At 61.2% G+C, this 57,671-nt stretch carries 47 protein-coding genes (1 of these 47 running past the window's edge); 1 reads left to right on the top strand and 46 read right to left on the bottom strand.

Going from position 1 to position 57,671, the window contains the following annotated elements; translation table 11 throughout:
* A protein-coding gene (locus tag E6C55_RS28320; protein ID WP_168735927.1) for an AraC family transcriptional regulator crosses the window boundary here: on the top strand, window positions 1-152 show its 3' end. 772 nt of this gene lie to the left of the window's left edge; only the last 152 of its 924 coding nucleotides appear in the window; its start codon lies off the left edge, out of view; the stop codon is at window positions 150-152.
* Between the two features lie 243 nt (window positions 153-395).
* On the opposite strand, the gene cysI is transcribed toward E6C55_RS28320, so the two are convergent.
* The 46 genes from cysI to E6C55_RS28090 all read right to left on the bottom strand — a co-directional run bounded on the left by cysI (window position 396) and on the right by E6C55_RS28090 (window position 57,206).
* Window positions 396-2,135 (bottom strand): assimilatory sulfite reductase (NADPH) hemoprotein subunit, encoded by a 1,740-nt coding sequence (gene cysI / locus E6C55_RS28315; RefSeq protein ID WP_136373196.1) that lies wholly within the window; start codon window positions 2,133-2,135, stop codon window positions 396-398.
* A gap of 26 nt (window positions 2,136-2,161) precedes the next feature.
* Window positions 2,162-4,051 carry an assimilatory sulfite reductase (NADPH) flavoprotein subunit gene (locus E6C55_RS28310; RefSeq protein ID WP_136373195.1) on the bottom strand — a complete coding sequence of 630 codons (1,890 nt, stop codon included), beginning with the start codon at window positions 4,049-4,051 and terminating at the stop codon, window positions 2,162-2,164.
* 224 nt (window positions 4,052-4,275) lie between these two features.
* Window positions 4,276-4,485, bottom strand: a complete 210-nt coding sequence (locus E6C55_RS28305) for a hypothetical protein (protein ID WP_136373194.1) — start codon at window positions 4,483-4,485, stop codon at window positions 4,276-4,278.
* Between the two features lie 342 nt (window positions 4,486-4,827).
* Window positions 4,828-6,003 carry a sugar ABC transporter permease gene (locus E6C55_RS28300; RefSeq protein WP_136373193.1) on the bottom strand — a complete coding sequence of 392 codons (1,176 nt, stop codon included), beginning with the start codon at window positions 6,001-6,003 and terminating at the stop codon, window positions 4,828-4,830.
* Window positions 6,004-6,014: 11 nt separating this feature from the next.
* The gene (locus tag E6C55_RS28295) at window positions 6,015-7,535 is read right to left on the bottom strand and encodes an ATP-binding cassette domain-containing protein (RefSeq protein WP_136373192.1); all 1,521 of its coding nucleotides are present in this window, start codon (window positions 7,533-7,535) and stop codon (window positions 6,015-6,017) included.
* 91 nt (window positions 7,536-7,626) lie between these two features.
* Window positions 7,627-8,733 carry a sugar ABC transporter substrate-binding protein gene (locus E6C55_RS28290; protein WP_136373191.1) on the bottom strand — a complete coding sequence of 369 codons (1,107 nt, stop codon included), beginning with the start codon at window positions 8,731-8,733 and terminating at the stop codon, window positions 7,627-7,629.
* Between the two features lie 212 nt (window positions 8,734-8,945).
* Complete coding sequence (locus E6C55_RS28285) at window positions 8,946-9,317, bottom strand: hypothetical protein (RefSeq protein ID WP_136373190.1); 372 nt, start codon at window positions 9,315-9,317, stop codon at window positions 8,946-8,948.
* A gap of 76 nt (window positions 9,318-9,393) precedes the next feature.
* Window positions 9,394-10,230 (bottom strand): HipA domain-containing protein, encoded by an 837-nt coding sequence (locus E6C55_RS28280; RefSeq protein WP_136373189.1) that lies wholly within the window; start codon window positions 10,228-10,230, stop codon window positions 9,394-9,396.
* A gap of 126 nt (window positions 10,231-10,356) precedes the next feature.
* A complete protein-coding gene (xylF, locus tag E6C55_RS28275) occupies window positions 10,357-11,577 on the bottom strand; it encodes a D-xylose ABC transporter substrate-binding protein (RefSeq protein WP_230986898.1) in 1,221 nt (406 codons plus the stop codon).
* A gap of 6 nt (window positions 11,578-11,583) precedes the next feature.
* Complete coding sequence (locus tag E6C55_RS28270; RefSeq protein ID WP_136373188.1) at window positions 11,584-13,131, bottom strand: response regulator; 1,548 nt, start codon at window positions 13,129-13,131, stop codon at window positions 11,584-11,586.
* Complete coding sequence (locus E6C55_RS28265) at window positions 13,106-14,584, bottom strand: sensor histidine kinase (RefSeq protein WP_136373187.1); 1,479 nt, start codon at window positions 14,582-14,584, stop codon at window positions 13,106-13,108. The genes E6C55_RS28270 and E6C55_RS28265 overlap by 26 nt, the downstream gene beginning before the upstream one ends.
* Window positions 14,581-15,558, bottom strand: coding sequence for a substrate-binding domain-containing protein (locus E6C55_RS28260; protein ID WP_230986897.1), 978 nt, complete (start codon window positions 15,556-15,558; stop codon window positions 14,581-14,583). Before E6C55_RS28260 ends, E6C55_RS28265 begins: the two co-directional genes overlap by 4 nt.
* A gap of 681 nt (window positions 15,559-16,239) precedes the next feature.
* Window positions 16,240-17,967, bottom strand: a complete 1,728-nt coding sequence (locus tag E6C55_RS28255; RefSeq protein ID WP_136373186.1) for an extracellular solute-binding protein — start codon at window positions 17,965-17,967, stop codon at window positions 16,240-16,242.
* Window positions 17,968-18,048: 81 nt separating this feature from the next.
* Window positions 18,049-18,924 (bottom strand): carbohydrate ABC transporter permease, encoded by an 876-nt coding sequence (locus tag E6C55_RS28250; protein ID WP_136373185.1) that lies wholly within the window; start codon window positions 18,922-18,924, stop codon window positions 18,049-18,051.
* A gap of 12 nt (window positions 18,925-18,936) precedes the next feature.
* Window positions 18,937-19,866, bottom strand: coding sequence for an ABC transporter permease (locus E6C55_RS28245; RefSeq protein ID WP_136373184.1), 930 nt, complete (start codon window positions 19,864-19,866; stop codon window positions 18,937-18,939).
* Window positions 19,867-20,026: 160 nt separating this feature from the next.
* A complete protein-coding gene (locus E6C55_RS28240) occupies window positions 20,027-21,637 on the bottom strand; it encodes a response regulator (RefSeq protein WP_230986900.1) in 1,611 nt (536 codons plus the stop codon).
* Window position 21,638: 1 nt separating this feature from the next.
* On the bottom strand, window positions 21,639-23,447 hold the full coding sequence (locus E6C55_RS28235; RefSeq protein ID WP_168735926.1) for a cache domain-containing sensor histidine kinase: 1,809 nt from the start codon (window positions 23,445-23,447) through the stop codon (window positions 21,639-21,641).
* A gap of 1,562 nt (window positions 23,448-25,009) precedes the next feature.
* Complete coding sequence (locus E6C55_RS33970; protein WP_168735925.1) at window positions 25,010-25,513, bottom strand: VanZ family protein; 504 nt, start codon at window positions 25,511-25,513, stop codon at window positions 25,010-25,012.
* Window positions 25,510-27,288, bottom strand: coding sequence for an ABC transporter ATP-binding protein (locus tag E6C55_RS28225; protein WP_136373180.1), 1,779 nt, complete (start codon window positions 27,286-27,288; stop codon window positions 25,510-25,512). The genes E6C55_RS33970 and E6C55_RS28225 overlap by 4 nt, the downstream gene beginning before the upstream one ends.
* A gap of 12 nt (window positions 27,289-27,300) precedes the next feature.
* Window positions 27,301-28,452, bottom strand: coding sequence for a nucleotidyltransferase domain-containing protein (locus E6C55_RS28220; RefSeq protein ID WP_136373179.1), 1,152 nt, complete (start codon window positions 28,450-28,452; stop codon window positions 27,301-27,303).
* Between the two features lie 64 nt (window positions 28,453-28,516).
* Window positions 28,517-28,978: a lasso peptide biosynthesis B2 protein gene (locus E6C55_RS28215; RefSeq protein ID WP_136373178.1), complete on the bottom strand. Its 462-nt coding sequence runs from the start codon at window positions 28,976-28,978 to the stop codon at window positions 28,517-28,519.
* Entirely contained in the window at window positions 28,975-29,283 is a 309-nt protein-coding gene (locus tag E6C55_RS28210; protein WP_136373177.1) for a lasso peptide biosynthesis PqqD family chaperone, read from the bottom strand. The genes E6C55_RS28215 and E6C55_RS28210 overlap by 4 nt, the downstream gene beginning before the upstream one ends.
* A gap of 179 nt (window positions 29,284-29,462) precedes the next feature.
* On the bottom strand, window positions 29,463-30,707 hold the full coding sequence (locus E6C55_RS28205; RefSeq protein WP_136373176.1) for an HPr kinase/phosphorylase: 1,245 nt from the start codon (window positions 30,705-30,707) through the stop codon (window positions 29,463-29,465).
* A 355-nt stretch (window positions 30,708-31,062) separates the two neighbouring features.
* Complete coding sequence (locus E6C55_RS28200; protein WP_136373175.1) at window positions 31,063-31,191, bottom strand: paeninodin family lasso peptide; 129 nt, start codon at window positions 31,189-31,191, stop codon at window positions 31,063-31,065.
* 34 nt (window positions 31,192-31,225) lie between these two features.
* Window positions 31,226-33,163, bottom strand: a complete 1,938-nt coding sequence (locus E6C55_RS28195) for an asparagine synthase-related protein (protein ID WP_136373174.1) — start codon at window positions 33,161-33,163, stop codon at window positions 31,226-31,228.
* Window positions 33,160-34,416, bottom strand: coding sequence for a sulfotransferase family protein (locus tag E6C55_RS28190; protein WP_136373173.1), 1,257 nt, complete (start codon window positions 34,414-34,416; stop codon window positions 33,160-33,162). Before E6C55_RS28190 ends, E6C55_RS28195 begins: the two co-directional genes overlap by 4 nt.
* Before the next feature lie 13 nt (window positions 34,417-34,429).
* Complete coding sequence (locus E6C55_RS28185; RefSeq protein ID WP_136373172.1) at window positions 34,430-37,504, bottom strand: chitobiase/beta-hexosaminidase C-terminal domain-containing protein; 3,075 nt, start codon at window positions 37,502-37,504, stop codon at window positions 34,430-34,432.
* Between the two features lie 25 nt (window positions 37,505-37,529).
* Complete coding sequence (locus tag E6C55_RS28180) at window positions 37,530-38,870, bottom strand: UDP-glucose dehydrogenase family protein (RefSeq protein ID WP_136373171.1); 1,341 nt, start codon at window positions 38,868-38,870, stop codon at window positions 37,530-37,532.
* Entirely contained in the window at window positions 38,867-40,255 is a 1,389-nt protein-coding gene (locus E6C55_RS28175) for a sugar phosphate nucleotidyltransferase (RefSeq protein WP_136373170.1), read from the bottom strand. The genes E6C55_RS28180 and E6C55_RS28175 overlap by 4 nt, the downstream gene beginning before the upstream one ends.
* 349 nt (window positions 40,256-40,604) lie before the next feature.
* Window positions 40,605-41,588 (bottom strand): polysaccharide pyruvyl transferase family protein, encoded by a 984-nt coding sequence (locus E6C55_RS28170; RefSeq protein ID WP_136373203.1) that lies wholly within the window; start codon window positions 41,586-41,588, stop codon window positions 40,605-40,607.
* Window positions 41,589-41,743: 155 nt separating this feature from the next.
* Entirely contained in the window at window positions 41,744-42,295 is a 552-nt protein-coding gene (locus E6C55_RS35250) for an acyltransferase (protein WP_168735924.1), read from the bottom strand.
* Window positions 42,296-42,329: 34 nt separating this feature from the next.
* Complete coding sequence (locus E6C55_RS28160; protein WP_230986896.1) at window positions 42,330-43,697, bottom strand: lipopolysaccharide biosynthesis protein; 1,368 nt, start codon at window positions 43,695-43,697, stop codon at window positions 42,330-42,332.
* Between the two features lie 43 nt (window positions 43,698-43,740).
* On the bottom strand, window positions 43,741-44,631 hold the full coding sequence (locus tag E6C55_RS28155) for a glycosyltransferase (RefSeq protein WP_136373169.1): 891 nt from the start codon (window positions 44,629-44,631) through the stop codon (window positions 43,741-43,743).
* Window positions 44,628-45,701, bottom strand: coding sequence for a glycosyltransferase family 4 protein (locus tag E6C55_RS28150; protein WP_136373168.1), 1,074 nt, complete (start codon window positions 45,699-45,701; stop codon window positions 44,628-44,630). Before E6C55_RS28150 ends, E6C55_RS28155 begins: the two co-directional genes overlap by 4 nt.
* 1 nt (window position 45,702) lies before the next feature.
* On the bottom strand, window positions 45,703-46,944 hold the full coding sequence (locus E6C55_RS28145; protein WP_168735923.1) for a glycosyltransferase family 4 protein: 1,242 nt from the start codon (window positions 46,942-46,944) through the stop codon (window positions 45,703-45,705).
* On the bottom strand, window positions 46,941-48,341 hold the full coding sequence (locus tag E6C55_RS28140) for an O-antigen ligase family protein (protein ID WP_136373166.1): 1,401 nt from the start codon (window positions 48,339-48,341) through the stop codon (window positions 46,941-46,943). The genes E6C55_RS28145 and E6C55_RS28140 overlap by 4 nt, the downstream gene beginning before the upstream one ends.
* An 11-nt stretch (window positions 48,342-48,352) precedes the next feature.
* Window positions 48,353-49,606 (bottom strand): glycosyltransferase, encoded by a 1,254-nt coding sequence (locus E6C55_RS28135; protein WP_136373165.1) that lies wholly within the window; start codon window positions 49,604-49,606, stop codon window positions 48,353-48,355.
* A 27-nt stretch (window positions 49,607-49,633) separates the two neighbouring features.
* Complete coding sequence (locus tag E6C55_RS28130) at window positions 49,634-50,290, bottom strand: sugar transferase (protein ID WP_330999669.1); 657 nt, start codon at window positions 50,288-50,290, stop codon at window positions 49,634-49,636.
* Between the two features lie 19 nt (window positions 50,291-50,309).
* On the bottom strand, window positions 50,310-51,209 hold the full coding sequence (galU, locus tag E6C55_RS28125; RefSeq protein WP_136373163.1) for a UTP--glucose-1-phosphate uridylyltransferase GalU: 900 nt from the start codon (window positions 51,207-51,209) through the stop codon (window positions 50,310-50,312).
* A gap of 229 nt (window positions 51,210-51,438) precedes the next feature.
* Window positions 51,439-52,104 (bottom strand): CpsD/CapB family tyrosine-protein kinase, encoded by a 666-nt coding sequence (locus E6C55_RS28120; protein ID WP_136373162.1) that lies wholly within the window; start codon window positions 52,102-52,104, stop codon window positions 51,439-51,441.
* Window positions 52,085-52,843, bottom strand: coding sequence for a YveK family protein (locus E6C55_RS28115; protein WP_136373161.1), 759 nt, complete (start codon window positions 52,841-52,843; stop codon window positions 52,085-52,087). The genes E6C55_RS28120 and E6C55_RS28115 overlap by 20 nt, the downstream gene beginning before the upstream one ends.
* A gap of 247 nt (window positions 52,844-53,090) precedes the next feature.
* Entirely contained in the window at window positions 53,091-53,762 is a 672-nt protein-coding gene (locus tag E6C55_RS28110; protein WP_136373160.1) for a response regulator, read from the bottom strand.
* 16 nt (window positions 53,763-53,778) lie between these two features.
* Complete coding sequence (locus tag E6C55_RS28105) at window positions 53,779-54,435, bottom strand: sensor histidine kinase (RefSeq protein WP_168735922.1); 657 nt, start codon at window positions 54,433-54,435, stop codon at window positions 53,779-53,781.
* Between the two features lie 1,392 nt (window positions 54,436-55,827).
* A complete protein-coding gene (locus E6C55_RS28100; RefSeq protein WP_168735921.1) occupies window positions 55,828-56,118 on the bottom strand; it encodes a stalk domain-containing protein in 291 nt (96 codons plus the stop codon).
* A gap of 48 nt (window positions 56,119-56,166) precedes the next feature.
* The gene (gene bshB2 / locus E6C55_RS28095; RefSeq protein ID WP_136373157.1) at window positions 56,167-56,826 is read right to left on the bottom strand and encodes a bacillithiol biosynthesis deacetylase BshB2; all 660 of its coding nucleotides are present in this window, start codon (window positions 56,824-56,826) and stop codon (window positions 56,167-56,169) included.
* 35 nt (window positions 56,827-56,861) lie between these two features.
* Entirely contained in the window at window positions 56,862-57,206 is a 345-nt protein-coding gene (locus E6C55_RS28090) for a YojF family protein (protein ID WP_136373156.1), read from the bottom strand.
* Between the last annotated feature and the right edge of the window lie 465 nt (window positions 57,207-57,671).

The following is a 57,671-nucleotide window of genomic DNA, read 5'->3' as shown; positions in this document are numbered from 1 at the left end:
GCGAGCTTCTCCGCTCGACCGATCACAAGCTGGAAGCGATCGCGAGCCTCGTCGGCTACCGCGACCCGCAATCGTTCGCCCGCGTGTTCAAGCGCATCGAAGGCTGCACGCCGGGGCGGTATCGGAAATCCTCGGAGCGTGCTTCGCTATAGGGGACCGTTATCGTTGCCGAAGCAGAAAACGACATAAATCGACAACCCCCCGCTTTTCCCCGAGTATCCTCGTACCATCGTTTTTGCGCAAAGGGTGCCTTATCCCTCCCGCTCAGATTATCCAATTTGTGGAATTCTGATCAGAAGGGATAAGGCACCCTCTTAGAAGAAGAGCAAGCGCACCCAAACGGGCACCCTGCGAAAAAGAAAAGCCGACCGGGCAAGCCCGGCCGACTGATCGAATCAATCATGGAAATTCGTGCCGTCCGTTACCGGCTTGACGTAACCCGTGCGGATGACGAAGTCGCCGAAGTGCTCGCCGCTTACGCGCTCCGACGCATAGCGGTGAAGGATCGGCTTGAGCGTGTCGATGATCTCTTCCTCGCCGATGTTCTCGCGATACATCTTGCTAAGACGGTCGCCGCTGAAGCTGGCTCCCATGTACATGTTGTACTTGCCCGGGGACTTGCCGATGAAGGCGATCTCGCCGAGCGCAGGACGGGCGCAGCCGTTCGGGCAGCCGGTCATGCGGATGTTGATCTCCTCGTCTTGAATGCCGGCTTCCTCGAGGATCGGCTCCAGCTTCGTGATCAGCGTCGGCAAGTACCGCTCCGCTTCGGCCATCGCCAGGCCGCAGGTCGGCAGCGCCACGCAAGAGAGCGCGCTCCGGCGCAGAGCCGAATATTGCGTGCCTTCGCCGATGCCGTACTGCTTCAGAATGGCGGCGATCTTCGTCTTCTTCTGGCTCGTCACATTGGCGATGACAAGGTTCTGGTTCGCCGTCAGGCGGAAGTCGCCGGTATGGATCTTCGCGACCTCGCGAAGCGCCGTGCGCAGCGGGTAGCCTTCGATGTCCTTGACGCGGCCGGCCTGAATGTACAGGTTCAAGTTCCACTTGCCGTCCTTGCCCTTGATCCAGCCGTAGCGATCGCCCGTATGGTCGAAGCGGAACTCGCGGGCCGGCTGCAGTTCCCAGCCGAGGCGGTCGTGCAGCTCGTTCACGAACCACTCGAGGCCGTGACGGTCGATCGTGTACTTGAAGCGCGCATTCTTGCGTACGGAACGGTTGCCGTAATCGCGCTGGATCGTCACGATCTTCTCGGCGAGCTCCAGCACTCGATCCGGAGTTACGAAGCCGATGAGCTTGGCAAGCTGCGGATACGTCGCCGTATCCCCGTGAGTCATGCCCATGCCTCCGCCTACGCAGACGTTAAAGCCGACCAACTTGCCTTTTTCCACGATGGCGATGTACCCCAGGTCCTGCGAGTAAACGTCCACATCGTTGGACGGCGGAACCGCGATGCCGATCTTGAACTTCCGCGGCAGATAGACCGGCCCGTAGATCGGCTCGACCGTATCGCCTTCAATGCCGTCGCTCTGCGGCAGGCTGTCCAGCACCTTCTCGCCGTCCAGCCAGATCTCATGATACGCAGGCGTCTTCGGAGCCAGATGGCTCGTCAGCTTCTGCGCCCACTCGAACACCTCGGCGTGGATCTCCGACTGGTACGGGTTCGGGTTGCACATGACGTTCCGGCTGACGTCGCCGCACGCGGCCAGCGTCGAGAGCAGCGCATCGTTGATCTCGCGGATCGTCTTCTTCAGGTTCCACTTGAGCACCCCGTGCAATTGGAACGCCTGACGGGTCGTCAGCTTCAGGCTGCCCGTGCCGTACTTGTCGGCCAGTTCGTCCATGACAAGCCATTGCTCCGGCGTCGCGACTCCGCCCGGAGTTACGACGCGCAGCATGAACTGGTAATACGGCTCCAGCTTCTGCTTCTCGCGCTCGGTGCGGTGGTCGCGGTCGTCCTGCATGTAGCTGCCGTGGAACTTGAGCAGCCGATTGTCCAGGTCCGGCAAGCCGCCCGTGATGCGGTTCGCGAGCGACTCGACGAGCGATCCCTTCAGATAATGGCTTTCTCGCTTCAGATGTTCGACGTCGCTTGGCGGCCCGCCGATCGGTTCTACCTTATGATGATTCGCCACGATTGTCAGCTCCTTCGTTCAGGCGATTAATATACGTCTCGTTGGTAACGGCCCTGCTCCTGCAGTTCGGCCACATATTCGGCGGCAGCTTCCGGGCTCAAGCTCCCGTACTGGCCGACGATCGCAAGCAGTGCGGCATGAACGTCGTGCGCCATATGCTTCTCGTCGCCGCAGACGTATACATGGGCGCCGTCCTGAAGCCACTTGTACAGCTCCGCTCCGTTCTCGAGCATGCGATGCTGCACGTACACCTTCTCGTCCGTGTCGCGGGAGAACGCCACGTCCAGCTTCGTCAGGACGCCGTCCTTCAGCATGCGCTGCCAGTCCGTCTGATACAGGAAGTCGGTCACGAAGTTACGATCCCCGTAGAACAGCCACGACGGTCCCGTCGCTCCGAGTTCCTCGCGATCCTCCATGAACGCGCGGAACGGCGCAACGCCCGTGCCCGGCCCGATCATGATAACCGGCGTCTCCGGGTTGACCGGAGGCTTGAAGTTCGGGTTCTGCTGGATGAAGACCGGCAGCGTATCGCCCACGGACAGCCGCTCGGACACCTGTACCGAGCAGACGCCCTTGCGCTCGCGGCCGTGCGTTTCGTATTCGACCTTGCGGATCGTCAGGTGCACTTCGTCCGGATGGGAGTTGATGCTGCTTGCGATCGAGTACAGACGCGGCGGCAGCTTGCGCAGCAGTTGCCCCAGATCCCCCGGAGACAGCGTCCACGGACCGTAATCGCGCAGCAGATCGAGCAGGTCGCGGCCGCCGATGTACGCCTTGAGCTCATCTTTATTGTCCGGCTTGATTAGATCCGCCAGCTTCGCGTTGCCCGAGAACGCGACAGCCTTCTCCAGCAGCGGCTTCGTCAGCACGGTAATCTCGTAATGATGCAGCAGCGCCGTGCGCAGCGGCGATGTCTCGCCGTTCTTGCCGGTGACGACCGCCTCGTCCGGGTTCCACTTCAAGTACGACAGGATCTCGTCGACCAGTGTCGGATCGTTCGTCGGGAAGACGCCCACCGCATCGCCCGGCGAATACGTCAGGCCGGAGCCTTCGAGCGACAGCTCGAGATGGCGCGTCTCGCGATCCGTATCCCGGCCGTTCAGGTTCAGGCTCTCCAGCACCTCGGCGTGGAACGGATTCGCGCGGGAATATTCCGATTCCGAGCCCGCTGCCCCCGCAACTGCTGCCTGAGCGCCTGCGACGCCGGAAGCGGCACTTGCGGACGCCGAGCCCGCGGACGTCGCCGCGCTTACCGCGGCGCTAACGGAAGTGAGCCAGCCGGAAGCCGCATCCTCGAAGTCCACGTCGCAATCGACGCGGGCCGCGATGCGCTCCGCCCCAAGCTCCTCAAGCCGCTTGTCGAAGTCCTGGCCGGTCTTGCAGAAGAATTCGTAAGACGTATCGCCCAGGGCAAGCACGGCGAACTTCGTTCCGTCCAGCTTCGGCGCGCGCTTGCTGTGAAGGAACTCGTGGAACGAGATCGCATTGTCGGGCGGATCTCCTTCGCCGTGCGTGCTCGCCACGACGAACAAGTACGGGGCCTTCTTCAGGTTGTTCGTCTTGTATTTATTCATCGCCGACAGCGTGACCTCGAAGCCCTGGCCCTTCAGTTGTTCCGCCAAGCGACCCGCCAGCCGCTGGGAATTGCCCGTCTGGGAGCCGAACAGAATCGTCGCCTCGCGAGGCACCTCGGGCGCCGCTGCTTCGGCAACCGCAGCCGGCGACGCGGATGCGACGGCAACTGCCGCTTCGATGGCCGACGACGCAAGAGCCGCAGCTCCCGCACTGCCGCTGCGATAGAAGGTAAGGTAACCGTTAAGCCAATGAATCTGAGCTTCCGTCAACGTCGGGAGCAGCTTGTTGAGAAGCTCGGCCTGCTCGCCCGTAAACGGACTGTTCGTTACTAAAAGTTGCAACTATGTCCACCTCGCACGGTTCGTTGGATATCCGACAACGTTACTTTGTTTAAATTAAGTTTAATACTACCTTAGTCCGCCTCAAGGTTCAATGATTTCGTCGATTGTTGTCTATAAGACTTTCTCGGGAATTTATCACTTTTTATTATAAAACCGTTCAAACGTTCAAAAAGTGTTCAAAATACCCGTCAAAAAAACCCGCAAGCCCGCCTAGCGCACCAACCCTATGCCAACCCGCCGAGCCCCGCAAGCTCGTCAAACAAATCAAGCTCCTCAAACAAACCAACATATTGAACTCGCCAAGCACACATCAACCCCACCAAACCTGCCAGCCAATCACCACCGCCAAATCCGCTGATTTCGCTAATTCCGCCGTTCCTCTGCCGTTTCCCTCCGCTGCTTGCCGACCCGCGAATGTGAAATTTCACATTCATCGGCTCAGATTCACCTAGTATTTGCGCGTTTTATGTGGTTTTTAGCATATATGGAGCATTTCCGGCCGGAATCGAATCAACGAAGGCGGTTTTTCGCATAAAATCATCCAAACACCCCGTTTCGGACCGTCGCGAATGCGGTTTTTCACATAAAATTCGTCGCCTGATGCCTTCATGCCCGCAAAAAAAGAACAGCGCCCGCATCGCGCGAGCGCCATTCCATCTGTGCCATTCAAGCATCCGTTCCATCCATGCCATTCATCCGTGCCATCCATGCCACACGTTCCGCCATCCTTCGGCCTTGCCCTTGCCCTTGCTCTCTCCCTTGCCTTTGCCCTTCTCCTACCCTCTCTTCTTGCGCGTCATCACGTCGAAAATAACTGCCGCCGCCAGCACGCCGCCGCGAATCATGTACTGGTACGAGATGCCGACCCCGAGCAGGTTCATCCCGCTGGAGAGCGACGTCATGACGATGGCGCCGATGATCGAGCCGGTCACCTTGCCGACGCCGCCAGCCGCGGACACGCCGCCGACATAGGCGGCCGCGATCGCATCGAGCTCGAACAGCGTTCCCGCCGTCGTCGTCGCCGAGTTCAGGCGCGCCGTGTACAGAATGCCGGACAACGCCGACAGGAGCCCCATCGAGCCGAACACGATATAGGTGATCTTCTTGACATTGATCCCGCTCAGGTGGGCCGCTTCCGGATTGCTTCCCACCGCGTAGATATGCCTTCCGAGCACCGTCTTCGTTGTCAGGAAGTGATAGATCGCGGTCACTCCGAGCATGATGATGACCGTCCAGGAGAAGCCGTTGTAGCCTGCGATAATATACGTGATATAGGCAACAATAAACGAGACGAACACGACCTTGAGCGCAAAGATGCCCTTCGAGACGACCTCGAAGCCGTACTTCAGCTTGTTCCGGCGGGCGGACAGCTCGCTGATCACATACAGGAAGATAACGGCCACGCCCAGCAGCAGCGAGAGCACGTGCAGCCCGCCCGCCTCCGCCAGCGAAGGAATGAAGCCGTTGCCCAAAGCGTTGAAGCTGTCTTGCTCGACGATGACCGTGCCGGACTTCTCCGTCACGCGCAACAACGCCCCGCGGAAAATCAGCATTCCTGCCAGAGAAGCGACAAACGACGGAATGCCGACACTCGCCACGAACACGCCGTTGAACATGCCGATCACGATCCCGAGCACAAGGATGATCGGAATTGTCAGGTAGACCGGCACGCCGGCCTGCGACATCAGAATCGCGGCGATCGCTCCCATGAAGCCGGCCGCGAAGCCGACGGACAGGTCGATATGCCGGATGACGATAACGAGCGTCATCCCGACGGCGAGCACGGCAATGTAGCCCGTCTGATCGAGCAGATTGCTGATGTTGCGCGAGGACATGAACAGGCCGTCCGTCAGAATCGTGAACACGAGCATAATGACGAACAGAGCGATGTACATGCCGTATTCGCGAATGTTGATCTTCAAGAGAGATTTCGCTTCTTTGTATAGATTCATAGATGTTCCTCCTACTGCGTGGCGAATTGCATGATTTTCTCTTGATCCGCTTCTTCGATCGGCAGCTCGCCCTTGATGCGGCCTTCGGCCATCACGTAGACGCGGTCGCTCATTCCGAGCACCTCGCCGAGCTCGGACGAGATCATGATGATGCTCATCCCTTCGCTGATCAGCTTGTTCATAATCGTGTAAATCTCGAACTTCGCCCCGACATCGATCCCCCGCGTCGGCTCGTCGAGAATCAGCAGCTTCGGCCCGACGAACAGCCACTTGCCGAGGCTGACCTTCTGCTGGTTGCCGCCGCTGAGCTTGCCGACGATCTGCTCGACCGAAGGAGCCTTGATGGACATCGACTCCTTGTACCGCCCCGCAACCTTGATCTCCTCGTTGTCGTTGATAACGCCCTTCGAGGAGATGCCGGACAGGTTCGCCGCCGTGATGTTGCTCTTGATATCCTGAATGAGGAACAGCCCGTCGCCCTTCCGGTCTTCCGTCACGTAGGCGATCCCCGCCTTGATCGCGTCGCTCGTATGCTTGAACGCCGCGGGGGAACCGTCGACCCACAGCTCGCCTTCCAGCCGGTAGCCCTTCGGATTGCCGAAGATGCTCTGGGCCAATTCCGTACGTCCCGAGCCCATCAGCCCGGCGATGCCGACGATCTCGCCCTTGCGGACATGCAGATTGACGTTCCTCGCAACGCTGCGGCCAAGCTGGGGATCGTAGGCCGACCAGTCGACGACTTCGAGGATTTTGTCCCCGAATGTTCGGTTCGCGCGCTTCGGATAAATATCGTCGATCTCCCGCCCGACCATGTTCTTGATAATGATGCTCTCTTGGATCTCTCCCTTGGCGGCGTCGAGCGTGCAGATCGTGCGCCCGTCCCGAAGCACCGTCGCCTTGTCGGCGATTGCGATGACTTCCTTCAGCTTGTGGGAGATCATGATGCACGTAATGCCCTGCGCCTTCAGCTCCCGCAGCAGCCTCAGCAGGTTCTCGCTGTCGTTCTCGTTCAGCGCCGCCGTCGGCTCGTCGAGAATGAGCAGCTTGACGTTCTTGCTGAGCGCCTTGGCGATCTCGACAAGCTGCTGCTTGCCGACGCCGAGGTCCCTCACCCGCAGCTCCGGGTTCACGTCCAGCCCGACCTTGCCAAGCATCTTCTTCGCTTCGGCAATCGTTCGGTTCCAATCGACAATGCCTCCGCGCTGCACCTCATTCCCCGCGAAGATATTCTCGTATACCGTCAGATCCGGGAACAAGGCCAGCTCCTGGTAAATAATCGCAATTCCCGCCCTGACGCTGTCGCCGATCGCAGAGAAGCTCTGAACGGCGCCTTCGAACAAGATGTCTCCCAGATACGTCCCATGCGGGTAAACTCCGCTCAGCACCTTCATCAGCGTCGACTTTCCGGCCCCATTTTCCCCGATCAGGCAGTGGATCTCGCCCTTCTCCACCTTGAAGCTCACGTCGGTCAGCGCCTTGACGCCCGTGAACTCCTTGGTGATGCCGTTCATCTCCAGAATGTAGTCGCTCATCGCTATGCGCTCCTTCATGCCATCGCGGGATAGCGACGGACGAATCCGCGGCTATCCCGTGAGTCCTTCTAGTCGCTTGCGCGCCGTCCGATCAGAGTCCCTTGAAGTCGCTCGCCGGGTAGTAGCCGGAGTCGATCAGCTCGGACTTGACATTGTCCTTGTCGACGACGATAACATCGGTCTTCTTCGCCTGGACTTCCTTCTTCCCGTTGTCGTAAGAGCCGTTCGTCTCCGGCGTCTTGCCGTCGAGAACCGCGATCGCGATGCCCATCGCGTCCGTCACGAGAGTGCGCACGTCCTTGAACACCGTCATCGATTGCGCCCCGTTGATCACATACTGCACGGAAGCCTTCTCCGCGTCCTGCCCGGTGACCACGTAGCTCTTGATCGCCGAGTCGGAAGCGAACACGTCTGCGATGGAGCGCGCCGTTCCGTCGTTCGGAGCGAGGATGGCGACGTCGCCCTTCAGGTCCGCGGAAGCGGCCGTCAGGTGAGTCTGGGCCTTGTTCTTGGCTTCGTTGGCGTCCCAGTTCGTCGTCACCTGGCCGATGATCTTCGCTTGCTCGTCGCGGCTCAGCTCCGCCTTGCCCTTCAGCGCTTCCGCTTCGCTGGAGTTCGCGATCTTGAACGTGCCGTCCGCGATCTTCGGCTGCAGCACCTTCCAAGCGCCTTCGAAGAACAGGAACGCGTTGTTATCCGAAGCAGCGCCCGCATACAGGTACAGCGGCTCGCCGGAGCCCTTGGCGTGGTCGACGAGGTACTGCGCTTGCTTCGCGCCGACATCGTTGCTGTCGAACGTGACGTAGTAATCGACCGCGTCCGTGCCCGTGATCAGACGATCGTATGCGATAACCGTGATCTTCTCCTTCTTGGCGGCTTCGACCGCGGAAGCGGCTGCCGCGCCGTCCTGCGGGCAGATGATCAGGACGTCGATTCCCTTGTTGATGAGCGTCTCGACGTTCTCCTTCTCCTTGGCGGAGGAGCCTTGGCTGAACAGAATCTCCGTCGTGTACTTCGTGCCCTTGAGCGCGTCCTTGAACCGGGTCTCGTCTTGCACCCAGCGAGGCTCGTCTTTGGTCGGCAGGACGATGCCCACGCTGACCTTGTTCTTGCCGCCGTCGTTGCTGCACGCCGCCGCCAGCGCGGCGAACATCATGATTACAAGCATAAGTGCGATTGCTTTGAAGCCTTTTCTCATTCTTCGTTACCCCTCTCGATAATTGATCTTGATTGCTCGCAAGACCAACTATAGCACCGGAACGAGGGGGTGGAAGCGCATACTTCCAGCACTCTTTTGCGAGCTTCTGGAGTTTTTTGAGGAGGTGGGGTTACTTGGCTAACGATGCTCAAGCACACACAAAAACACCGCTGTCGAGGGCTGCCTCACAACGGTGTTTGCATTCGTGCAAGCTATCTAGGCAGGATGCCTTTGTCTTGAAATTCCTTTATCTTCTCGAACTGTCCCGTATCGATTAAATGTTTAATATGGATTTCTTCGTACTTCTCGCTCATATCGTTGCTGATCCAGTAATAATCCTCCAAACGCATGGAATGGGTATACTTGTTCAAGGACCACATATCATATTCGGTTCCTATCCCGCTGCTCTCCAAAATTCTCGTTATATCTTGTCTTTCTTTGGGGGCGACCCTGCGGCTCAACCATCGGTAAATACGTTGATGATCCGGAGATTCGGATTCTAAAGTAACAGTGGCCCTCCCCGATTCATCGAAATCGATATGATATTGGAACAATCCCGGAGGGGAATGTTCGACCAGCGACAAATCCGACACATCCTCCGGGCTCCGTCGATAATAAAATTTATGGCCATCGTATGAGATAGATCCTATATTCCGCTCCTTAAACATTAATCGATAAGTTTCGGACATAGTTGTACCTCCTCGTAAATATCGACTTCATTAATGTCATTCTGTCTCTGCTGACTAAATCTTTATACATCTCGAACACTGGAAAAAACTCAACCGCTTCACGCGAGAAATCGAGACCTAGCCGGTTGATGTTCTTTACTCTTTGAATAGCGTCTGAATGCTTGTAATCGAATGGCTTAGCCTCTTCGTATAACAATAGATCTTCAAATTCGTCAACGTCCTCCAGATTGCACTCGCTAAGCAGCCCCCTCTCGTTATCGAACAATGGGGCCAGGCCCGCAGAGTCAATGAACGGGAATTGAATGTAGAAGTTATTGAGGTGGCGATCGGCATTATTAATTATATAATCGAACAAAATCATTTTATCGATATCATCCTGCAAAAACGTAAACGGTTCAGTAAAAGCAGCATATAAATTGTCCTCATTGATTCGCGGTCCGCAGAACTCTTCGCCTGTTAAATAAATTCCCGTTGTGGGATTTTTGAAATCCTCGCTCACGCAAACAAGAACATCATCTTTAACTCCGAACGGGGAACCGGGCATCCATTCCAATTCATACTGTACGACATTAATCCCAATCAACTTGCCAATCCTGCAGCAGATGGCTTCTACAACGGGTTCGAGGTTCGAATATTTATTGGCATGTTTGGAACCTGCTTTAATATAAAATAATTGCCCGTCTCTAACGTGAGTGAATTTAGGCAGTTCTCCAATAGATGTGGTGCCTACCAATACACTGGATTCGGCGGTGTAATCATACCGTTTAACCGCATGACTACTGGTTCCGGACATATTGTATTTATCCATATTCCCTCTCCTTTGCCGCGCAGAATGACAATGAATCGGCTGCTCTCCGCATCTCGTTATACCCTTATCTAATATTATTACATAAATCACTCAACATAAAATACTGCCGGCGACAGCTACCCGCTATTACGGAGCATTCTTATACACATCCGCCCGAGAATGGAAGCCGTCGGCGATGATCGTATCCTCGAGGTTCGAGAGGTCGACGGCGATCGGCGTGAGCAGCACCGACGGCACCTCGGTCTTGCCGTTGTTCAGCTTCTTGTCCGTCTGCACCGTCTCGCCGCGCGCAAGCCGCATCGCAAGCTCCGCCGCCGTGTCGGCGAGCAGCTTGATCGGCTTGTAGACGGTCATCGTCTGCGTGCCGGCGACGATCCGCTGCGCGGCGGCCAGGTCGGCGTCCTGCCCGGCTACCGGGATTTTGCCGGCGAGGCCCGCCTCGGCGAGCGCCTGAACGACGCTGCCCGCCGTCGCATCGTTCGCGGCGATGACCGCGTCGATCCGATCGCCGTTCGCCGCGAGCGCCTGCCGCATGTTGACGAGCGCGTTCGCGGGCGTCCAGTCCTTCGACCACTGGTCGTAGACGACGGTGATGTCCCCGCGATCGATCAGCGGCTGCAGCACGTTGAACACGCCCGCCTTGAACAGATGGGCGTTGTTGTCCGTGTCCGCCCCGCCGATATAGACGTACTTGCCCTTCGGCACGAGCTTCGTGATCGCCCTCGCCTGAAGCTCCCCGACCATCTCGTTGTCGAACGAGACGTACAGATCGACGTCGGCGTTCTTGACGAGGCGGTCGTAGGAGAGAACCTTGACGCCCGCCGAATGCGCCTTCTTCACGATCGCCGCGGTCGCCTCCGCATTGTGCGGCGCGACGACAAGAATATCGACGCCGTCCGCGATCATCGTCTCCGCCTGCGAGATCTGCTTCGCGTCGTCGCCGTTCGCCGCCATGATGACGACCTTGGCCCCGAGCGCCTCGCCGGCCGCGCGGAACAGATCGCGGTCCTTGAGCCACCGCTCCTCGAGCAGCGTATCCATCGAGAAGCCGATTGTGATCGGCTCCTCGTCTCCGGTCTGCGGCGCCCCCGTCGCTGCTGCCCCGGTGTCGACGCCGCCGGAATGGCCGACTCCCGTTCCGCCCGCCGCGCCCGAGCCCGCGTCCGCCGTCGCCGTCGCCGTCGCGTCCGGTGTCGCAGCTCTCGACGCCTCCCCCCGCTCCGCCTTCCCGTTCGAGCCGTCGCAAGCGGCCAGAACGAAGAGCAGCGCCAGCAGCACCGCAACCATCGCCGACACGTTTCTCCGCCCCAGCCTCTTGTTGCCCGCTCTTCTTTTCGCCACCGTCATCCGCCCTTATCCTCTCTGTCCCAGAAGCGTGCGCCGGAACTCCGTCGGGGAGACGCCCGCCAGCTTCTTGAACACCTTGCTGAAGTAATTCGGATCGTGATAGCCGACCTCGTACGTGATCTCCTTCAGGCTTCGGTCCGGGTCGCCCATGAGCTTCTTCGCGTTCTCGATTCGGACCTCGGTCAGGAAGTCGATGTAATTCACGCCGAGCTGCTCCTTGAACAGCTTGCTGATATAGAACGGGCTCGAGCCGAACGTCTGGCCGATCAGCTCAAGGGAGACGTCCTCCCGCGAATGCCGGGCGATAAACTGCTGAATCTGCCGGATCGTGTCCGGGCGCAACTGGCCGGGATGCTCTTCGAACAGCTTCCGCATTCTCTCGAGCAGCAGGCGCGTCTCGGAGCGAAGCTGGCGATAGTCCTGCGGACGGAACGAGAACACCGGCGTATCCAGCTCGACGCCCAATTCGAACAGCGCCCGCGACGCGATCCAGAGCAGCTCGAGCACCCGCTGCTGCGCCTGGAGCAGGTCCGCGCCCTCGTTCTCGTACCGGCGAATGAACGCCATCGCATCCGCGTCCATCTGCTCCCACTGGCCTAGCCGAATCCGGTCGTAGAACTGCTTCTCGAGCTGGCGGGCCGAATACCCGTCCTTCGTCACTCCCAGCACCGGGGTGTCGTCGTAGAAGCGGTACTTGACCGGCAGCGAAGGGTCCATCGACGCGACGAGCGCTTCCTGATACGATTGCCGAATCTGCTCGAGCCTTCCGCAGACGCTGCCGATGCCGACGAACCAGCCGTCCTCCGCACCCGGCTTCGCGATTCCGAGCAGCTCGCGGGCGATCGTCATCGCCTGGGTCCGGAACGACTTCCCGGCATCGCGGAAAGCAATGATCGGAACCTGCCCACCGTACAGCGCGCCGACCCAGCCGCTCCCGAACGAACGGATCTTCGCCTTGATCGCGCCGTACAGCGACTCGGAGCCGGAGGGCAGCAGCACGTTCAGCGCGAACGTCTCCCCCGCCGCGGACGCGCTCCCGCCGATCAGCCCGACCAGTTCGCCGAGATGCACCTCGTGCACGTGATCGAACAGAAGCTGCGTCACGACGTCCGTCTCCACAACCGGCAGCACCCGCCGCAGCGCATCGCGATCGAACCGGCTCGCTTCCTCGCTCGCCCGCTCCTCCTCGATCCGGCGGAACGCCTTCGCGACCGTCGCCACGATCTCGCTCGCCTTGCTCGGCTTCAGCAGATAGTCGATGACGCCCAGCTTGATCGCCCGCCGCGCATAATCGAACGTATCGTACGCCGTCACCATGATGAACTTGACTCCGGGGTCTCTGCCGCCGATAATCTCGATCGCTTCCAGCCCGTTCATCCCCGGCATCATGATGTCCATCAGAATGAGATCCGGGCGGAACTCCTCCGCCGCCTGAACCGCCAGCCTGCCGTTCTTCGCCTGCTCGATAATGAGATCGGGGAACCCCGCCTGCAGAATGGCCTGCAAGCCTTCCCGTTCGATCTGCTCGTCATCCACGATCAGCAGCTTGGTCATCCTTCCCTTCACTCCTTCCCTTGGGAATCATCAGGGTCACTCTCGTGCCGGCGCCCGCGGAGCTCTCGATGCCGATCACATCCTCCCGCCCGTAGAAAATCCGCAGCCTGCGAACGACGTTGCTGAACCCGATCCCCGTCGAATGGCCTTCCGTCGCCCCGGCACGATCGCGTTCCTCCGCATCCAGAATCTCCTTGATCTTGCTCTCCGCCATGCCCGGCCCGTTGTCGGAGATCTCGACGCGCACCCGGTCTCCGTCGTCCGCGATCGCGAACCGGATCGTTCCTCCGTCCTCGAGCGGCTCGACCGCATGAATGACCGCGTTCTCGACGATCGGCTGCAGCGTCAGGCCGGGAAGCTGCACGTACAGGCACGACTCGTCGATGTCCGCCTCGAAGCGCAGACGGTCGGAGAAGCGGGCTCGCTGAATCTCCATGTACTGGCGCAGCACCTTCACCTCGTCGTAGAGAGTCACGGACCGATCCAAGCGCTTCAGGTTGTACCTCAGCAGCCCCGCCACGCTCGCGAGCAGGTCGCTCGTCTCCTCGGAGCCTTCCAGATAGGCTTTCTTGGAGAGGGTGTCCAGCGTATTGAACAGGAAGTGCGGGTTGATCTGGCTCTGCAAGCTCCTCAGTTGGCTCTCGCGCAGCAGCAGCTTGTTCTGTTGGAGCTCGTTCTCGAGCTGCGCCTTCTGCTGAATCTCCTGGATCAGGTTGTTGATGTTGACCCGCATCCGCTCGAACATCTTCGCAAGGAAGCTGATCTCGTCGTTCGACGTCACTTCCACCTTCAGGTCGAACCGGCCGCGCGACAGCTCCTTCGCCGCCTGCGTCAGCTTGTGCACGGGCCTCGTGATGCTCAAGGAGAACCAATAGGTAAACAGCAGCAGCAGAAAAGTAATCGACAAAAGCATCCAGATGCCGAACTTCTTCAGCTCCGTCGATTGTTCGATAATGCCGCGGTAGAAGCGATCGTATGTCTTCAGCTCCGTGTCGAGCAGCGTCAGCGTCATCTCCGAGATGTACTTCGAGATGCGCGTCGCCTCGGAGAAAGCGTTCGTCGACTCCTCCGTCTCCTTCTCGGAGAGGAACATGATCGACCGGTCCGTCGTCTCGATCAAGCTGTCGACCAGGTTCATGTAGCTCGTCAGCGCGAAGTCGTTCTCCGCGTTCCGCAGGTCCATGACCTCCCGGCGGGCGGCGCGCAGCCGCTCCTTGCCCTCGTCCACCTGGCGCAGGTTCTCCTGCGTCTGGCTCAGCCGGTAATTGTTGAGCGCCGTGACCGTCATCTGGCTGGCGTTCGTCACCTCGTTCATATGAAGATACCGCTGCAAAATCGTGTTGTACTGGTTCTGCGTCCGCTGGTTGTAGTAAGTGAGTGCGATCCAGATCGCCGCCATGACGAACATGACGGCTGCCGCTAACGTCCAGATTTTGCGCTGGATGCTGGTCATGGGGCGTCCGCCGCCTTCCGCATCCGGATATCGGTCAGATAGCCGTCCGTATCGAGCGGAACCGTCTCGCCCCGCAGCCACTCGATGATCAGCTTCACGCCAAGCCGCCCCATCTCCTCGGGGGACTGCTCGATGATGCCGTCCAGCTTCCCTTCCCGTAGCAGCGACATCGTATCCGGGCTGTCGTCGAACGAATAAATATGGTAGGGCGCGACCTGCGAGCGGCGGCCGATCTCCTGCACCATCGCATCGGCGATGTTCGCATTCACGGCGATGAAGGCGTCCACGTCCGGCAGCCGATTCATGACGTCCTGGGTCGCGGCGATGATCTGGTCCCTCGATTCGATCGTCTCCGCATACTCCGTGCGTACGCCAGGAACCTTCTTCAGAACGTCCATGATTCCTTTGACTCGCTGCTGCTGATAATATTCCTCCCGGCTGTCCCCCATGAGAATAACCGTGCCCGCCGTCCCCATATCCGCGAGCAGTTGCTCCGCGATCATCTGCCCCGCCCGGAACTGGTCGGAGCCGACGTACGTTCTTCTCAGGCTGTCCGCCATCGGCACGTCGTTCGCCACGGTAAGTATCGGAATGCCGTAGAACGCCGCCTTGATCTTCGTCAGCTCCTTGAAGTCGTCCGTGTCCAGCCCCTGCACGATAATGCCGTCCACCTTGGAATCGATCGCGATCTCCAGCTTCTTCAGGAACTCCTCCTGATCCTTCTCGTAGCTCCCCCACGTCTCGATGCTCGAGCCGCTCCGGTCCGCCTCCGCCTTCGCTCCTGCGGCCACCTTATCCCAGAACGGCGTCTCCAGCTCCTGCGTAATGAGCACAAGGTGATATTCCGCCTGCTTCTGCACGACGGTGCGCGGCAACTCGGGCCCCGAGCGGAAAACCTTGTCCGCCGACATGAGCGTAACCGCGAGTAAGACAGCGCATACAATTCCAAGGACGATGCCGATCGGCTTGCTCAAAGCGTTGCTCTCCGTTTCAATATAAAGTGGCCCAGCCATGGGGAAGGAAGGATGGAGCTTCTGTACAGCTATCATATCATCCTATGGACCGAGTTCAACCGGATATATCGCGTCAAACGGCCGCCAATGACAAAAGATTGCTAGAAGGGGCAAGAAAGTGCTAGAGGGGCGGACAATAAGAAGGACCGCCAGGGAAGTTGCCCTGACGGTTCCTTTGAATTGCGAAGAATATTCTAATTGTTGTGCCGCCGCCATGTCGTTCGCATCTCCGGTGCCGGTTGCATCCCCGGTGCCGGTTGCATCCCCGGTGCCGGTTACATCCCCGGTATCGTGCGCATCCCCGGATTCCGGCGTTTTTGCCCTCCGGCCCGATGACTTTTGCGATTTTATGTGATTTTTCACATTCATCGGCTTGGATAGGAGGCAATCGCGGCGTTTTATGCGGTTTTTCGCATATATGCGGAAGCTCGGGCCAGGATTTCCTCCATGTATGTGATTTTTCGCATAAAATCGGGTATTGTACCGGTTTGCGGGCAGCGCGAATGTGATTTTTCACATAAAATTCGGCGGCCGGCGGATTCGATGGGCTCGGCGGGCTGGCGGATCGGCGGGGTCGGCAGGTTCGGCGGGCTCCGGCGGTTCGCCTACTGCGGCGGGCTTGGCAGGTTCGGCAGGTTCATGTTATTGCAAGCCCTTCTTCTTGAGGTCCTCCAGATGACGCTGGTACATCGTCTTCTCGACCTTCTCGGCGCCGGTCTGGTCCATCTGCTTGACGAAGCTGGCGTACGCGGAGTCGAACTCGTCATCCGTCTTCGCCATGACAAGCTTCGGAATCGTTTTGTTCCACAGATCCTTGACCTTCGTATTGATCGTGCCTTCCGCCGACGAGCCGTCCGGCTCCAGATTCTCCATGCCGAGCGAATAGCTGTCGTAATCGTACTTGGCCAGCAGCACCGATGCGGCGTACTGCTCCGGCTGGCTCATCTTCAGATCGCGGGCGGAGGCGTCGTCCCACAGCTTGCCCGCTCTCCAGAGCAAGGTCGAATCCTCGAAGCCGTATTTGGAATTGAACGTTGCGTTGTCATTCAGCTTCATGTCCAGAATGTCCGATTTGAGCTGCGGCAGACCGTCCACCATATCGTACGTCTCGCCTTCCGTGCCGTAACGCATGTCGAGCTGGCCCTCATCCGACCAGGCGTATTCGGCGAACTTGATGATCCGCTCCGGATTCTTGGCGTTCTTGGTGATGAAGAAGCCTTGCCAGCCCATAAGGCGGCTCGCCGGGTAACGCGGGTCCTGGCCGTTCGCTTTGAGCCCGTCCAGTACCGTATACGTCTGGTCTTGACCGACCGTGCTCTGAATCTTCGGATTGAACATCGTGTACATATTGCTCATGTACTGGGAAGCGACGGCATACTGCGCTCCGTACAGCTTCTCCTCGTACTGCTCCTGCTTGTAGATGAGGAGCTGCGAATCGAACAAGCCGTTGCGGTACAACTGATTCAGGTAGCGGAACGCGTCGATGAACCCCTTGTTGCGCATCGGGTATTCCAGAACCTGCTGATCGTCCTTGACCTGCTCCTCCAATAAATGCGGAGAGAAGGAATAAATCAGATAATCCATGGAATTGCTGGCGCGGAAGCCGTTCTGCGCGACATTGAAGAACTCGAGTCCGACCGGATTGACGTCGGGGAACTTCTCCTTCGCCGCCACGAGCGCGTTCATCAGATCGTCGGTCGTCTCGATCTTCGGGCTGCCTATAGCCTGGTAGATGTCGGAGCGGATAAACCATGGCCGGATCGGAACAATCGGCACGCCGCTGGTCAGACGGTCCTCGGTCTCGTAGATGTTCGGCAGGTACCAGAGCTTGCCGTCCACGGAATGGTACTTGACCATCTCCGGATCGAGCTGCGACTTGAACTCCGGCGCATACTGGTCGATCAACTCGTCGATCGAGTAGACCATACCGTTCTGAATCAGCTTCGTGACCGCGGGATTGTTCCAGTCCAGCATGATGCTGTCCGGCAGATCGCCGGCCGCGATCATCGTGTTCAGATAGTCGTCATCGGCTCCGGTCGCCAGCCTCCGATCGATCGTGACTCCGGTCTTCTCCGTCACGAGCTTCATTGCGTATTGATCCTTCCAGAGGTAGTTGGATGCCCAGTTGCCGTAGAAGTATTGCGTGAACGTAAACGGCGACGTGTCCGTCTTCCATGCCGGCTGCGAAGCGTCGGTCGAAGCGGAAGCGCTTGCATTCGCGGCTGCACTTGAGCTTGCGCTTGCCCCCGAGCCGTTGCCGGCCGACTCGCCGGCGCTCGGCGAAGCGTTGTTGCCGCTTGAGCTGCAGCCTGTCAGCATGGCGGCGACAAGCATTGTCGCGACGCCGGCATACATTCCTTTATTCCCCATGATGCGACCTCCCCAGAGATAATGGATTGCTCTATGCTTTAAACGGCCGAAGCCGGTTAAGCCGATCCTTCGTCTGACGATTCACCCTTTGACCGAACCGATCATGACGCCTTGGACAAAATACTTCTGAACGAACGGGTAGCTGAAAACGATGGGCAGTGTCGTGATCACCATGGTCGCCAGCTTAAGCGAGGACGCTGTGACCGACCCGTAGCCGAGCTGGCTGGCGATCATGCTGACGTTGCTGTTGGAGCTGATAATCTGCATCAGAATCTGCTGCAGCGTCAGCAGCTTCTCGCCGCCGAACAGCATCGCATCGTACCAGGAATTCCAGTGGAAGACCGCGTTGTACAGCGTTATCGTCGCCAACACCGGCTTGGAGACCGGAAGCACAAGGAGGAAGAAGATGCGCAACTCGTTGGCTCCGTCGATTTTCGCCGATTCCTCCATCTCCTTGGGCAGCGCCCGGAAGAAAGTAAGCATAATAATCGCGTTGAACACGTTGAACAGATTCGGGATGATATACACCGGGAAGTGCCCCTTCAGGTGCAAATACTTGGCGACGACCAGGTAGTACGGGATAATGCCTCCGCTGAAGTACATCGTAACGATGGCCATCATCAGGAACAGCTTGCGCCCGACCAGCTCGGACTTCGATATGCCGTAAGCGAACGCACCGGTAAAAAGCACGGCGGCGGCCGAGCCGATGAGCGTTCTCGCAACCGTAACGACGAAGGCATGGAACATGCTGTCGTTCCGGAAGACGACCTTGTAATTCTCGATCGAGAATACGCGCGGCCAGAGCGTGATGCCTCCCCGGGCGGCATCCGTCGGATCGTTAAACGAGGTGATGACGATATTGTAGAATGGATACAGCGTACAGACGCACAACGCGATCATGAGCAGCGCATTGAACAGGTCGAATGCTGCGCCGCCCCGGCTTCGGGTCATCAACATGAAGCATTCCTCCTAGAACAGGCTTTCTTGCGTCAGCTTCCGCGACGAATAATTGGCCAGATACATCAGCAGGAACGCAACGAGCGATTGGAAAAGCCCGATGGCCGTGCCGTACGAGAACCTGCCGGAGACGAGTCCCATCTTGTAGGAATAAACCGACAGCACGTTGGCCGCGTCCTGGGTCATCGAGTTCTGCATCAGGTACATCTGGTCGAAGTTCGAATTCACGAGCCCGCCGATCGACAGAATCAACAGGATGAGGACGGTCGGCTTGATCGCGGGAAGCGTGATGTGCCACACCCGCCGGAAGCGACTGGCGCCGTCCATGACGGCGGCCTCGTACATCTGCGGATCGATGCCCGCAATCGCCGCCAAATAAATGATCGAGTTCCAGCCGACGTTTTTCCAGATCTCGGTGACGACGACGAGAGTCAGGAAGGAATGGGCGCTGCCCATCAGCATCACCTCGTCGCCGATCAGTCCCGTCTTGACGAGCAGCTTCGCGACTGCGCCCGTATCCGGGTCGAGCAGCGTGTACATGAATCCGACGACGAGCACCCAGGAGACGAAGTAAGGCAGGTACGTCAGCGATTGGACAACGCGCTTGAACCGTTTGAACACGAGCTCGTTGAGAAGCAGCGCAAGCAGGAGGGGAGCCGGGAAGCCGAAGATCAGCTTGGCGAGGCTGATCTTGAACGTATTGAACACGGATTCCCGGAATGTCGGATCGGCGAACAGCTCGTTGAAGTTGGCCAGGCCGATCCACGGGCTGTGGAGAAATCCTTGGTAAGGCGTGTACTCCTGGAAGGCGATGATAATGCCGTACATCGGAATGTAATGGAACACGATCATCCAGAGCACCGCCGGCAACGTCAGAATCATCAGGTACCGCTGCAGCCAGATTCGTCTCGCCAGGCTTTGCTTGACAGGTATGCCGCTCATGGCTTTCTTCCCTTCTTCTTGTCTCGATCCCCTGTAGCTTTATTATAGAAAGCGCTACCAAAACCCGATATGCCAAAATCGCACACGACTATCAAAAACGAATGAAGTTGGCCAAACAAAAAAACTCCGGGCGCCGCAAGGCGCCCGGTCCCGGTTGATCTCATCTCTGCGTCAGCTCCTGATATTCGCCCGGCGTCATGCCGTAGGCGTTCTTGAACAGCGCGACGAAGTATGACGTATTCGGAATGCCGACCCGCTCGGCGACGGCGGCGACGCGCTGCCTCGTCTCGCGAAGCATCTCCTCCGCCAGAGCCAATCGATACTCCTGGAGGTACTCGGTCGGCGACTTCCCGAGCTTCTTCTTGAAGGTGGCGCCAAGATGATTCGGCGAGACGAACAGCTCCTCCGCAAGGGAGACAAGGCTCAAGGTCGGGTCGCCATACCTCGCCTCCACAAGACGCAGAAGCCGTTCGACAAGGTAATCGTCCTTGTGCTCGCGCTTCTCCCGCAGCCGCTTCGCGACCTGCCCGACGGCCGTCCTCATGCGAGCGTACAGCTCCCGACGCTCTTCGCAGGCCAGAAGCTCCGCGAGCTCTTCTCCGCTCGCGGCCGACGACGCTCCCGCCGGAGCCGCAAGCGTCAGCAGCCCTTCGAGCAGCCCGCTGCACAGACTCGCGGCATAAGCTCGGCCGGCCCCGGGCGAAGCGGCGACGAGAGCGAACAGCTCGTCCAGAGCCGCCGCCGCCCCCTGCTCGTCGCCGCCGCCGAGAAGGGAGCGGACCCGCTTCGCCTGTTCCCGGCAGCGCCGGTCGAACGCTTCGGCCTCCGGCGAGAAGCGGGCTCTCTCCCTCTCTTCGTCGGCCGCTTCCGCCACGCCGGCCCATCCGTTCCATACAGTGAAGCGGAGCGCCTTCGCCGCTTCCCGGTACGATTCTCCCGCATCGGCCGGCGACTTGACGGAAGGGCTGATCGCGATCGTCCAGCCTCCGCCGTCCGCAGGCTGCCCTGCGAGGTCCAGCCCGCGGAGCAGCTTCGTCGCAAGCTCCCGCTGCGATTCGGCCTCTTCCCTCCGGAGCGCGAACAACAGCGCCGCCTCCGCGGACATCCCTTCCCCGAGCACATGGACAATTACCGGCCGGCGCAGCTCCTTCCCCGCTTGTTCCTCCAGGAACAAGGCATCGATCGCTCCCGCGGGTCTCGGCGCTCGCACGCCCCAGATCCCGTAGGCTTCGGGGAGCCGTCCGCCGTCGGACGCTTCGGCCAGCGCCTCTTCGAGATCGGGGGCCGCTTCGCCATGCGGCTCGCGGGCGGCGAGCCGCGCGGCCAACGCCTGCCGCAGCGCCGCCCGGCGCCCTTCTTCGTAAGCCTGCCGCCTGCTCGCTTCCTCGTCGCGCCGACGCTCCTCCTGCTCGCAATCCTCGACGATTCTCGAGATCGTCGCGCGCAGCGCCTCCTCCTCGATCGGCTTCAGCAGATAGTCCACCGCTCCGAACCGAAGCGCGTCCCGCGCATACTCGAAGTCTCCGTATCCCGTCAACACGACAATTTTCACATTGGGCAGTTCGCCGCGAACAAGCTTCGCCAGCTCGATCCCGTTCCGGCCGGGCATCGCGATGTCCGTGATCAGAATATCCGGCACCGCCTCCCGCGCCTTCTCCAACCCTTCAATGCCGTCGCACGCCAGCTCGACGCAGCCGATGCCGAGCGACGGCCAATCCAGAAATTCCGCGAGCCCCTCCCGTTCCCAGCGCTCGTCTTCGACAATGAGCATCTTAAGCAATGTCCGTTCTCCTCCTTGCCGCGAAGACTACCGTCACGACCGTTCCGATGCCGGGGCGGCTGAACAGCTCCAGCCGATGGCCGTCTCCGTACATCCTTCGCAGGCGATCCCCGATATTGGCCAGCGCATAGCCGCTGCCATGCGAATCGACGGGCCGTCCCTCCTTGAGTTCGCGCAGACGCTCCGCCCCCATGCCGACGCCGTCGTCCGCAACCTGCAGCACAACCCGATTCTCCTCCACTCCGGCCTTGATGCGAATCGTACCGTGAGCCCGCTTCGGCTCGATGCCGTGAACGAGGGCGTTCTCGACGAGCGGCTGCAGAATGTTCTTGACCGTCGCGAACTCCCTGACCCTCTCGTCCACCTCGAACACGGCGTCGAAGCGATCCTCGAAGCGGAACTTCTGAATCTCCAGGTACGCCTTGACCATATCCAGTTCGTTCCCGACCGACGTCTCCGAGCTGCCCTTGTTCAGCACCAGGCGATAGAACTTCGCAAGCGAATCGGAGAGGCGGACGACCTCCGGCGCCTTCGCTTTGCGCGCCACCCACGAGATCGTCGCCAGCGTGTTGTACAGGAAGTGCGGATTGATCTGCGATTCGAGCGCCTTCACCTCCGCCTCCTTCTCCAGCAGCTCGGCTTTGTAGACCGTCTCCACAAGCTCGTGAATCCGCCCGGTCATATGGTTGAAGCTCAGCGCCATCTGGGAGAACTCGTCATTCCACGCAACGGGCACGGAGACGTCCAGCGACCCTTCGCGCACTTGCTTCATCGCCTTGAGCAGCAGCTTCATGCGGGAGAGCAGCTTCACCGTAACGTAGTAGACAAGCAGGCTGAGCAGCAGCAGCGCCGCCGTCAGGACAATGACGGTCGTCCGGATGGAGCCGTTCACCTTGTCCAACACATGCCCCAAGGGGAAAACACCGACAACCCGAAGCCCGGGACCCGTGAGTGGGATCGAGATGACGATAGAGCGATGGCCGCCGACCGATGAGACCCGATTTACGACCTCGTCAAGCGGCAATTCGGCAAGCCCCGCCTGCTCCAGTCGCTTCTCGTAGGCGATCTGCCCGTCGGCGAATACGATTCCCCCGTCGTCATTCGCTATGAATACGCTTCCAATATCCGCCGACACCGAATCCTCGGCCGACCTGAGCAGCTCTTGCGCGGTGATCTCGATCTCGACCAGACCGGCGACTTCAAAGTTATGAACGGAGTACACCTTCCGATTGAAGGATAACACGTCCGCATTCGCCGTTATGTCGGGCCTGATCAGCAGGGCATTTTCCTTGTGCAGCCCCCGCCATACGGACCGAAGCCCGTCGTTCTCCAGAATAGCCCGATACGGGGGATCGTCCCGAATTCTCTGCATGCCGTAGAATCCGTCGTACACGCCGTACAATTCCGGAATGGTCGGGTTGCCCATATACACGTGAAGCGAGTGGATATACGCGTTCTGCCTCATGATATTATCGAGAATCGGAGCGATGTTGTCGCGGTAGTCCTGAAGCTGGAAGCTCTCGTTGATGAAGTCGCTGTCGAGAAAAGTCTGAATGCGCGAATCGAAGGCGATGATCTGCGAGATGTTCTCGGTCATCTTCACCTTCTCTTCGATGCTCTCCTTCGTCTGCCGCAGATTCTGCTCCATGACGGTCCGCGCCTGCTCGATCGCCGAGCTCGCGGCCTGCCGATACAGCGTATACCCCATGACGGCCAGCGACACCAACAGAATCGATACGTAGATGGCGACGAACTTGAAAATCACGCTCCGGTTGTGGAAGACACGCATCAGACGCGCCATGGCGTTCATCCTCTCCCGTTAACTGCGATTATCGCTAATATAACCGCTTTCTACGGGAAGGACAAGAGAGGCGCGATCCACACGTTACTAGCGAGGAATAAGCCGAGAGGAGAGCGAGGAAGTTGCGCTGCAAGTCGAACGAACGCAAGTTGAGCGAACGAGTGCAGCTTATATTTCGCGGGGGAGGGCCGGCTTGGCGGGCTTGTTCCTCTTGCTTCCCGTCCAACGCATCCATGAATGCTAAAAACCACACACATCCGCCGACTAACCGCCCCCGGCGACCATTTTTATGCTAAAAACCACATACATTCGCCGACTAAACGCCTTCGACGACCATTTTTATGCTAAAAACCGCATACATTCGCCGATTAACCGCCTCCGACGACCATTTTTATGCTAAAAACCGCATACATTCGCCGACTAACCGCCCCCGACGACCATTTTTATGCTAAAAACCACATACATTCGCCCGCCGACCGCCTTCGACGTCCATTTTTATGCTAAAAACCGCATACATTCGCCCACCAACCGCCTTCGACGATCATTTTTATGCTAAAAACCACATACATTCGCCCGCCGACCGCCTTCGGCGACCATTTTTATGCTAAAAACCACACACATTCGCCCGCCGACCGCCTTCCGCAACCGTTTTTATGCTAAAAACCACACACATTCGCCCACCAACCGCCTTCGACGACTTTTTTTATGCTAAAAACAACTATGACAAGCCCAACGGTTGTCACCCCTACAATGAACATATTGCGTATAAGGGGGTCCGTCGTTATGAAGCCTATAAAAGTGGTGCTTGATGGGAGAAGCCGGGTGGGGGAGCGGAGATGCGTACAACGACACCCCCGACGAGCCGGTTAGCGGGGCTGATGAGCGGAAAATCCGTCTAACGATGTCCTGAAGAGCCGATTGGAGGGGCTGATGAACGGAAAACCCGCCTATCGATGCTCCGAAGAGCCGATTGGAGGGGGCGATGAACGGAAAACCCGTCTAACGATGCTCCGAAGAGCCGATTGGAGGGGGCGATGAACGGAAAACCCGTCTAACGATGCTCCGAAGAGCCGATTGGAGGGGGCAGATGAGCGGAAAACCCGCCTATCGACTGTTCGTTCCACTTGCGCCATCCCGTCCAGCCTCGCTCTCCCCTCTCCCGCCTGCGCCCTATTCCCTCTGGAGGCATTAGGTCTCTTCTCCCCTTCGTTCAGGATAAGGATTTGCAAGGGGAATGGGCTGACCCAAGAGCAACGGGCATGAACGTCAAGAGGGAGGTTCCTGATCCAAGGGGAGAAGAGGCATAAGGGTTCAGAAGGGGGATAGCACCTTTGCCGTAACCATAATATGGAATTTATTCACCGCCGCACCGACTCGCCAACATGCCGACCGCGCCGGGCCGATGCTAGACGGTGACGGGACTTTCTGTATAAATTTGGTACAGACCATCAACCGCCTCCGCAGACAGACAGTTCCAGGAAGCGCCGCCCTCATCCTCATCCTCATCCTCATCCTCGTTCTCGTTCTCGTTCTCGTTCTCGTTCTCGTTCTCGTTCTCGGCCTCACCCCCGCCGCCGACGCACCAGCCTCCACACTCCGTACCCCGCCATAAGCCCGATCGCACCGCCCGTCAGATCGACGAAGACGTCCTGGTAGGCCGGCGTGCGGGCCGACGAGAACTGCTGGTTCCATTCGTCGAGCGTGGCGACGATGAGCACGGCCAGCAGCGAGAGCGCGGCGACCCGGACGGGGCGCAGGCGGAACATGCTCAGGACGAGCGCGGCCGAGGCCGCCAGCGACGCGTAGACGAACAGATGCGCCCCCTTGCGGAACAGGAACTCGATCAGGCCGAACGGATTGACGTCCCGGCGATACTCATGCCCGTCGTAGCGGATGTCCAGAGCAGGCAGCACCTTCTCCACCGTCTCGATGGACAAGGTCCGCTGCAGCAACGGTTGGATCGTCTGGACCCGGTACGGTTGATTGGAAAAAGCGAATATAGCGAATACAACCACAACGAGCAACGAGAGAGCGGCTACCCGATTCCATAAGTGTCGGCTTGTCACGCGCGAATCGCCTCCTTTCTCCGATCTGCCTCTCCTGTCCCCTCCGTCTGGATCGAAGTCTCCGAGACCGAAGCCTCCCCGCGCTCCATCGCGATCACCTGGTCGGCTCCCCGGATCGTCGACAGCCGGTGGGCGATGACGACAATCGTCATCGTTCCCCGCAGCCGGTCGAGCGCCTCCCGGATTCGCTCCTCGTTGTCCGAATCGAGCGCGCTCGTCGCCTCGTCCAGCACAAGAATCGACGGCTTGCGCACAATCGCCCGCGCGAGCACAAGCCGCTGCCGCTCGCCTCCCGACAGTCGGCACCCCCGGTCGCCGACGACCGTGTCGAGCCCTTCGGGCAGCCGGCTCACGAACTCGTCCGCGGCGGCGAACCGCAGCGCTTCCCACAGCTCCTCCTCGGAGGCATCCGGCCGAACGCAGAGCAGGTTGTGACGAATACTATCGTGGAAAAGAAAAGGTTCCTGCGAGACGTAACCGACCGAATGGCGAAGCGCCAACCGCGTCTCTCCCGAGACCGGCACCCCGTCAGCGAGCAGGACCCCGCGCTCCGGCTCGAGCAGCCCCATCAGCAGCTCGGCGAGCGTGCTCTTGCCCGCTCCCGAACGCCCGACGATGGCGGTCATTCGGCCGGCGGGAATGCGGATGCTTACGTCCCGCAGCGCATAATCCGCCTCCGCCTGCGTCCCGTAGCGGTAGTAAACATAGCGGCACTCCAACCCGCGCTGCAAGCTCATCGCATCCGACGCTCCCGTCGCCTCCGGCTCCCGGGCCGCCGCGCAATCCCGCTCCAGCTCCCGCAATCCGCGCAGCGCCGGAGCGGCGGAGAGAAGCTGCTCGGCCCCCGCCTGAATCGTCGTAAATCGGGGCCACAGCCGCGCGAAAATAATCACAACAAGAAGAAGCTGCCCCGCTCCGACATGAAGAACCTCTACCGCCAGCAGGACGAAGACGGCGATCAACGCCGCCGCCGACAACTGGTACCAGCTCCGGGTCGTCGCCTGCAGCCTCGCGAACGCAAGGAAATTCGCCTCCATCCGGCCCGTCAGGCTTCCGAACCAGGAGAGGAAGCTGGCTTCGAGCCGATTGCTCTTAATATCCTTGATCCCGGCGAAGTGATCGTTAATCCCCGCGTAGAAGCTCTGCGACAGCTCGCTTGTCTCGTTGCCGACAGCCTTCGCCCGGCGCACCTTCCGCCTCATGGCGAACGCAATCAAGGCGCCGCTCGCGAGCGCGAAGCCCGTGAGCGGCGCCGACAGCCAGAAGGCGATGCCGATCTGCACGATCGTGAACGCAAGCGAGGAAGCGAGCTGAAGCAGCAGGTGCGTCGCTTGGCTGACCCGCGCCAGCTCGGAGGTGAGCAGGTGGTGGATATCCGAATTGCGGCGACGGCCGAAGAACGGCCAATTCGCGCGCATCAGCCCCTCGTACAGCCCGAGGCGCAGATGCCGGATGAACCCCTGCTGCAGCCGAACGGCGCGGATGCTCTGGACCCGCTGCAGCAGCGCCTGAACGCCGACAACCGCCACGTAGACGGCCAGCAGCAACGGAAGCGCGTACGAGTCCGGCAGCTCGCGAAGCGCCGCAAGCCCTTGCCCGAGAAGCGGCACGCCCCCGCCTTCCCCGAGCAAGCCGAGCAGCCCGAGCATCGGAACGAGCAGGTACAAGCCTACCCCATCGAACAGCCCGAGCGCCGCCGTCGCAAGGAGATGGACGTACAGCCCCGCTCCCGCCCAGCTTCTCAGCCGGCCCAGGTAATGCCTAAGATCGTCCATCCTCGTCCCTCCTCACGTTATCTGACGAACCTGTCTCCACAACCACACGAACGGCCGCAGTGGAAAATACAAAAAGTAAAGCTGCCGAGGAAGGGGAAGCGTCTCGGCGTCCCGAAAGCTCGGGTAGAGGCGTCTTAGCGCGTGGAGTCCCTTCTGCGGACGCGTTTTGAGCGCGAATAGATAGCTCTTGTACGTCTTGACCACCTCTCCTGCGCTCGGGTCGGTCGTGAGCACCACATCGTCCCGAATAAAACGCAGCGCGCGCCTGGCCAGCTCCTGCCCGCGCCCGCCGGAGACAGCCGGCCGCAGAGGCTCCGGCACCGGCGTGCCCAGCAGGGCGGAAGACAAGACAAGCGCCTGCCCGGCCAGATGAACGGCCCGATACCTCTTCAGCAGGGCGGCAACGCCCAGCCAATCAAGCTCCCGCCTCGCCAGCTTGTCGATATCCATCAGCCAGCGCAGCCGGAACCAACCGTGGCGGGCGCCATGCGTGATCAAGTAGAGGAAGAGATACGAGTCTCCCGGCATCGCAAGCCCGGCCGCGAGATCGCTTATCTGCCGCCCGGCCCACAGCTCCTCGAAGCTCGGCTCCCGTCCCCCGTCTCCGTTAAGTCGCCAATGAATCTCCGCTTCGATGCCGAGCTTTGGGTTCCGGAAGGCGATGTGGTGGATTTTCCACTTCCAGTCTCCTAAGCCCTTCGGAATGTCCCTCTCCGCCACGTACCCGAGCTCCCGCAGCGCTTGCCCCGCCTTCTCCAGCTCGCTTACCGGAATGAGCAGGTCGAGATCCTTCGACGTCCTCCGCGATACATCCCCATAGAGGTGCCGGGCCAGCGCCGGGCCCTTCAACACAAGCGACCGGACGCCCCGGCTCTCAAGCTCGCGGCAGAGACGGATCGTCTCTCCGCTTAGACGGAGCATCCGCAGCGCGTTCACGCCGCATTCCCGGTCGATCGCTTGCCGAACATCGGCGGGAATCAATCGAGCCGCCCGAGGGCGGTCTTGAAGCTGCGGGTACACCCGGTGATGCCGGACCCGCTTCAGGAATTGATTCCAATCGATGTCCGGCAAGGGCGGATTGCCGTCTTCTTCCCGCAATGCAGCGAGCATGGCGCGAAGCTCCGCGGGCAGCTCCGTGCCGCTGTGCAGATTCGTCTGGTTCATGCCTTCGCTCCTTTGCTTCTATTTGCTTCAATTCGCTTCCGTTTCAATTCACTTCCGTTTCAATTCACTTCCCTACCGCTTCCCGCTCCGAGCCGAAGCAGGCGACCGTCGTGAACAGAAGGCGTTCCTGCCCGCCGGTCAGATAGATCGTCCCGCTGCGCAGCCAAGCGTGCGCAATCAGATTGCCCATCTTATCCTTCGCGGTACCGAGATACAGCGTGCTGTCCAGATGTCTTCGCTCCAGCATGCGGCGAGCGGCGAGCGCCTGGACGAGGCATTGGCTCTCCCAGAGCGTGTGGCGGCTCATGACGCGGACCGCCTCCGAGATGCCGCGAATCAGCCGCTCCTGCGCCAGATCGTGCACGCGGGCCGTCTCCGCCATCGGCTGGCCGAACGTCAGCTTCAGCCGCGAGAACGGCAGCAGCTTCATAACGCGCGCCCACGCGAGGAACACAAGCGCCTCAAGCATCAGCTTCCGCTTCTCCCGCGGCCGGCGCCAGAACGCAATCCACCCGCGCGCCGTCATGCCGGGCGAACCTCGATCAGCGCCTCCCGCAGCAGCATTCGCAGGAAGCCGTCAACCTGCCGCGCGCACCGCTCACGCTCCACGTCGAATTCCGCGGTCAGCGCATCCGTCAGATCCAAGGCGCCGCGCGGAGCCTCAAGCAGCTCCCAGATCCGCCCGCCGACGACGCCCAGATTGTAATACTTGCCGCTACCCAGGCTAAACAGAATCGTCTCCCCTCTCATCTCGCTGGCAAGGCAACCCTCCCTGCGCCATATCGCGCAACCGGCATCGATTGCGACTGCCGTATCTCCCCAAGCCTCCATATCTCCACTCCCTCTCGAAAATTGGTTACTCATCCGCACCCATCATGCCTGCTCCAACCCCTGCACTTGAGTAATCGCTACTCATCTCGGTTCCTCCACGCGCCTATCGCCGCTTCGGTTGAGTCGTGGTTACTCATCTGCACCCATCATCCACCATGCCTGCTAGGCGGCTCGCCCCTTCATCTGGCCGAGCGGGTCGCGTGATCCACAACGAGCCGGGCCAGCGCGTTCGCCGTGAAGCCGGTCTGCGGCCGCTGCAGCCGCCCGACCTCGATCTTCGCCGTAACTGCAGACGCGGCGCGGAAGTGCCAGTCCTCGCGGCCCAAGCGCGCAACAAGCCGGTTCCGGTACGTATGCTGAAGCAGAACGCGCAGGCATTGCAGGCCGAACAACGGCTCCAGCGTGCAGATCTGCGCTCCGTTCGCCCCGCTATTCTCCGCGAATCTCGCCCCCGTCTCCGCTCCCTTTTCTGCCTCCGGTTCCGCCTTTGCTCCCGATCTCGCTCCTGTTCCCGCTCCTGTTCCCGTTTCCGCCCCCGCCTCCGCTCCTTGTCCAAGCTCCACTCCCATCCCGATTCCCTCCTTCGTCCCCGGCCTCGGTCCGCCAAGCTCGAAAACCCCCGCCAGAGGAACGGGCCCCAAGTGGAAGCTCCCTCCCGCAGGCACGGCGAACTTGTCCGTCTCCCGGTAGACCGGACGGTACTTCCCAGTTATCGCATCCGCCCCGTCCCTTCCGCTCATCCCGCTCGTTCCATTCGGCCCACTCTTCCCGTTCCGTCCACTCGTCCCACCCGACAGCCCGAGCCCGACCAGGCTCTCCCGCCACAGCTTCTGCTGCGGATAAGCGGGCTGCACGAACGGTCGTCCGGCTTCATCGAGACTCACCGCAACGACGTCGTCGCTGACGAGCCGATGCCCCATTGCCGCAAGCGCTGCGGCGAGCGTCGACTTGCCGGCACCGGAGTCGCCAACGAAGGCGTACGCCTTGCCCTTCACAACGACCGCGCTGCCGTGCAGCGGAAGCGTCCCGCGAAGCAGCAGCAGCGCCCCCATGCACGTCCCGAGCAGATAAACACGCATCTTCTCCGGGTCCGCACCGGGCAGCGGGGCGACAAGGATTCTCCTGCCGTCCTCGATTGCGTACGCGGCAGTGTCCGGAATAAGGAACAGGAAGCGGCGCCCATCCCGCGACAACGAGAAGTTGCTGCCAAGCTCCTCCATCTCGCGAAGCAGCGGCTCCGCAGCCGTCAGGCCGATCTCGACATCCGCCAAACCCGGCATCGCCATGCTGCCCGCTCGGAAGCCCGCAGCGAGGGGCAGTTCCGGAAGCGGAAGCCGGCTCGCCATGCGGAGGCCGAACGCTTCGTACAACGTTGCCGCCCGCCCACCGCTTGGTCTCGTTTCCATCCGTCCCGTATGGATCATCGTCCTCTCTCCTCTCTTCATTCAAAGGTCCAGCATTTGAAATGAATGTGATTTTTCGCATTCAAACAGTCCGACAAAGGAGCAGAACGCAATTATATGTGATTTTCCGCATAAAAACGGTCATACACGGCAGTTGGAACACGATTCTATGTGGTTTTTCATATACATTCGCTAGTTAGGGGTCGGTTCTACGAAATGAATGTGGTTTTTAGCATAAAAAGTGGTTGTCAGCATAAAGCGGCCATTCGGCAGAGGACACAAAGGGACGAGCTGCGATAATAACTGAATGGAGAGCGAGCGCCCTCCCCCTTCCCAATAGGAAGAGCAAGGGCGCTCGCTCAGACGACCGCATCGGTCAGCTCGGGCTGTAGATGTCCATGTCTTCCGTCGTCACGAAGTCGATATTCGTCATTCCCTTGCCGTACATCGTCTCGGCGATGTCCAGCGTCTCGAGGGTCGGATCTTGCCACTGCTTCTTCTCCATTGCGTTCACCTCCTTTCCATAAGGTGTGCCGCCGTCACGCGAACCGCTTCAGGAACCGGTACACGATCAGGCTTCTCATAAGCAACCGAACTTCCGGGTGGAAAGCCAGCTCCGGAGTCGGCGCGCGCCCGATGCCTTCGGCGGCTTGCCGGATGCGGGCGACGTGCAGGTACGAGGCGGCTAGCGGGTCGGAGCAGAGATGCGAGATCTCCTCCAGCAGCCGAGGCCAAGCCGGGGCTGTCCGGTGCAGCCAATCCGCGCCTTGAACGCCGCGCACGCGCTGGTTCAGCCGCACCTCGTCGGGCAGCAGGCCCGCCGTCGCCCGGCGGATCAGCGCCCGGTCCCGGCCGCCTTGCACATATTGCTCGAACGGGACGGAGAGGCAGAAGCGAATGACGCGCACATCGCCGGTCGGGTCGCGCTCCTGCGCCCCGTAGCGGAGCGACAGCTTCGTCGCCGTCGCTCCGTTCTTGTTGGCGGCGGCGAGGCTGCCGAGCTTCTCCCGCCGCAGCTCGAGCGGGCCCGCGGCCGCCGGGCCGCCGCCGCGCAGCCGCTCGAGCACGCCCGTCCGCGCGGCGAACTCGGGGCGAAGCAGCAGCTCCGGCAGGCCCGGAGCCGGCGCTTCACCTCTCCCCGCCAGCAGCGCGGGGAACGCCGTCCGCCCCACGGCCGAGAGCAGCCGCCTGCGGCCGACTCCCTTGTGCCGGCCGTAAGCGGTCAGCTCCGCCGCAAGCCTTCGCCATCTCATGCGCTTGAACAGCATTGCGTAATACTCGAGCGCCGGCCCCCACGACACCGTGAAGTTGCCGCGCGCGCCGGTCAGCAGCACGCCCGTTCCCGAGCGCCCTGCAAGCTCGTGAATCCCTCGAAGCCAGTACGAATTCTCGAAGAATTTGTACGGCGTCTCGAGCAGGTCCAGCCACTCGTCCACCTCGGCAAGCGGGCTTGTCCCCTCGAAGCTCAGGTACGCCTCCGAGATGTTGCCGACATGCCCGGCCGTCGCCCGGATATAGGGCCGCTCGTCCGCCGCGACGGCGCGCGACGTCCAATCGGCGAAGCCGGGCGGCGGCACGCTGCTGTAGCCGTGCAGCACCTTGCCCTCCCGGCGCAGCTCCCGCGCGGCGAACGCCGCGACCGTGCCCGAGTCGAGGCCGCCGCTCAGCGTCGCCCCGACCTCGCGGAACGTGCGGAGGCGGCAGCGCACCGCCTCCCCGACGACCTCCCGGAACGCCTCCTCATATTCGGCGTCCGACTTTAGCCGCAGCGGCACGTCCGGCTCCAGCGCGCCGCGGCCATAGCTGCTTGTTGTCGCCGTCGCCGCGCCGCCCGCAGCGAACAGCCCATGACCCGGCGGCACCTGCCGGACGCCGACATACGGCGTCGCCTCCGGGTCCGTCGATTCGAACATCTCCGGAATCGCCAGGAACTCGGCGAGCCACATCTCGTCCAGCCGCGGCGAGGCGCCGGGCAGCGCGAGCAGCGGCGCAATCGTCGTCGCGAACGCGAGCCGGCCGCCGCCTTGCGAATAATACAGCGTGCGGGTGCCGAGCAGGTCCCGCGCCGCGAACAGCTCCCGGCGCTCGGCATCCCAGAGCGCGAAGGCGAAGTCGCCGAGCAGGAACTCCGGCGAGCGCCGCCCCCACCTGCGGTAGGCGAGCACAATCAGCTCGCTGTCCGTGATGTCCGCGCGGCGGAAGCGCGGCACCTGCAGCCGCGCAAACAGCTCCTCGCGGTTGTCGAGCACGGCGTCGGCCGCGATCATGAAGCGCCCTTCGGTATCGCCGTCCGGCATCCGCTCGCCGCGCGACTCGGGCGACAGCCAGCGGATGCGGCAGCCGAAGAACGCCGGTCCGGCCTGCCGCGTCCGCGTATCGTCGGCGACAGCTCCTTCCAGCGCGGCCATCATCGCCGCGCCGTCCAGCTCTTCCGCCGCTCCGCCGTCCAACCGCACAAACCCCGCGATCGCGCTCACTTGCGGCCCCCGGCCCCGGAGATATAGCTCGAAGCGAGCCGCGCCAGCCGGTCGCCGAACGGGATCGCCGCCTTCAGCCGGGCCGCCTTGCGCTTCATCGCGCCGAGCTCGGCGCGCAGCCGCTCCCGCTCCCGGTGCCCGCTCTCAAGCCGCTGCTCCAGCGCGCGGACGACCAGGCGCAGTTGCTCGGCCTCCGCCGCGGCAGCCGTGCCAGTCGCTCCAGCCGCTTGCCCTTCCTCCGGCAACCGCGCCGCCTTGGCCCCATCCGGAAGCTCCGACGTCATCCGGTAAGCTTCCGTCCACCGCCAGCCGGTCGCCTCCGCCCACTGCTCCGTCCGAAGCGCGAGCAGGCTCTCGTCGGGATCGGCAGCGAAGCGGCATCCGGCAAGCTTCTCCGCCGCCTCGCGCTCTTCGCCATAGCCAAGCCCATCCAGCGCCCGGCCGCCGAGAATTCGTCCGTACGCCGCGATCTCCCGCTTCGTCAGCAGCTCCTTCCAGGCGTGAACCGAATCCTCGTGCGGCGCGGAATGGTCCGCCAGCAGCGGGTCGCCGACCCCCATGCTGAAGAAGCGCGCCGCCTTCGGCGTATCCATCGCCGCGCCGTACCTCTCCATCCCCGCCTCGTAGCCAAGACCGAGGAACCGGCAGACGCCGTCCAGCTCCCCGCGGGGATCGGCGACGAGCCGCTCGTACCGCAGCCGGTACGCCAGCGGGTCCTCCGCAGCGAAGTAGCGCATGTACCGGAGCAGCCCGACCGTCAGGTCCGCCGCCTTCGGATCGAAGGATCGGCCGGTCAGCAGCGCCTCCAGGTCGGACGAGCCTCCCCGCTGCGCGCCCAGCTTCTTGTAGGAGGCGAGCACGGCGAACGGGTTGCGGACAAGCCAGATGCGCCGCGACTGCGGGAACAGGACGTCAAGGAATTCGAGCAGCCCGTAATAACGCGGGGACTTGTCGAGCACAAGCTCCGCTTCCTCTCCGCGAAGCAGGCCGTTGTACGCCTCCAGCGCGAATGCGCGGCAGGCGTCCTCGAACGTTCCTTCCGGAAGCGTCCCGTTATAGAACCTCTCGACAATTGCCCCGCCGCCGTACGGCCGCTTCCTTCCCGACCGCAGCTCGAGCAGGCTCAGCAGCAGCCACATCTCCTGCGCCGCGTACAGCTTGCCGTGGTTCTGCAGCATCGCCGTCGCCAGCGAACTGCCGCTTCTCGGCGTGCACAGCAGAAACACCAGATTGTCGCCGCGCGCTCCTACCATTGTCCCGCCTCCTTCACTTCTTGCTGAAGTCGTAATAGAACTTCGCCCGCTTGCCGAGCATGATCTTGTAGATATCGTCGTTCGTGGCCTTGGCGGCTGCGATGTAGTCCTTGTACGGACGGTCGGCGACGTTCACGAGGCCGGAGTTGTAATGCTCGCCCCAGATGCCTTGCCAATAGCGGCCGAGCCCCGCCTGATCGACGTAGTTGAACACGTTCGCTCCGACGACGTACGGCAGCGAGGCGACTCCCTCGACGTAATTCCGGTATCTCATGCCTCGTTGGAACTGGTTGATTGCGGAGTTCTTCATCAGGGGCTCCAGCCCTTGCTCCGATGTTCCGTAGCCGAATTCGCTCATCAGAATCGGCTTGCCGCCGGACTTCTCGTACACTTCCTTCAGCAGCTCGGGCTCCAGCGAATACGTGTAATAGTTGATGCTGATGACGTCGACGTACTTGCCCTCGTATTCGGAGAGCATCCGGCGAACCGTCTCGTTGTGGAACGTCGTCGTGATCCAGCGGTCGCCGAGCAGCAGATGGTTCGGATCGTACTTGCGGTACAGCCGGCTCACCGTTCCGAAGAACCGGTCCAGATAATCCGCGAGGAACGCCTCCATGTCGCGCCACGCCGGAGACGCCTTGAGCACCAGCTCCGCTTCTCTCAAGTCCGCGAACGATTTGTAATTCATTTTCCACGCCGTGTTGAACGCCCCGATCGTCCCGTACTTCTTCTGCAGCATGTCGACCAGAGCGCCCTTCATCGCCGCCTTGCTTGCCTTGAGCTTCGGCACTTCCGTCAGGAACTTGTGGAAGTCATACTCGTTCCCGATAAACGTCCCGATCAGCATCGGGTCGTCCTTGTAGGGAGCCACGTTCTGCGCAAACGATTGGTCCAGCTTCTCCTCGGCACCGGGTGCGTAAATGTCGAACAGCGACAAGCCGTCGATCTTCGCCCAGCTCATCCCCTCGAGAGGCAGCATCCGCACGTACGGGAACATTCCTTCCTCCCCGTACTTCTCGGTCGAGAAGGCGCCGATGCCGTTGAAGCCCCACTTCTTCAGCCGCTCGATCGCTTCGACATAGATGTCGTGCTCGGTCGGGAAGACACCCGTCTTCTTGTACTTGTTCGCGACGAAGAAGGAGAAGCCGTCGGTGCTCGTGTAGGCCGGCTTGTACTCGCCCGCATACGGCGGCACGTATTCGAACTTCGCCTCCCGGCCCTTGATTAGCGTGTACGTCTCCTGGGCGGTGACGCCGTTGACGCCGAGGCTGAAGAACAGGTTGCCGGATGGCGTCGTCAGAACGGGCCGCCCGCTGCCCGTCAGGTTCTGAACATCGAAGAACCCGGTCGCCTTCAGCCCGTACGTGGACGCGCTGCCGCTTAGCCCGCCGTACCGATCCCGGTCCGTCGGCTCCTTCAGGGAGGCGTAATACGTCTCGTCCGCCGCCGCATCCGCCGCAAGCTGGCTCTCCTCCGTCACCTTCGCGGCGAACTTCGCCGTCTCCATCTGGCCGAACCGATCGACCTGGACGTCCTTGCTCGCGTTGACGGAGTAGCTGCGGATCGGGCTCGGCAGCAGCCCCTCCTTGACCGCGTAGGCTTCGAGCGAATTGTAGCCCGTCAGCTTAAGCGGCGAGACGTACGGAACGAAGTCGGCGCTGTCGTTCAGGCGATAATAGAGCCGCGCTCCCTTCGTAGCGGAGGAGAGCGTCGCGAGCATGCCGCTGTCGCTCTTCGCCGTCGTCAGCGCCGCGGATGCGGTGTTGCGGTTGATCAGCACCTCCGACACCTGGGGCGTCCACGACTTGGCCGTTCCGGTCAGCTCGATCTTCAGGTATCGTGTGCCTGCGGGAAGCGACATGTTCTCGTACGCCTGCGGCTGCCAGTTGCTGACCGGATCGCCGGACGGGTACGACTCGGCTGCGACCTCGTTGTACTCCGTGCCGTCGGACGACACATAGAACTTCAGTTTCTCGAACGCGAGGCCGGAGAAGTAGAAGCTGAGCACGGCGAACGACTCGATATCCTCCGCGGAGACGTAGATCAGCATCCCCGGAGCAGTCGTCGCCCGCACGGCGCGGCTTGAGTCGTTGCCGAAGTAGCTCGGCGTATCCTTCGCCAGATACAGGTTCGAGCGAAGCGCGGTCAGCGCGAAGTCGTCGAGCGGGTCCGCGATGCCGGAAGCGGGGGGAGCTTGCGGGTACGGCGTGAACGTGTACGTGGACACGTCCCCGGCTGTCTTCCCGGACGACGCGGTCGGGCTTGCCGACGAAGCTTGGCTTGTCGCCGTTGTCGTTGTTCCCGTCGCCGTTGTTCCCGTCGCCGCTGCCCCCTCCGCCGTCGTCTTCAGCACCGTCTCGCCGACAATCGCAATCGGGGAGCCGTACCGCTGGCGGGTGGAGGAGCTGCGCGGGTCGCTTCCGTCCGTCGTGTAGTAGATCATCTGCCCAGACGCGGCCGTCAGGCGGATCATGCTGCCGTACAGCACGGGACCGGACGGCTTGCTCGCATTCGCGCTTGCGCCCGTGCCGCCGTCTCCGTCTCCGTTCAGGACGACCCGGCCGATCGAGAAGACCGCCCCGCCATTGCCGCTCGGGTACACGATCTTGAGGTACTTGATCCCGCTCGGGAATTCCCGCGATTCATAGAGCATTCGCCCGCTGCCGTCGCCGCTCGCGTGAATGTCCGGCGTCACGGCGCGGTACGTCTTGCCGTCCGCGGAGATCGACAGCAGCGGCGTTGGCTGCGGCGACTTCGAGCCTTCCGCGCTGGCGGACGAATACGCTTCAACGGAGAAAGAGCGGAGGTAGCCCTTCGCCTTGTAGACGAGGTACTCTCCGCTCTTGCCGCTTCCGTATGCCCGGGTCGGGTCGGCAGATGCCGCTCCGGATGCCGCTCCCGACGATGTTCCGGATGATGTTCCGGACGTCTTCAGCGTCAGGGTTGGCGATCGCGAGGCGACCTTGCTCCAATCCGTCAAGTCGTCGGTCTCCGTCAGGTACTTCTCGGCGACATCTCCAAGCGTATGCGAAGAAGCGACGAGAGAGAGCAGGAGCAGCGCGAGGAGCACGACCGATTTCTTCTTCACTTCAAGATCTCCTTCCGGACGTTCGTCAGTATTGAAGCAGGGGAGCCTTCTCCCTGACTCCCTGATTCAGGCTCGGACGGCCGATCGAATAATACACGAAGGAGGTTCCCTTCAGATCCTCTTCCTTAAAAAGATTGCGCCCATCGATCAGAATCGGCCGCTTCAGAATCGTCTGCAGCTTGTGGAGGTCCTCTCTCGCGAACTCCTCCCATTCCGTGAGCAGGCAGAGGGCGTCCGCCCCGGACGCGGCTTCCTCCGCCGCATCGCACCAGTCGACGCCTTCGTCGCCGAACAGCTTGCGGAAGTTCGGCATCGCGACCGGATCGTACGCCCGGACGCGAGCGCCCGCTTCCGTCAGGCGGCGCATGATCTCCAGCGCCGGGGACTCGCGGACGTCGTCGGTGTTCGGCTTAAAGCTGAGCCCCCAGACGGCGACCGTCTTCCCGCGAAGCTCCCCGTCGAAAATCGTCTCGAGCTTGCGGACGACGTTCAGCCGCTGCTCGCGATTCACCTCGACGACCGAGCGGAGCAGCTTGAAGTCGTAGGCGACATGGCCTGCGATCTGGATCAGCGCCCGCGTGTCCTTCGGGAAGCAGGAGCCGCCGTAGCCGATACCGGCCTGCAGGAACGCCGGGCCGATCCGGCGGTCAAGCCCCATGCCCTCAGCCACCTGCGAGACGTCCGCGCCGACTTTCTCGCAGATGTTCGCTATCTCGTTGATGAGCGAGATTTTGGTGGCGAGGAAGGCGTTGGACGCGTACTTCAGCAGCTCGGCGCTGCGCAGGTCCGTGATCAGGATGTTCCGGGTGAGCGGCCGGTGCAGCGAGGCAAGCTTCTCCGCGGCCTCGCGCGACTCCGCGCCGATCACGACACGGTCCGGCTCCAGCGTATCGCGGATCGCCGACCCTTCCCGCAGGAACTCCGGCAGCGACACGCTGTCGAACGGCACCGTCGTCCGGGTGCGGATCAAGCCCTGCACCCGCTCGTTCGTGCCGACGGGAACGGTGCTCTTCACGGCAACGATCGCTCCGGCGCGCAGCGAGTCCGCGATCTCGAGCGCGGCCGCGTCGATGTAGACCAGATCGGCCTCTCCGCTTGGAAGCGGCGGCGTCCCGACGGCGATGACGACCAGCTCCGCGTCCCGCACCGCCTCCGCCAGATCGCCGGTGTAGCGCAGCCTTCCGGCGGCGACACCCTTCGCCGACAGCTCCTTGAGGCCCGGCTCGTAGATCGGAATTCCTCCCGCTTGCAGCGTGGCGAGCTTGTCCGGGTCCTTGTCGACGCAGACGACCGAATGGCCAAGCTCGGCGTAGCAGATGCCGGACACGAGCCCGACATAGCCGGTGCCGATGACCGCTATCCTCATAACGTCCCCTCCGATGCCGGGCATAGTTCGACGATGTCGGCCCAATGCTGCTCGAGCCGCACGATGTCCTCCTCGACGAGCATGTCGCCGGTCTGCACCTCGATAATCTCCAGGTCCGTATTCGCCCGCACGCTGTGCCGGCTCTCCTTCGGGACGATGAATACGTCCCCTTCGGCCAGCGACAGCTTGCGCTCGTTCAGAATAACGGTCCCGCTGCCGGAGACGACCGTCCACACCTCGTCCCGGAGGCTGTGGTACTGGTAGCTCAGGTTGCGTCCGGCCGAGATGTAGATCCACTTCGTCAGCACCTCCTTGCCGGTCGGGTAACGCCGATAATCGAGCACCTTGTAGCGGCCCCAGCGCCGCTCCTCGTACATCGGACGCTGCTCCGAATGCTTCAGCATGTCCTTCAGTTGGGGGCTGAGCGACTTGTCCGCGACAAGAATGCCGTCCGGGCTTGCCGCCACGACGATGTCCGCGAGGCCGAGCACCGCGACCGGAATCTCCAACTCGTTGATGACGTGCGCGTTCTTCGTCTCGACGGAGACGATGCCTTTGCCCGTGAGGGAATCCTCGATCTCCTCGGTCAGCGTGTTCCACGTCCCGAGATCCTTCCATTCGCCCTCGTAGCGGACCGCCGCGATCCGATTCGCCTTCTCGACCACCTCGTAGTCGAAGCTGATTTTCGGCAATGAGCCGTAGCGTCTCTGCATCTCCTCGTAATGAATCGGGAGCTCGTAGGCGATCAGAATGTTGATCAGCATATCCAGCTTGAACGCGAACACGCCGCAATTCCAGAGCGCCCCCCGGCGGATCATCTCTTCGGCGTCGGCCTCCCGCGGCTTCTCGCGGAAGCCCCCGACGTTCAGGAAGGAGGAGCCGCCTTCGTCGCCCCGCGCGTCCGGCACGATATAGCCGTACTTCTCGGACGGGTACGTCGGCTTAACCCCGACAAGGGCCAGATCCGCTCCGGACTCGTCCAGCGCTTCCTCCAGGCGAGCAAGCTGCCGGAAAAACCCGACCTCCACATAAGGGTCAACCGGCATGACGACGATCGTCTCGTTCAGCGGGACGCCTTCCATGGCGTACAGATAGGTCGCCGCCAGCGCAATCGCCGGGAACGTGTCCCGCCGCTGCGGCTCGGCGATCAGCCTGACGTCGCTGCCGAGCTGCCCGTAGATGATCTCGACCTGCGCCTTGCCCGTCGCCACGTACGCCTTATCCTGCAGGCCCGCTTCGCCGAGCTGCCGCCATACCCGCTGGATCATCGACTCCGGGCGACCCTGCGGGTCCTTAAGCACCTTCAGGAACTGCTTGGAACGCGAATCATTCGACAACGGCCACAGCCGCTTGCCCGATCCGCCCGATAGAAGCACGATTCTCATGCCATCCCTCCGCTCTGTTAGTTCATTCCGCTTGACTATGCAACTGTTTTATCGCCAATGACATTCAACCTCGGCCCGACCACCCAAATGTCCGCTCCAGGCTGCTTCGACGCTCCGTATGTCGGTTTTTCCGACATTTGCGCCGCTCCCAGGCTGCTTCGACGCTCCGTATGTCGGTTTTTCCGACATTCGCGCCGCTCCCCGGCTGCTCCAACGCTCCATATGTCGGTTTTTTCGACATTCGTGCCGCTCCCCGGCTGCTTCAACGCTCCGTATGTCGGTTTTTCCGACATTCGTGCCGCACCTGACTCATCACGCCGCCCTAACGCGCCGGTTCATCGAGTCCGGCTCACAGGGTCTGGTTCACCACGACGGCCGGCGAACTCGCCGGCTCGGCCATCAGCTTCGCGGTCGCGATCCCCCGCGTCCATGTGCGATAGTAGCTGGCGTTCTTGCCGTAGGCGTTATCGATCAGCACGTTCGGCTTGTCCATCAAGCAGGACAGAATATGCCCGTGAAGTCTCGACGTCTGCACGCTCCGGTAATCCCCGAACCTCTCGACCGCTTTTCTCACCAGCCGATCCGTGTACTTGCTCCATACCGGGCCGACGGGCAGCTTGCCCTTGCCCATGCGCAGCATGTCCGAGAACAGGCGGATCGACTTCCGCTCCGCCCGGCTGTACAGCGACGGCCAATCCAGGCAATCGCCGCCCGCCTCGTCCTCCAGCCGCTGCTGCCCGGCCGTCTTCTCGATGTCGGTGCGCAGGAAGCGGAGCACCTCCTTGCCGGGAGCGATGCGGCTCCGAATCGGCCACAATTGATGCGCCATGTCCGGGCACAGATACACGTTGACTCCGCCGAACTTGTCCTCGGCCATATCCAGCGACACCGTGTCGCGCACGAACAGGTGCAGATCGGGGTGGCCGTTCAGCACGTCCGCCGTCTTCTCGAACTCCTTGACGTCCTTGTAGTAGATCGTCTGGGGAAGCATCACGACGCGATGGCCGGGATAGTCTGCCGCCACCCTCTCGCGAAGCTTCTGGTGGACCGGGTACAGATCCCCGAAGTTGCCGCCGCCGTGCAGGACAATGATGCAATCCCGCGGAATCGGCAGCGCGTCGGGGAAGTCGAGCACGCTGTACCGGGCGCGAACGCGAATGCGGTACTCCCGGAAGAACGCCTCCGTGCCCTTCATGATCAGCAGATCCCCGCCGTTGCCGTGCACCGGGTAATCGAGGTAATAGATGTCCGACCCGGGCGGAATCGCCTTCAGGATCGTTGTCAGCTTGCTCTTCAGCTCCTCCATCGGGTGGGAGCCCCGCACGATCTCCATCCGACCGTCCCCTCTCCGGGCGAATGCTCCGCCCTCGTCATACTCGTTATCCGCATTGCCCTCCTTAGCCGCGTCATACTCGCTATCCGCATTGCCCTCCTTAGCCGCGTTATACCTGTTATCCGCATTGCCCTCCTTGTCCGCGGCATCCTCCGTTATAACGTCCAACTGACGTCCCTCCTTATCGGCCTCGCCGGCACTCCCGCAACGAGAGTGCGGGCCGGCACGTCCTTCGATACGACCGCTCCGGCCGCCACAACGGCGCCCGCGCCGATGGTGACGCCCTTCAGAATCGTCGCCCGGCAGCCGATCCACACATGATCGCCGATGATGACGGGCTTCGTCGTCTCGGTTCCATCGAGCGTATGGTAATCGGTGTCCGTGATGGTGACGTCCCACGAGATGGCGCAGTGGCTGCCGATGCGGACATGCTGCTTGCACATGATCTCGCTTCTCCGATTCAGGAATGTGTAATCGCCGATCTCAAGGACGGCTTGGTCCGAATCCAGGTATAACCCGGCGTCCCGGTACAGGATCACATAATTCCCGATCCGAAGCGTAGCCCGCCTCGCCTTCGAGATAGTCACACCTCCTGCCGCTCGCAGCAGCTTCCCGCAGCGGTCGATTTGGCGGCGAAGCCGGAGGCCGAGCAACACCCGGACCGCGTGCTTCCCGTAATCTCTTACCCTTCTTTGTCGAAAATGCATCCCAGCCGTGCCGCCCTTCCCGTCCAGATAGCCGTCAGGCTTGCCGCAACAGGCGTTCCCGGAGGAAGCGCCAATCGCTTGCGTCGAACAACACGCTCTTCAGCGGCGCCTTGAGCGCCAGCTTCATCGCCGCGATCGTGATCGCGAGCCGGCAGCAGGCGCCGATCAGCATCGCCGCGGCGACGCCGTTCAGGCCGTACTCCGGCGCAAGCGCGAACAGCAGCCCGATCGTCGCCGCAAGCGCAATCGCTTGCCGGATCGCGACGAGGCCCGGGCGCCCAAGCGCGTTGAACGAAGTCGCCAATATCCACGAGCCGCCGCCGATGATGCACTCCAGCGACAGCAGCCCGAACGCCGTCGCCGACTCGAGGAACGGCGGGCCGTACAGCAAGCCGAGCAGCCAGCGGCCGACGATGAGGCCGGGAACAAGCGCGAGCAGCATCAGCACGAAGCTGAGCCGGAACGCGCGCGACACCGTCGCGACGACCCGATCCGGGTCCTGGCCCGTCACCTTCGGGAACGCGACGCTCGACACCGCCGTCTGCACGACGTTGAACACGCGGGACAGCGTATAGACGACCGTGTACAGGCCGAACGCCCGCGGCGAGAGCAACGCCAGAATGATCAGCTTGTCGCATTGCCCGTACAGCGTCCCGAGCAGCTCGACCCCGTAGACGCGGCTGCCGTAGCCGAACAGCGACTTGACCGCTCCCTTGTCCGCGAATCGGCCGAACCAGCCTACGGCAAGTTGCCCCTTCAGCCGGTACAGCGACCAGACGAGCACGGCCAAGCTCGTTCCCAGGTAGACAAGCGAGGCGGAGGCCTGATTGAGCCAGCCTCCCGCCCACAGCGCCAGCAGCCCGGCCAGGTTGCTGAGCGGCACGTACAGCCTCAGACCGTTGTACAGCCGGAAGTTCTCCTCGCTCTGCGCGAGCGCCGACAGCAAGCCCATGGCCAGCAGCAGCGGCAGCATCAGCACCGTGTACCATTGGGCGATGCGAACGATCGGCTCCGAATAGTTGCCCATCCACGCCGGCAGCCCGAACCAGGCGGCAAGCCCGGCCAGCACGCAGACCGGCAATTGGAACAGGAAGCCTGCCCGGACAACGTCCGCGCTCTGCTCCGGCCGGGAGCGCCTGTTGTAGATAAGCGACGTCGGCAGCCCGAAGCTGAGCAGGCCGGCAAGCAGCGTCGGCCAGAAAACAATCGCGGAGAACTCGCCCTTCCCCTCGACCCCGAACCACCGGGCCGTCACCACCGAGCTTGCCATGCCGACGAGCATGACGGCGACGCCGACGGCGCTCGTGCCGAGAATCGCACCGAGCGCTCCGCCCCGCGCCTTGGTGCTCCCGCTTCCGCTTCCGCTCAAACTCTCGATCGGCTTCATCAACGTTCTGATCATAATCGGTTCCTCTCCATCGATTCCTCTCCGAGCGAGACTTCCCTCACTGGTACGTCCGCAGCACGCCGCGCAGCAGCCCGTTGTTGTAGGCGATCCGGCTGACGTTGCGGAACACGCGGCGCTTGTCGTACAGCACCGGGATCGACAGCAGCGCGAACGTCGGCACCTTCAGCAGCGATTCCGCGAGCAGCCGCGTCCGGCGCGATGGCCCCGAGCTGACCGCCCGGCTCACTCCCTGCCAGTAGATGCGGCGCAGCAGCCACTTCCGGTTCATTCGGCTGCGGGGGATCTTGTGCAGCACCGAGGCGTGCGGCGTGTAGTAGACGGAATGCTCGGAGCGAATCCGGTCGATCAGCTCCGACTCCTCGCTCGAGAGCAGGTTGCTCCCGACCCGGCCGAGATCCTCGCGGAACGGAGCCATCGTCTCGAACACCACTCTGCGAAAAGCAACGTTGGCCCCGAACGGAATCGCGCCTTGCATCTCCGCGACCTCGTCGGAGTAGTCGAGAATGGTGTAGAGCGATCGGTTCTCCGGGGGAAGCCACGCAGGCGCCTCTCCTTCCCAGGCGGGCTCGATCTTGCCGCCGACGCAGCCGATCCGCGGGTCCCGCCCGAATACGGCGACGATTCCCGCAACCCAGCCGTCCGACGCGATCGCGTCATCGTCCAGGAACAGAATAAATTCCCCCTTCGCTTCGCGGATCGCGCGGTTCCGGGCGACCGACAGGCCAAGCCGCTCTTCGTACACGTAGCGGACCGGGATACCCGCCAGGCGCTGGAACTCCAACACCGTCTGCGCGGTTCGGTCGGTCGAGCCGTTGTCGACGACGATCACCTCGAAGGGCTCGGCCGTCCTCTGCCCGAGAAGGCTGAACAGCGCTTCCCGCAGATCGTCCGCGCGGTTGTGCGTGCATATCGCCACCGTCGCTCTCATGCGTTCACCTCGTTCGTCTCGTTCGCCTCATTGCCCCCGTTCGCCTCTTGCAGCGTCCGGCGGGCGTAAACACGGATCATTCGGCCCGCGATGCGGTCCCAATCCAATTCCATGAGCTTGCGCCCGATCGCCGCCTCCGTCCGCGCCGGGTCCAGCTCCATGGCGCCGAGCAGCGCCTGCCGGAGGCCGTCCGGGTCGTCCGGGTCGTACAGGACGCCGCAGCCGTCCGCGACGTATTCGCCGAGCGCTCCGAGCCGCGGCGCGATGACCGGCTTCATGTACGACAGCGCCAGAATCGCGCTGCCGGACGTCGAGATCTGCCGGTACGGCAGCACGACCGCATCGGCCGCACGCAAGTAGTCGGCCAGCTCCTCGTCGGCCACGAAGTCGGGGTACAGCTTGATATCCCCGGCATTCAGGAAGCCAAGCCCGTACCCTTCGTCCGGCTGTCCCGCAATCAGAAGCGCGCAGCGGCCGGAGTCGATCGCGCGATACGCTTCCGTCAGCTTCTCCACCCCTTTGTAGGGGTTGATCCGCCCGACGAACAGGAACAGGAAGCGGTCCTTCGGAATGCCGAAGCGCTCCCTAATGTCCGCCCCGGCGGCGGGATAGGCCCCGGCATAATGGCCGTGCGGCGTGACCGCGATCTTGTCCGGATTCGCGCCGAACGCGGCGGCGGCTTCCCGCCGGACCGATTCGCTGAGCGCGAACGCCGCGTCGCACAGGCCGAGCAGCCGCTTGCGCATGAACACGTCCCAGCGCGTCTTGCCGGCATGCGGCCAGACGTTGTGGATCGTCCAATAGAGCCGCACGCCCCTCAGCTTGTATGCGAGCAGCAATAGCAGGAAGAAGCCCGACTTCACCGCCGTCAGCGGGAAGCTCGAAGCCGTATACGAGTTGCTTGGCCAATGGAAGTGAACGATGTCGCCTCTGCGGGGCTTCCGCATCGCTCCCCGGTCGTAATGCTCCACCCGCTGCCCGAGCCGCTCCAGCGATTCGGACAGCAGCTCCGAATACTTGTTGTGCGGACTCCGCTTCGGGCTCATGTACACGATAGATTCGCTGCCCATCTCATTCACCTGCCCGAACGCGGTGCCCGCCGGTTATAACGACATTCGCCGGCCATTCCCGGCGCCCCGCGAGCAGCCCGCCATACAGCTCCAGATGACTCTCGAGCAGGGAAGCCTGTGTGAACTTCCGGCAATGCCGGATGCATTGCTCCTGCAGAAGGCGCCTCTCCTCGGCCGTCTTGTCGCAGAACTCCATGATCTTCGCGCGAATGGCGACGGCGCTTCCCGGCCGGAACAAGAACTCGTCCGGGCTCCAGACGGCGTCGGGGATGCCCCCCACCGCGGAAGCGTACACCGGCGTGCCGACCTGGTACGACTCGATAATGACCCGGCCGAACGGCTCCTCCCAGATCGAAGGCACGAAGTTCGCGTCCATATCGGCCATCAGCGCGCGCGCTTCCTCCGGCTTGACCTTGCCGGGGAAGACGAACCGCGGGTCGTCCCGGCAAAGCGTCCGCAGCTCCTCAAGCAGGCTGCCTTCTCCGCAGACGACAACTTGCTCCACCGCGTCCGGCGGCAGCGGAAGCGCCGCTTCGACGAACTCGCGCACGCCCTTCTCCGGCTCGACCCGGCCGAAGCAGCCGATTCGCAGCGGCCGGTGCGCACCGATTCTCTCCGCGGCAACAATGTCCCCGTCCACCGCATTCGGGATGACCCGGCTCTCCGCCGCGGGGAACAGCCCCGCGTTCGTATGCCGCTTCAGAATATGCGTGGAGATGCCGACCACCGCCGACACCTTGCGGCTGAACCCCGCGGAGGTCAGCGAATAGAGCTTCGCCAGCGCCCGGTTCGCAAGCGGCGAGCTGACCGGAGACAGCAGCGAATAATCCCGCAGCGTATGCGCGATCGGAATGCCGAGCGATTCTCCCGCCGTCCAGACGGCGGCGCCGAAGCCGGACAGGTTCTGGGTATGGATCACATCCGGCCGAATCGTTTCGAGCCGCTCCTTCACCGCCCCGATCTGAACCGGGTTGTACAGGTCGCTCAGCCGGCGCAGCGTTCTCGCCGCGAGGCTGCGCTTCTTCCCTTCCCCGATCCAATACAGGCCGGCATACGGCAGACGATGGACGGTGACGCCGCGGATTCGCTCCGTGACCGTCCCCGCCTTGCGCTTCTGTCCGCCGAGCGTCAGAACGTGAACGTCGGCCGCTTCGGTCAACGCTTCCGCCAGGATCTGCGTCGAGATCTCCGCTCCGCCGATGATGTGCGGCGTATACAGACTGTTGATAATGACAATTCTCATGCGATGCGTCTCCACTCCTTCTCCCGCGCCTTCTCCCATGCCCCGGCCCCTTGCGCCTGCGGCGCGGCCGGCCGCTCTTCGAAGAACCCGCCGCGAATCCAGCCGATCAGCAGCCAGAAGTTCACGAACGAATAGGAATCGAAGTTCATGACCAGCGATACGCATAATGCGAATGCGAACAGGGCGTAGGGCCGGCCGCGTGCGCTTCGCAGCGCGGCGGCCATGAACCCCAGGAACAACGAGGCGCCGATCAGCCCCTCCTCCGCGAACACCTTCGCCCACAGATTGCGCGAGGTGGCCATCTCGGGATGGTCCAGCACAAGGTTCCTCACCTCGCTGAACTTCATCCCGTATTCGAAGTGCTTAAGCAATAAATCCGCGAACCCCTTGTAATAGAACCCGCCTCCGACGCCGAAGATCGGATGCTGCCCGAACTCGATAAACCCGATCGCCGGGAACACAACCCGGATGAAGAACGAATTGTCCGCCTTGAGCAGGTGGGCGAAATCGAACTGGAACCGATCCGTGAAGTAGCCGCTCACCTTGAGCGTCTCCAGCAGGAACGGCACCCCGACGCCGATAAGCGCCGCGATCGCGCCGAGCGCGAGCAGCATCCGACCGCGATACTTGTTCGCGATGAGCACGTAGACCAATAGGGCCGTCAATAATACACTGTAGGCGTACGCCGAGAACGACAGCACAAGCAGCAGCGCGCAGCCGATCAGCGGAATCCTCGTAAGCCTTCGATAACCTTCCTTGTACAGATAGAGCAGAAGCAGCCCGCAGCTCAGCAGATGGATGCCCGCCCAGGACGGTTCCCCCGAGAGCATCTGAATCCGCCCCTTGTAGACCTTCTCCGAGAACAGGCCGGTGATCGTCCTCGAGACGCCGCTGCGAAGGAGGTACGCGTCCGCCGTCTGCAGCAGACCGGCCAGCAGCGGCGGCCCCATTCCGATGAGCAGGCTGACGGCAATCCTCTTGCGCAGCGCCGGATCGTCCTTCGCTTCCTGCGCGATGTAGACGGATACCCGGTACATGGACAACCCGAACAGCAGCGTCAGCGAATGCTTCAGACTGCCTCCCGTACCGCCTTCCCAGACCGAGACCAGCAGCGAATGCCCGATGCTGTAGGCGGCGAACAGCGTCAGCAGCACGTCTCCCTTCCGGAACCGGAAGTCGGTGAACAGCAGCAGCGCCGACGCGGCGAACATCGGGAACATCGCCAGCGGGCGATAAACCGAGAACGGAATGTACGGCAGGCTGTCATACGTAATAACCGCCAGCGAGAACAGGAACAGAGCGACGATCATCGTCCGGATCGGATCGCTCCTCAAGCTCCTCTTCCCGCCCGCCGTCCGCTCCTCTCCCGCAAGCCCGGCTCCTTTCCCCGTCTGCACTCTTCCCGCCCTTACGATAAGATCAGCTCCATATTGCTCCGCGCGGCCGAGCCGCTGAAGCGGTCCGACACGTAGCGGATCGAATTGCCCGACATGCTGTCATTGACCTCCGGATCGCCCATGAGGAGCAGCACGTCCTTCACCATCTCCTCCTCCGACTCGCACACGAACAGCTCCTCCCCGTGGCTCGCGTCAAGCCCTTCGCTGCCGATCCGGTTCGTCACGACCGGGACACCCCAGGCCATCGCCTCCAGAATCTTGGTCTTGATGCCGGTCCCGAACAGCAGCGGCGCGACCATAACCGCCGAATCGCCGACAACCTTCTTGACGTCGTCCACCTCTCCGGTCACGACGACGCCGGGATACTGCTCCTGCAGCCGGCGAACCTCCGATGTCGGATTTTTGCCGACGATGTAGAAGGAAGCGGTCGGTCTCTGCCGCTTGATGCTCGGCCAGATCCGCTCGCAGAAGTACACGGCGGCGGAGCCGTTGTGGGGAATGTCCATCTTGCCGACGAACACAAGCTTGTCGCGGTCGTATTGCCGGGAGCCGTTCGCCGGAGGGACCGGTTCGACCTTCATCGGAATGCCGTGGCACGATTCGTGGCGGGTCTCTTGGCGGAACGTTTGCGCTTCCGCAGGGGAGGTGAAGATCAGATGATCGAAGCGGGGAGCCGCCGATACCTCGTAATCGGCGAGGAGTTTGCTCTCGAAGGAGATAAGCCGGCGCTGCACGAACTTCAGATCCGCGAAGCGCTTCAGGCTGCCCGGCAGCTTGTCGGCGAAGCCTCCGAGAACGGACGGAATGTAGCGGAACCAATCGAGCTGGCGGCGATACCGGAGCGACAGCAGGTCGTCGTAGCTGAGCGCCGTGCGCCCCGCGCCTTCCGTCAAGTATTCCGCCACCCGGACCATGTCGTAGAAGACGAAGTCCGGCTTCTCCTCCCGCAGCAGCTCCCGAATCCGAGAGTGCGTCTTCCGGCTGTAGTAGGCGGACACCTGGATTGGCCATTTTCTGCGGATCAGCGAATGAACGAGCACGTTGTACAGCTTCTCCGCAAGTCCCGGCAGCTCGAGGGGCACAACGCGGCTGATCTCCGGCGGCTGCCGCTGCAGATACTTCGGATCGTCCACGAAGCTGAGGTTCACGATCTCGCTGTCCGGATGAATCTCCTTCATCTCGCGAACGTACTGGAGCAGCATGTTCTTGCGTCCGTCGGTTCCGGGGAAGGGCAGGCGATTGGTTAGAAAAACGATCTTGCGCATGCACAGCCACCCTCTCGGTTTAATGCGTTAATACGCGTTCTTGGCCCCAAGCAACAGCTTGAAGGTCCGGAATATAATCTTCAGATCCCCCCGAATGCTCCTCTGCCGAATGTATTGCAGGTCGAGCTCCACCATCTGCTCGAAGCTGAGCTCGTTGCGGCCGTTCACCTGCCACAATCCCGTGCAGCCCGAAGCGACCGTCAAGCGGAGCTTGTCGTATTCCGTGTACTGTTCCACCTCCCTGGGCAGCGGCGGCCGCGGGCCGACGAGCGACATCTCTCCTCTTAGCACGTTGAACAATTGCGGCAGCTCGTCCAGGCTCGACTTGCGAAGCACCTTGCCGATTCGGGTAATGCGCGGGTCGTCCTTCATCTTGAACATCGCGCCCTGAATCTCGTTCTTCGCGAGCAGGTCCCCAAGCTTCTTCTCCGCGTCCGGAATCATGGAGCGGAACTTGTACATGCGGAACGGCACGCCGTTCTTCCCGATCCGCGTCTGGCCGAACAGAATCGGCGCCTTCGGATCGTCCAGCTTGATGAGCAGCGCGACGGAGGCGAGCACCGGGGAGAGCAGCGCGATTCCGCAGAGCGAACCGGCCACGTCCATCGCCCGCTTGACGGCCGTATAGATCGCCAGGCCGTCCTTGCTGCGTTCGGCCAGCCGCTTCCGCTCGAATTCCGTCATTTTGGCGACAATGTCGCGATCATACCGCAGGGCCATGGCTTCCGCTCACCTTCTCTCTCCAGAGCAGCTCCTCAAGCTGCGATACCAGCTTGTGTTTAAGCTCTTCGTTGCGAAGCGCGAAGTCGACCGTCGTCATGATGTAGCCGAGCTTCTCGCCGACGTCGTACCTCATCCCCTCGAAGTCGTAGGCGTACACGCCAAGCTCCTCGTTCAGCTTCTGGATCGCGTCGGTAAGCTGAATCTCGCCGCCCGCCCCGACCTCGTGCCGCCCGAGGAATTCGAAGATCTCCGGCGCCAGCACATAGCGGCCCATGATCGCCAGATTGGACGGCGCCTGCCCTTGCGGCGGCTTCTCCACGAAGCGGCGAACCTTGTACAGCCGGCCGCTCTTCTCGTAAGGATCGAGAATGCCGTAGCGGCTCGTCTGGTCCGTGCCGACCGCCTGCACGCCGATGACCGACTTGCCGGTCTTCTCGTATTGCTTGATCAACTGGCCGGTGCACGGAGTGTCCGACTGCACGATGTCATCCCCGAGCAGCACGGCGAACGGCTCGTTGCCGATGAAGTTGCGGGCGCACCAGACCGCATGGCCGAGCCCCTTCGCTTCCTTCTGCCGGATGTAGTGAATCTCGACGTTCGACGACTGGCGAACCTTGTCCAGGATGTCGAGCTTGCCCTTCTCTTCCAGTGTCTGCTCGAGCTCGAAGGCGATGTCAAAGTGATCCTCGATCGCCCGTTTGCCCTTGCCGGTGACGACGATAATATCCTCGATTCCGGATTCGATCGCCTCCTCCACGATGTACTGGATCGTCGGCTTGTCGACGATCGGCAGCATCTCCTTCGGCATCGCCTTGGTCGCGGGCAGGAATCTCGTCCCGAGCCCGGCCGCGGGAATGATGGCCTTTCTCACTTTTTTCATTCGCTCTCACCCCATCTATGTCAATCTCTCTCGCAACTTGCAGATTTGCCAAACAAAATAAAACAAGCGGGCATCGAACCCATCCTCACGCCACACCCTTGACGATTCACGTCTAAGGCCGCTATGCCCACAGCATGGCCGAGTGCCTCCGGTGATAAAGGAGCAGGAGACATGTCCTTCCCTCGCGGGATCGCTTGCGTTGTTCTCTAATCGCTCATCTCATCGTCGCTCAGCGGCCGATGCGGTTGAACACCGCGCCGATCATCTGGGTTCGGCTCGCCTCCAGCGATTCCTTCGCCCGTTCGGCGGCTTCCAGCTTCGTCCGGCCGCGCCGGATGACGAGCACGGCGCCGTCGCACTTGTCGGCGACGATCAGCCCGTCCGAGGCGCCTTGCATGGCGGCGGTGTCGAGAATAACGATGTCGAAGCTCCTCTTCGCGGATTCGAGCAAGGCGGTCATCGCCTCGGACTCGAGCAGTTCCGCAGGATTCGGCGGCACGGGCCCCGCGCAGACGACCCGCAGATTGTCGATCTCCGTCCGCTGCGCAACCTCCGCAACCTCCACATCGCCGTCTCCGGCCAGCACCGTGCTTAAGCCCTTGTCGTTGCGAAGCTCGAAGATCCGGTGCAGCGCCGGCGACCGCAGATCCGAGTCGAGCAGCAGCACCTTGCGGTTCGCCTGCGAGTAGGCAACGGCGATGTTGGCCGAAGTCGTGCTTCTGCCTTCGCCCGATTCGGCGGAGACGACCGCGATCGTCTTCAGGCTCCCGCTCCGCCCCAGCATCTCGATGCTCGTCCGCAGCTTGCGGTAGCCTTCGGCGGCCTTCGACTTCGGGCTCCGGCTCGTAATGAGCCCCCGGCTACGCATCCCCTCGTTACGCATCCAATGTGACATTCGAACTCCTCCTCGTCTTCAAGCTTGATGCGGGGCTGCCATCCCGTTCTGCCAGCTCCCGCCTTCCGATTCGCGGAATGTCCGAGAGCAGCGGCATGTTCAGCCGCTCCCGCACGTCCCGCTCGTCCTTGACCGAATCGTCCATATGCTCCAGCAGGAAGGCGAGGCCTCCGCCGATCATGAGCGTCAGGACCAGCGCAATCGCGACGTTCTTGGCGGTTGAAGGGGCTGCGCCCCCCCTCGCCTCCGACGGGTCGGCCCAATCGATGACGAACACGTTGCTTAAGTTCAGCAGCTCCTTCACCTGCTCTTGGAAAACACTGGCGACAGCGTTGGCCATCTTGGCCGCCCTCGGGTACGATCCGTCCGTCACGGCGACGGTCATAAGCTGCGTCTCGCTTGCGGAGGAGACGCCGAGCTTCGCCCCGAGCTCTCCCGCCGTCGTGTGAAGATCGGGATACATCTCCGCGACCCGGTTCAGTATTCTTGGCGTGAGAATCAATTGCTTGTAGGTCTTGATAAGCTGGATGCTGGAATTGATCGCGGCGGCGTCGGGCGTTGCCGTTGCTCCCGCTTCCGGCTCCGTCTTCTGGTAGACCATCAGCTTCACGACCGCTTGGTAGCTCGGCTGCGAATGCCTGCTTGTGTACCACCCTGCCGCCAAACATCCGACGATCGCGATAAGGGCGATCATCCACAGCCTCTTCCGGATTACGCTCCAGTATCGTTGAATTTCCAAGCCGTCGTCCTCCGTCGTCTGTATTGGATTTAGTCGAAATTTTCTGATTAATTACGTTTGTTCCGTCTGCCGGAGCTCGTCTTATTCCCGCTGTATCTCTGCTGTATCTCCGTTCTAACTCCGCTTTAGCTCCGCCTCATCTCGCCTAATTAAATTCTAAGCCGATCTCTCCGGACAAAACTATTACGCGACAGGATGATTTTGCTTCTTCTTCAGAAGCCATCACCCTGCCGCGTCGGTAGCATCCCTATTCCACTTTCGTACCATACAAGGGGACATTCCCCTCCTCTTGCTTGTCAGGTGGCGAATACGACCCGATTCCTTGCGCTTGCGCGAACAGCGCGGCCTGCGTGCGGTCCCCGAGGTTCAGCTTCTGGAAGATCCGGCTGACATGCTTCTTGACCGTGAACTCGCTGATGACAAGCTTGCGGGCCACCGCTCCGTTCGACAAGCCCTCCCCAAGCGCGCCGAGCACCTCCCGTTCCTTCGGCGTCAGCTTCTCGAGCGGATCGTCCGGGTCCTTGCGCAGCAGAGCGCCGAGCAGGCTCTGGTCGAAGTACGTGCGCCCCCTGCCGATCATCTTGATTGCGAGCAGCAGCTCCTCCGGCGGCGCCTCCTTCAGCACATAGCCGGAAGCGCCGCTCTCCTGGGCCAGCCGAATGTCCGTCTCCGATGCCGACGAGGTCAGCATCATGAACGAGCACGGCAGCCCGCGGCACGCCTTCACAAGCTCGAAGCCGGACTCCGCGCCCAACTTGATGTCGACGACGGCGACGTCCGGCCTTGTCCGATCGATAAGCGCAATCGCCTCTCCGATCGAGTCCGCTTCACCGGCCAGCTCAAGCTCCTCTTCCTTCGACACAATCGCCTTAAGGCCGCCCCGCACGAGCGGGTGGTCGTCTACGATAACGATTTTCACACAATCACCTCTCTTGCTAAATAGGCAGACGCACGACGATCCGCGCTCCGCTGCCGGGCTGGCTGCATATCTGCATGGAGCCGCCAAGCGAGGTCGCCTGCTGTCTCATGTTGCGAAGCCCGAAGCCGTACTCCTTCTCCTTCGCCAGCCGCGCGCACGCATCGAAGCCCCTCCCGTTGTCGGAGACGCGGAGCGTGACGGACGAACGCAGCATCGACAGCTTCACGTTCACCTCGCTGCACTCGCCATGACGGATCGCATTGCCCGCCGCTTCGGAGATGATTCGGTACAGCGCCTTCCGTTGGTGGACGGACAAGCGACAGACGGAATCCGGCGCGCAGAAGCCGATCCGGACGCCGTTCAGCTTGCCCAGGCTGTGAAGCAGCGACCGAATTCCGTCAAGCCAGGACGCCCCCTCTTCTTCCGCCGAGCTCAGATCGTAGATCGTCGCCCGCATCTCGCGGGACGCCGTCGAGGCGGCCGCCTGAATCTCCCTAAGCTGCTCCAGCTTCTGCTCCTCCGACAAGGAGCCCCATTCCTGTTCGACGGAATGAACCGCGCACGCAATCCCGAACAGATGCGGACAGATTCGATCGTGAAGCTCTTCCGCAATTCGGGTTCGCTCTTCGAAGAGAACGTACGGCTCCAATCCGGACTCGCTCTGAATAGCCATTCCTGTCTTCACCCTTTCCATGTCAATGATGAGAAAACTCCAATCTTCTTCTCATTTCCCTCGATTTTGAAAATGGTGTCTATTTTCAACATACCCTGCGGCATCTGACATGCCCATGCTCCGGGAGTACCGATTTCACGGGCGGTGCTGGGCAGGGTGATTTTGAGTCCTAGGTCACGCCGCCAAATTTTTCTCAGCGGAATTCAACCCATTTTTTCCCACAAACTCCCCGCCAGTCGTCACGTATTCAAGCCTTCGGCCATTCTCCTCGTCCGCTCCCGAATTCGTGTTTCTTCCTATATATAAGAGCATTCGGTGGGACCTATGTCTCAGGGCGATTCTCGGGGTGCGGGGAGGAATTTAAATAGATTTTAGAATTCCCATCGAAGAAATCGGTTATTGAAGCGCTTACAGCATGAGAGAGGACAATCGCCAGCCGGGGAAAATGAGAAGGAATTCACGCGCGAATGAGAAATATGAGGAAGGTTCCGAGGGTTTGCGGGAGCAACGGAGGAGCGAGACGTACTTTGGATCTCTGTCTCTTCTCCTAGATGTGCGCCGTTCCGCTGGTCATGAAGGAGGAGCCTCCACGCTGCTCGCTCCCCCGATCCGATTCCCTTGGCGGTGACTCTTACGGTGACTTTTGCGGTGACTTTTGCGATTTTATATGATTTTTTACATTCGTCAGCTTGGATTGGAGGCAATCGCGGCGTTTTATATGATTTCTCGCATATATGCGGCCCCTCGGGCCGGAAATTCCTCCACGAATGTGGTTTTTCGCATACAATCGCCCAAATCGCCCGCTATCGTGCTGCGCCAATGTGAATTTTCACATATATTCCCGCCATTGACGGCCTCGCTCTCCCTTGTCACCATAAGCAAAAAAAGCCGCCGGGCTCGAAGGCCCGACGACGGAAATGCATATTCTCTGCTATGGCTCAAATACGACCGGATCAAGGGACTTCATCGACTTCTCGTAGACGAAGGTGATGGTATGGGACATCTTCCTGTTTACATTAATCGGAGTCGAAGAATTGATCGTCCGTAGATATAAAGCCTGCAATTCAAGGCGATAAGTCTTCCCTTCCATCATTCCTCCAACGTAATAAGTTCTATTCATTCCTGGTTCTACGAAAGAAACTATCTTGGAAGAACAACATCAAGCAAACTTGTCATGGACGCCTCGTAGGTAAACTCATAGGGAATTCCGGCCACATATAGGATGTATTCGCCGTCCGATCGTTCCAGTTTACCGTAAAACTAGCGGATACCGCATTGCCGAGATCATCCTTCACATGCCCTGTTACTTGAGAAGCCCCTACATTCAACAGTCGAATCTCGCCAAGCAGTCGATTGCCTTGCCGATATGTGAACGAAGCACGTTCCGGAGCCTTATAAGAATGAACGCCAATGATCGTTACGCTTGCCTGAGCCGTATCGCCCGGCTTCATCTCCGGAACGATATACTGTCCCTGTCCAGTCGACACTCAAACCAAGCTTCTCGAATACGCCTCTTAACGGAATCATGACCGCTCCATTCTCCGCATAAGGTTGCTGGCTCAACGCCAGTGTTTGATCGTTCAGCTTTATACCGATCGAAGAGTCGGTTTGAGCGAACGCGAATGAATAAGTCGTGACAAACAGAAGGATCGCAGCAAGCGCGATCCCCATCTTATACCTCATGGCAGCAGACTCTCCCATATGGAATTCATTTCTCGCTGCGCTGGTTCTTCAATCCCCGAACGGATACGTCCAGAACCGCTCGGTTCCGAATCTCTCTTGGAGCTCCTTCGATTTGTGCGCGTTCTCGCCGTCGAGTCCCGGCACCTGGAACTGCGTGCGATGCGCCAGGATGGAAGCGACCTTCGGCTTCAGGAAGCTCTTTACGTCCTCGAACACGTCCGGACCGCCGATGTCCCGCTCATGGTCCCGCGAGAACGCCATGCAGCGAACCGGCGGGCGCTCGCCCTTCGGCAGCCTCCCGATAACCCGAACGACGGCCGCCCCGGTCGCGTCATGGTCGGGATGGACGGAGTAGCCGGGATAGAACGTGTAGATAACGTCCGGCTTCACCTCGCGAACGAGCTCCTCGATGGCGCCGTCGAGCAGCGTGCGATCCTCGAACTCGATCGTCTTGTCGTGGAAGCCCATCAGCCGCACGTCCTGAATGCCGATCGCCGCGCAGGACTTCTCAAGTTCCCCCTTCCGCACGGAAGGAAGCGCCACGCGGCTGTTGTACGGTTCGGCCCCCATGTTGCGCCCCATCTGCCCTAGCGTCAGGCAGCCGTAGGTCACGCGCGCTCCGCCCGCGATCTCCTTCGCAAGCGTCCCCGACAGGCCGAAGCACTCGTCGTCCGGATGCGGCAGCACAACTAATATCGATTGGTGCATGTCCATCTCTCCTCTCTATTCTGAATAGTTCACGGTTAGAAGGGTTCCCGACTGAACTGCAGCGAGACGACCAGCTTGCCGGAGCTGTCGTGACCCGACATGAGCAGCCGCTCTTCCTCGGCGGCGTCGTAATGGGTCAAGCCTTCCGTGTAGATCCAGCCCTTCTCCAGCTTGAGTCCGACCCGGTATGGCCCGGCGCCCGAGATCGAGCCGAGCTCGTACCGAACGACGGCATTCGTAATGAAGTTCGCCGCCGGATGCTTCGTCGTATCGTGATGAGCCGTATAGGCTCCCGTCGTCATCTCCATGTGCACATATAAGTCCTGCCCGACCAGGGCGTCGATTCGGCGCTGAACGTCGGCCGTGTCGATAGGGTGCATAGGGTCCCCTCCTCGTATGAGAAACATTCTACGTCAGTATACCATTGTTGGCCGCCGGCGGCGAACGTAAAAAAAACGCCAGGAGGCTTGCCCTGACGGTCCTTTTCCTCTCTCCCGCATCGCTATTCGCCGCTTTGGCCCCATTTGGCCCCTTCGATCCCCTCTGGCCCGGAGGCTTTTGCAATTTATGTGATTTTTCACATTCGTCGGCGCAGGCAGTAGGGAAATACGGCGTTTTATGTGATTTTTCGCATACATCCGGCAACTCGAGCCGGAATTTTCTCTATGTATGCTATTTTTCACATAGAATCGCCCAAACTGCCCGCCATCGAGCCGCTCCAATGGTCGAGTAGGTAGGGCCTCTCCTTTCGAGGATTGTGCCCGTCCCCCTCACAGATCCGTACGTGCGGAATTCCCGCATACGGCTCTTCGACGCATCTTTCACAGAATGGTTATTTGTAGATA

The sequence above is a fragment of the Cohnella fermenti genome (assembly GCF_004801405.1).
In the GTDB taxonomy this organism is placed as follows: Bacteria; Bacillota; Bacilli; order Paenibacillales; family Paenibacillaceae; genus Cohnella; species Cohnella fermenti.
This window is presented reverse-complemented; position numbering and strand designations above follow the sequence as displayed.

What these genes read in the sequence shown, in the direction of transcription:
- E6C55_RS28305 (WP_136373194.1), bottom strand. Translation starts at nt 4,485, where the DNA reads ATGAATGTGAAATTTCACATTCGCGGGTCGGCAAGCAGCGGAGGGAAA.
- E6C55_RS28300 (WP_136373193.1), bottom strand. Translation starts at nt 6,003, where the DNA reads ATGAATCTATACAAAGAAGCGAAATCTCTCTTGAAGATCAACATTCGC.
- E6C55_RS28295 (WP_136373192.1), bottom strand. Translation starts at nt 7,535, where the DNA reads ATGAGCGACTACATTCTGGAGATGAACGGCATCACCAAGGAGTTCACG.
- E6C55_RS28290 (WP_136373191.1), bottom strand. Translation starts at nt 8,733, where the DNA reads ATGAGAAAAGGCTTCAAAGCAATCGCACTTATGCTTGTAATCATGATG.
- E6C55_RS28280 (WP_136373189.1), bottom strand. Translation starts at nt 10,230, where the DNA reads ATGGATAAATACAATATGTCCGGAACCAGTAGTCATGCGGTTAAACGG.
- xylF (WP_230986898.1), bottom strand. Translation starts at nt 11,577, where the DNA reads ATGACGGTGGCGAAAAGAAGAGCGGGCAACAAGAGGCTGGGGCGGAGA.
- E6C55_RS28270 (WP_136373188.1), bottom strand. Translation starts at nt 13,131, where the DNA reads ATGACCAAGCTGCTGATCGTGGATGACGAGCAGATCGAACGGGAAGGC.
- E6C55_RS28265 (WP_136373187.1), bottom strand. Translation starts at nt 14,584, where the DNA reads ATGACCAGCATCCAGCGCAAAATCTGGACGTTAGCGGCAGCCGTCATG.
- E6C55_RS28255 (WP_136373186.1), bottom strand. Translation starts at nt 17,967, where the DNA reads ATGGGGAATAAAGGAATGTATGCCGGCGTCGCGACAATGCTTGTCGCC.
- E6C55_RS28250 (WP_136373185.1), bottom strand. Translation starts at nt 18,924, where the DNA reads ATGTTGATGACCCGAAGCCGGGGCGGCGCAGCATTCGACCTGTTCAAT.
- E6C55_RS28245 (WP_136373184.1), bottom strand. Translation starts at nt 19,866, where the DNA reads ATGAGCGGCATACCTGTCAAGCAAAGCCTGGCGAGACGAATCTGGCTG.
- E6C55_RS28240 (WP_230986900.1), bottom strand. Translation starts at nt 21,637, where the DNA reads ATGCTCATTGTCGAAGACGAGCGCTGGGAACGGGAGGGGCTCGCGGAA.
- E6C55_RS28235 (WP_168735926.1), bottom strand. Translation starts at nt 23,447, where the DNA reads ATGGCGCGTCTGATGCGTGTCTTCCACAACCGGAGCGTGATTTTCAAG.
- E6C55_RS28225 (WP_136373180.1), bottom strand. Translation starts at nt 27,288, where the DNA reads ATGGACGATCTTAGGCATTACCTGGGCCGGCTGAGAAGCTGGGCGGGA.
- E6C55_RS28220 (WP_136373179.1), bottom strand. Translation starts at nt 28,452, where the DNA reads ATGAACCAGACGAATCTGCACAGCGGCACGGAGCTGCCCGCGGAGCTT.
- E6C55_RS28215 (WP_136373178.1), bottom strand. Translation starts at nt 28,978, where the DNA reads ATGACGGCGCGCGGGTGGATTGCGTTCTGGCGCCGGCCGCGGGAGAAG.
- E6C55_RS28210 (WP_136373177.1), bottom strand. Translation starts at nt 29,283, where the DNA reads ATGGAGGCTTGGGGAGATACGGCAGTCGCAATCGATGCCGGTTGCGCG.
- E6C55_RS28205 (WP_136373176.1), bottom strand. Translation starts at nt 30,707, where the DNA reads ATGATCCATACGGGACGGATGGAAACGAGACCAAGCGGTGGGCGGGCG.
- E6C55_RS28200 (WP_136373175.1), bottom strand. Translation starts at nt 31,191, where the DNA reads ATGGAGAAGAAGCAGTGGCAAGATCCGACCCTCGAGACGCTGGACATC.
- E6C55_RS28190 (WP_136373173.1), bottom strand. Translation starts at nt 34,416, where the DNA reads ATGGTAGGAGCGCGCGGCGACAATCTGGTGTTTCTGCTGTGCACGCCG.
- E6C55_RS28180 (WP_136373171.1), bottom strand. Translation starts at nt 38,870, where the DNA reads ATGAGGATAGCGGTCATCGGCACCGGCTATGTCGGGCTCGTGTCCGGC.
- E6C55_RS28175 (WP_136373170.1), bottom strand. Translation starts at nt 40,255, where the DNA reads ATGAGAATCGTGCTTCTATCGGGCGGATCGGGCAAGCGGCTGTGGCCG.
- E6C55_RS28170 (WP_136373203.1), bottom strand. Translation starts at nt 41,588, where the DNA reads ATGGAGATCGTGCGGGGCTCCCACCCGATGGAGGAGCTGAAGAGCAAG.
- E6C55_RS35250 (WP_168735924.1), bottom strand. Translation starts at nt 42,295, where the DNA reads ATGCATTTTCGACAAAGAAGGGTAAGAGATTACGGGAAGCACGCGGTC.
- E6C55_RS28160 (WP_230986896.1), bottom strand. Translation starts at nt 43,697, where the DNA reads ATGATCAGAACGTTGATGAAGCCGATCGAGAGTTTGAGCGGAAGCGGA.
- E6C55_RS28155 (WP_136373169.1), bottom strand. Translation starts at nt 44,631, where the DNA reads ATGAGAGCGACGGTGGCGATATGCACGCACAACCGCGCGGACGATCTG.
- E6C55_RS28150 (WP_136373168.1), bottom strand. Translation starts at nt 45,701, where the DNA reads ATGGGCAGCGAATCTATCGTGTACATGAGCCCGAAGCGGAGTCCGCAC.
- E6C55_RS28145 (WP_168735923.1), bottom strand. Translation starts at nt 46,944, where the DNA reads ATGAGAATTGTCATTATCAACAGTCTGTATACGCCGCACATCATCGGC.
- E6C55_RS28135 (WP_136373165.1), bottom strand. Translation starts at nt 49,606, where the DNA reads ATGCGCAAGATCGTTTTTCTAACCAATCGCCTGCCCTTCCCCGGAACC.
- E6C55_RS28130 (WP_330999669.1), bottom strand. Translation starts at nt 50,290, where the DNA reads ATGACGGAATTCGAGCGGAAGCGGCTGGCCGAACGCAGCAAGGACGGC.
- galU (WP_136373163.1), bottom strand. Translation starts at nt 51,209, where the DNA reads ATGAAAAAAGTGAGAAAGGCCATCATTCCCGCGGCCGGGCTCGGGACG.
- E6C55_RS28120 (WP_136373162.1), bottom strand. Translation starts at nt 52,104, where the DNA reads ATGTCACATTGGATGCGTAACGAGGGGATGCGTAGCCGGGGGCTCATT.
- E6C55_RS28105 (WP_168735922.1), bottom strand. Translation starts at nt 54,435, where the DNA reads ATGGCTATTCAGAGCGAGTCCGGATTGGAGCCGTACGTTCTCTTCGAA.
- E6C55_RS28100 (WP_168735921.1), bottom strand. Translation starts at nt 56,118, where the DNA reads ATGAGGTATAAGATGGGGATCGCGCTTGCTGCGATCCTTCTGTTTGTC.
- bshB2 (WP_136373157.1), bottom strand. Translation starts at nt 56,826, where the DNA reads ATGCACCAATCGATATTAGTTGTGCTGCCGCATCCGGACGACGAGTGC.
- E6C55_RS28090 (WP_136373156.1), bottom strand. Translation starts at nt 57,206, where the DNA reads ATGCACCCTATCGACACGGCCGACGTTCAGCGCCGAATCGACGCCCTG.